The sequence below is a fragment of the Dysgonomonas gadei ATCC BAA-286 genome, from assembly GCF_000213555.1.
GTDB classification, from domain to species: Bacteria; Bacteroidota; Bacteroidia; order Bacteroidales; family Dysgonomonadaceae; genus Dysgonomonas; species Dysgonomonas gadei.
Genome location: NZ_GL891986.1, coordinates 65123 through 122793 on the forward strand (window position 1 = coordinate 65123; position 57671 = coordinate 122793).

Sequence of the window (57671 nt, forward strand, 5' to 3'; positions counted from 1 at the left end):
CCGCATCGGTCTTTCGCAGTTTCTCTCTACTCATTGTCGGTACATCAGCCGGATTAACCACAATATTGTTAATCCCTAATTCCGTAAGTTTGTGGTGTGTCCAGAACCCACTGAATCCAGCTTCATATACTGAATAATAAGTCGCTCCCGGATAATTGGTCACCAAAAATCTATGTAAAGCTTCCGGCTGTGGATCTTGACTAAACTTCTTCAGAACCGAACTCTCTGAGAGTATCGCCACCGCCCAACTTTTCAAATGAACATCTATACCCACATAGATATTTTGTCCTTTGAAGTCTAATCCTTTACTTTGTCTCATAAGCTATATCATTTAGGTTAAATTGATTAAGTCGAAATTATCCGAAATTAACCATAAAACGGATAGCTTATGCTTCACTCCTCACTCAGATTTCAAACATAGGGATTTTGTATTTCAAGCCGCTGGCTATGCCATAATCTGTACCCAGATAATTATCCTGTATTTTTGTATCAAAATTATAAGGATAGTCGTCGTACCATTTAGTATAACGGGCTACATCATGGCTTGCCACCAGATTCACATGCCCATCCTTTACCTCAGCCAGCATTTCGCCGAGTACGGTAAACAAGGCATCATTCGTCATATTCTCACTGATACGTGCAGCGTATCGGGTATGAACTTCGTTCCAGTCCACATCCTTATAACTGAAAAAGCAATAATGCTCATCCATTATTTTCCACAAAGCCTCAAAGTTCCCTTGTCTGGTATTCTCGAATTTATCTTCATCAAAACATGATGAAAAGCTGAAAACGAATGCAAGAGATATAATAAGTATATATTTCATACTTTAATTTTGTTTTTAATGGATGTATGTAAACTCGCATGACAAAATTATCATGCACTTGGATAAATTGTGGTTGACTCCGCCAATTTTGCAATTCATGCTTGTTTTCATCCAGTATTTTTTTTAAGCCCTCAAGGTAATAATAATTCTTTAAACTCCTGAAATGAATAACGGTAGTAGTTCAAATCAACATCGCCATCTACCCCGGGTAATTCCCCTTTATGCGAGAACTGCCATATACGCCAGTTCTTCACATCATCGGACGGCTCATTATGCAGGTCACACATCCAGATCAGGTTATCAGGGAAATTATCTTTGATATATAATTTATAGCAATCTTTGTTGGTATAAATGACCGGATGAATTCCGAAATGCTCATACAATTCCTTTTCCAGCACTTTCAATTCGCTCACAACAACTTCAATATAGTCTTTATCCTTACTGTAAGGATTGGCCGGTGAATGTTCCACATCGATAGCCGGAAGCATATCTCCGGTGTTAAACCTCGCTATTTTCAGAAAGTGCTGTGCCTGTTCCTTCCCAGACAAGCCGAATGTATAGAAATGGTAAGAACCCACCTTTATATTTGTTTCCCTTGCCAAATCATAATTGTAGGGATAATTCCTGTCTTCGTGGGAAGTGCCTTCTGTTGCTTTAAGGTAAGCGAAAGTAATATTTTGTTCCAGAACGCTCTCCCAGTTAAGAATCGGGTTGTGGTGGGATACATCTACCCCCTTTACAAAATACTTACTGGAATCGAAAGATTCGGATTCTCCAAAATAATCCTTTATAATGAAGAATGCGGCGACACACAGGCACGCAGCTATCACAAATGGCAGAATAAGCCTTTTCGGTTCAAATTTCGCCGTTTTCTTCCTGCCTGTTTTTTTCCGGGTTCGCTTTCTTATTACTCTCTTAGCCATTGGCTTACCCTTAATCGAAAACAACAGTTTCGGTAAAAAGCTTACCGGCTTTATCTTTTGCCGACAGAATCAACTCTTCTTCTTTTATGCCCCAATTTATATTTATTGTCGGGTCGTTCCACAAAAGCGAGGCTTCATATCCCGGGGCATACATGTTATCGACTTTATAAGAAAAAATGGCTTCGGGGCTAAGCACAAGAAATCCATGGGCAAAACCTCTGGGTACGAATAATTGCTTTTTATTATCTTCGGTAAGTTCTACCGCTAAAGATTTGCCGAAGGTGGGTGAGGATTTACGTAAATCCACCACTACATCGAGGACACTCCCCTTCAGCACTCTGACTAACTTAGCCTGCGCATACTTACCCGTCTGATAATGCAATCCACGCAACACGCCACGGGTCGACTTCGATTCATTATCCTGAATAAACTCAACTCTGCCGATATGCTCTTCAAATGCATCTTTCCGGTACGATTCCATAAAATAGCCCCTTTCGTCGGTAAATACACGGGGCTCTATTATCCAGACTCCTTTTATGTTCTGCTCTGTAAATTTCATACGATAAAAAAACTTTAGTCTAGTAAGCTAAGTATATATTGTCCATATGCTGTTTTATCAAGGCGTTTGCCTAAAACCCGCAACTGCTCATTATCAATCCACTTGTTACGCCATGCAATTTCTTCTATGCATGATATATAAAAGCCTTGCCTGTTCTGTATTGTCTCAACATAGTTCCCGGCTTCGAGCAAGCTATCGCAATTTCCGGTATCGAGCCAAGCAAAGCCACGTCCGAATAGTTGCACCTTCAAGGTCCCTTCGTTCAGATAACACTTGTTGAGATCGGTGATTTCAAATTCTCCTCTGGCCGATGGCTCCAATGCTTTTGCCTTTGCCGAGACGGTCTTGTCATAAAAATAAAGTCCGGGCACAGCGTAATTGGACTTAGGATTTTCAGGTTTTTCCTCCAATGACATCACCTTGCCATCTTCGTCAAACTCAACAACCCCGTATGCCCGGGGATCTTTCACATAATAGCCGAAAATGCATGCACCTTTTTCTATTGTCGCAGCTTCTTTCAGCATTTTGGAAAAGCCTTGCCCGTAAAACATATTATCTCCGAGAATGAGACACCCGGCATCTCCTTCGAGAAATTTTTCGCCCAGTACAAAGGCTTGAGCCAAACCGTTAGGAACTTCCTGTATTACATATTCAAACTTCATCCCAAACTCTTCGCCCGTACCCAGCAACACCTCAAACATCGGTAAATCGCGCGGCGTGGAAATAACCAATACTTCGCGGATACCGGCCAGCATCAGTGTGGATAAAGGATAGTAAATCATTGGCTTATCATATACCGGCATTATCTGCTTCGATATTGCTTTGGATAAAGGGTAAAGTCGTGTGGCACTCCCGCCTGCGAGGATAATTCCTTTCATTTCTGCTCTGTTTATTTATTCAGTTGCAAATATAAGATAATAATTTAGGAGTAATGAATTATGAAACATGTGTTTTTCATCGCTTCGCTCCGTTTATATATGTTGCCTGCTTGCAACTTACAGCCCAAGTTATCCTTTTATGTTTTTTTGTTAAAAATAAGACATATATAACCCTGTCAAATTTCGCTATTTATAAAAAAAAGTATTCCTTTGTGTTGTTTTTTAGAATAATGAGTAACGGATAGGATTCAATGATGTATCATCGAATCACGATTTATGCTTGTTGTTCCACTTAATAGAGTAGTAAATAAGTCTGAGACTATAACAGATAGAATTAATGAAATACAGATTCATCACATTTTCAGCAATCTCCATCCTCGCCGGAGTTTCTTTTATTCAAGCGCAAAACGTTCCTGATAAGAATCAGCAGCAACGCTATTTCGATATAAATAAAAATATAGAAATATTCAATTCCATAGTACGGGAAGTAGACATGTTCTATGTAGACACTCTGGACCTGAATAAAACTATCCGCAGCGGAATTGACAATATGCTCAACACCCTCGATCCGTATACGACTTATTTCAACAAGGACGACATGAAGGAGTTCAGCACCCAGATTTCGGGCGAATATGCGGGCATAGGTTCCAGCATTGCTTTCAAGGACGGGAAAGTTGCCATAACAGAACCTTTTGAAGGAAAACCGGCCGACAAAGCAGGCTTAAAAGCAGGTGACTACATACTCGAAATAGACGGTAAAGACATGACTACCTGTGATCAGGTAGAAGGAGAAGCTTTTGGCCGTACACTGAGTAACTTTGTAAGCTCTAACCTGAAAGGCCAGCCGGGCACATCGATACAAATAAAAGTAGAGCGTCCCGGCGAGAAAAAGCCGATTACAGTAAAGGTGGTACGTGAAAAAATCACTATCGATCCTATACCGTATTATGGCCAGATAACTCCATCGACAGGATATATTAATTTCAGCCCTACTTTTACCGATAAAAGTGCGATGGATGTGAAAAAGGCATTCCTCGATCTGAAAAAGCAAGGAGTAACATCGTTAATTTTCGACCTTCGCCAGAATGGAGGCGGAATACTTGAAGAAGCCGTACAGATTGTAAACCTTTTTGTACCAAAGGGAAAAGTCGTTCTGTCGACCAAAGGAAAACTGAAACAACTGGACAGGACATACCGTACCACACTCGAACCTATCGATACTGAAATACCGATTGTCGTACTTATAGACAGAGGCTCGGCTTCTGCGGCAGAGATCGTTGCCGGATCGTTACAGGATATGGATAGAGCTGTACTTATAGGGGAACGTACTTTTGGTAAAGGATTGGTACAGTCGACAAGGGAAATTCCTTACGGAGGCGGTGTAAAGGTTACCAATTCCAAGTATTATATCCCGAGCGGAAGATGTATACAAGCCATAGATTACACCCATCGCAACGCCGATGGTAGTGTAGGACGCATTCCCGATAGCCTGACAACTGTATTCAAAACCGAAATCGGCCGTCCGGTAAGAGATGGTGGTGGTGTTTCGCCGGATATTGCATTCGAGGAAGAGAAAACTCCTACCATCACATACTATCTTGCCAATCAGTTCATCGTTTTCGACTGGGTTACAGACTGGGCTGCAAAACACAAATCAATTGCTTCTCCCGAAACATTCTCTATTTCGGACGAAGACTATGAAAGCTTCAAAGCATTTGTTAAGTCAAAAGATTTCCAGTATGACCGTATGAGTGAAAAATCGATGGCTTCGCTCAAAGAAGTAATGGAGTTTGAAGGATATATGAAATATGCGGATGCAGAATTCAAGGCCTTGGAGGCAATGCTTGTACCGAACCTAGACCGTGACCTGGAAACATTTAAAGATGATATCACACGCCAGATAAACACTGAAATCATCAGGCGCTATCATTATCAGAAAGGAGAATACCTCTATACTCTGAAAAATGATAAAGAGCTGGCTAAAGCCGTGGAAGTATTAAATGATCTCGAATTATACAAAAAGACATTGTCTGCCCCGGTTGAAGAAAGCGAAGTAGCTATGAATTAATATAAAACAAACAATAAAGCATCCGTCCGACAACGGGTGCTTTGTTGTTTTAAGACCGTTGTAAAATTAGGCTTAATCTACTTAAAATTACATTCTTATTTAATATTTTTAAAGACAGTATCAACGAGTTCAACTAAAAAGATTATCTTTGCAGTCCTGTTAGGGCTGAAATCGCCAATGCGATAGAAAAACCAAGGGCGCAGACCTATTTATTGTCCACCCGAGTATAACAATAATTGATAGTTATAGCTTTAAACACGACACTAAATACTTATTTTAAATTATAAGGCCTACAAACTGATTTCAGCACATTATCAAATTAAGAATAATAACCCAATACAAAAAATGGAATATAATACTCAACTGAAAAAACTAGCTCTTCCCGAGTATGGAAGGAATATACAGAATATGGTCGACTACTGCCTTACAGTACCTGACCGGAATGAACGCAAACGCTGTGCCAATACTATTATCAATATAATGGGAAATATGTTCCCTCACCTGCGCGATGTGAATGATTTTAAACACATCTTGTGGGATCACCTTGCTATCATGGCCGATTTCAAACTGGATATCGACTACCCTTATGAAATAGTAAAGAAGGAAGACCTTTATTCCAAGCCCGGCAAAATTGAATACAGCCGCCCCGATATGGAGTATCGCCACTATGGTAAAACTCTTGAAAAAATGGTGAAACTGGCTACCGAATTAGAAGACCCGAAAGAAAAAGAGCAATTCATATTGCTTGTTGCCACTCACATGAAAAAATCATATATACAGTGGAATAAGGAAGTGGATGATATGAAAATATTTATCGACCTCTATGATTTGTCGAATCATAAAATAGACATACGCAGTTCCAACATAAAACTTCCCGAAATGAAAGACCTCGGACAGAGGAACAATAATAACAATAATAGCGGAGGAAAGAAAAACCAACAGCAAAAGAAGAAATAAGGCTAACTCTTCATTTTTATATTAAGGCATTATAAAATATGATAAAAGAAAATGAAGTTTTCAAAATAGGGAAATTTATCAAACCTCACGGAATAAAAGGGGAGATGAATTTTTCTTTCGAGAATGATGTATTCGACCGGGTAGACTGTCCGTATCTTATTTGCCGTATAGACAACATCCTTGTTCCTTTCTTTATTGAAGAGTATCGGTTTAAGGGCAAAGAAACAGCTCTCATAAAATTTGAAGATATAGACAATGAGGAAAAAGCCAGACGAATGTCCGGCCTGGAAGTGTATTTTCCACGCAAATATTATGAAGAAGAGAGCAATGACGATATTGAATACTCATGGAATTTCTTTATAGGCTTTTCAGTTATAGATAAAACAGCCGGCAAGCTGGGTATAATTGAAGATATAGACGATAAAACTATAAACACTCTCTTTCTGATAAAAGATGGAGAGGACGAACTTATAATTCCTGCCACAGAAGATTTTATAGAAAAAGTAGATGCCAGGAAAAAGATGTTGTACCTTGCTCTTCCCGAAGGGTTGATTTAAGCGCCGATACCACATTGATGTATTATTCTGATCTTTGAATCCATTTTTCCATCCATTTTCACTACAAACGAACATTTTACTTTAAAATAAAATTATAACTTTGCTTTTTAGGTAAGGTCATCGGCCTGTTTATTACTTTTATATCTGCAATAACAATAGCCGGTTAAAATTAACGAATGTTGCATTAAATACTTTCTTTTACTTATATTTCGATGAAAGAACGCATAGTTGTAAAAATAGGTAGCCAAATACTGAGCCGTAAAGACGGGATGCTGGACCTCACCCGTATGTCGGCATTGGTAGATCAGATAGCCGAATTGCATAAAAACAATATAGAGGTTATTCTGGTTTCATCGGGCGCCGTAGCATCCGGAAAATCTGAAATCAAGGCAAAAGCAAAGTTAGACACTATTTCGGCACGTCAGTTATACTCTTCTATCGGTCAGGTGAAGTTAATCAACCGTTATTATGATTTGTTTCAGCAGCAGGGTATTATCTGCGGACAGATACTCGTTACCAAGGAAGACTTTGCCACACGCCGCCATTACCTCAATCAGAGGAATTGTATGTCCGTAATGCTCGACAATAAGGTCATCCCTATTGTAAACGAAAATGATGCCATTTCGGTTAATGAACTCATGTTTACAGACAATGATGAATTATCGGGGCTTGTAGCAGCCATGATGGGAGCAAAAAAGCTAATAATACTCAGCAACATAGACGGGATTTATAGTGACAATCCGAGTAAACCTGAAGCATACATATTCCGGGAAATAGACATAAAGAAAGACGACATCGAAAACTGTATCCAGTCATCCAAATCGGCAACAGGACGCGGAGGGATGACCACAAAATACAATGTGGCCCGCAGAGCAGCCGAAGAAGGGATCGAGGTCATTATTGCCAATGGACGCAGGGATAATATACTGGTAGACCTTATAAAAGGAAAGGACGTTGTATCTACCCGTTTCAAACCATCGGGTAAAGGAACAAACAGTATAAAAAAATGGATAGCTCACTCCGACGGTTTTACCAAAGGGGAGATACACATCAACAAATGTGCGGCAGAAGTTCTTCTGAGCGATAAGGCTGTGAGCCTGCTGCCTGTGGGTGTAACAAAAATTTCCGGCAATTTTGAAGCTGACGACATTGTACGTATTATCGACGAAAAAGGAAAACAGGTCGGCATCGGCCGCACCTCGTACAGCAGTGAAAAAGCTAAAGAAACGATAGGAAAAAATAATAAAAAAGCAATTGTGCATTACGACTATTTATATATTGAAAAATAAAAATGGACGATTATCACCAGAATACGTTCCAGTTGGTTATGGAAGCAGGTAAAAGCCTGAATTTGCTGGAAGAAAAGGAAATAAACGCAATATTGGAAGCTATTGCCAAAGAAACCGAGTCGAAAATGTATTACATCCTTGCCGAAAACCAGAAGGATTTACAACGGATGGATACAAGTAATCCTAAATACGACCGCTTGTTATTAAATGAACAGCGGATAATGGATATTGTGAAAGATATCCGCAATGTAGCCTCCCTACCCTCCCCCGTTGGGAAAACACTCATGCAAAAAACGTTACAGAATGGACTGAGTCTATCCAAAATAACCGTTCCGTTCGGAGTTATCGGTATTATATACGAAGCCCGTCCAAATGTGAGTTTCGATGTATTTTCCCTATGCCTGAAATCGGGTAATGCCTGTATACTGAAAGGTGGCTCGGACGCACGTTTTTCGAACGAAGCCATTATAGATATCATTCGCAATGTATTGGATGAAAACGGGGTAAATCCAAATGTATGTACACTATTGCCTAACGACCGGGGAGCAACAGAGGAACTGCTTAATGCCCGTGACTATGTAGACCTTATCATTCCGCGCGGAGGACAGGAGCTGATTAATTATGTACGCGAAAACTCCCGTATTCCGGTCATAGAAACAGGCGCAGGTGTATGTCACACCTATTTTCATAAAGAAGGAGATGTAAAGAAAGGTAAGGATATTGTTACCAATGCTAAAACTCGCAAAGTAAGTGTCTGTAATTCGCTGGACTGCCTGATAATAGACAAAGACCGTTTAGACGATTTGCATTATCTTTGCGAAGATCTGGAAAAAAAGGATGTTATAATATATGCCGATAAACACGCTTATGAGGCTTTGTTTCAATACTACTCCTACGATTTACTGAAGAAAGCAAATGAAGACAGTTTCGGCACGGAATTTCTTGATTATAAGATGGCTATCAAAACAGTCTCGGGTATAGATGAAGCCATTCGGCATATAACTGCTTATAGTTCAAAACATAGTGAAGCCATCATAAGCGAAGACCGTGAAGCGATCAAACTATTCGAGAAAATGGTCGATGCAGCCTGCGTTTATTCTAATGCATCCACCGCATTTACCGATGGTGCGCAGTTCGGGCTTGGAGCAGAAATAGGCATCAGCACCCAAAAAATGCATGCACGAGGTCCCATGGCTTTGGATGAATTATGCACCTACAAGTGGATAATAGAAGGCAATGGGCAAATCAGATAATGAAGAAAAAAAAGAAAAAGACAGCAGGAAAAATAACTGTCGAAGATTATATAAAAGCGATTAAAAAGGCCGACAGGGATGAGGAACTCTCCCTGTCGGCAGGATGGAAATGCATTACATCAGTACATAAAAATAAGAAACTATATAATCGCAAAACACAAAGAAAGAACTTTACAGAAGAATAATGGAACGCAACGTCTTTCTCGACTATTTCAAAATAATCCTTTCTATATTGGTTATCTGCATACATATGCTGCCACTATTCGGAAACGGGGAATTTACAGGCTGGATAATTTCCCATGGATTGGCGCGAATTGCAGTCCCTATATTTTTCATTATTTGCGGATATTATATAGGGCCTAAACTTAATGACCCGAAAAAGATTAGGAAGTATCTGATACATCTGATTATTGTTTATGTCACTTGGATGGTGATATATCTCCCTTTTTATTATGGCGCCTTTTATAATATAAAAAATACCATACGTATTGTAGTTATAGGGTACCACCATCTGTGGTATATACCGGCACTGATTAGCGGAATCGTATTTTTTTTCATCATCAACAAATATGTTAAGAACCATATCTGCATACTAGTTATCGCCCTGTCCTTATTTCTGTTTGGATTTTATTGCAGTCTGGATTATGCAAGAGTCTATTATTACCGGAACGGGATTATTATGGGCTTTCCTTTTATAGCTCTCGGATATTATCTGCAAAAATATAACTATGCGGAAAAAGTGAAAAACAGCTATTTATTGATTGGTATCTTTATTGGTTTAGTTCTACTTGTTGGGGAGTCTTATTTTCAGTATATAAATTCCGGAGGTTTCAATCCATATCAGGATTTCAGACTCGCGTTGTTGATTATCTGCCCTGCCATATTCCTATATATCCAAAAACACGCGGTAATATCATCTGGAAAAGAGTTTGTGGCTATTTTATTTTCCGGTATCTATTTTATACATCCACTGGCTATGAATATCATAGGAATGCCATAGACTTATATGATATATAAATTACCTCTGGTAGTCATACTTTCTATAGCATTATCTTACATTGTTTATTTGATAAACAAACGGGTAAAAATATTCTTTTAACCATGGAACGTAATCTAAGACTCGATTATTTCAGAATTATACTCAGCCTGTTGGTTATCACGGTACACACACAGTCTCTTTTTAGCAATGATTCATTAACCGGATGGCTCATTTCTAACGGGATAGCGCGGATAGCTGTACCATGTTTTTTCGTTATTAGCGGATATTATCTCCATTCTAAAATAGATAACAATAAGGCCATAAAAAAATATTTATTACATATTTTCATTGTCTACGTCGTATGGTTGATCATTTATCTGCCCACCTATTATAATACGGTAGAAGCGCATTCACTGGTTACATTTGCCATTATGGGATATTATCACCTGTGGTTTCTGCCTGCACTCCTCTTGGGCATACTGATGCTGTTGGCATTAAAGAAGTTTATAAAGAATAATAACCTACTACTGCTTTCCGGCATTATTCTCTTCATTACCGGATATATACTGGAGAATTGCGGATTGCCTTACAGAGCATTCTGTAATGGTATTTTCTTTGGTTTCCCATTTATCGTACTAGGATATTATATTCAAAAGAAGGGATATGTAAATATAAGGCCTTTATATCTATATATGATTCTATTTATAAGTCTTATCACATTATTAATAGAATCATACCAAGGATATAAAACGAATATTTACCATAATTTATTTCTGTCTCTATACATCCTTTGCCCCGTATTAATTATCTGCATACAGAAAGGAGTAAATCACTCTGTTGAAAAATACGATATATCAAAACTGGCCGGAGGAATTTATTTTGTCCACATCCTCGTTGCAGGGCAAATAATCCCGATAGCGGAAACAAATAATATTTACAGGTTGCCGTTCATTATGATAGTCTCCGTACTATTAGCTATCTTTATAGTCTTAATCAATAAACGCATTAAAATACTTTTGTAATGAGAACATATACCAATGTCAAAGACCTCGGCGATCTTAATGCCGCAGTAAAAGAAGCTCTTGAAGTAAAGAAAAACCGCTTCGGGTATAAAAGCCTCGGTGAGAACAAAACGCTGCTGATGGTATTTTTCAATTCCAGCCTGCGCACCCGCCTGAGTACACAGAAAGCCGGGATGAACCTGGGTATGAACACAATGGTACTCGACATCAATCAGGGAGCTTGGAAACTGGAAACCGAACCTGGAGTAATAATGGACGGCGACAAATCGGAACATATACTAGAAGCCATCCCTGTGATGGGCAGTTATTGCGACATTATCGGAGTACGCGCGTTTGCTCAATTCGAAAATAAGGAAGACGATTACCAGGAAAAGATACTCAATCAGTTTATTAAGTATTCGGGACGTCCCGTATTTAGCATGGAGGCTGCAACAGGACATCCTTTACAGGCTTTTGCCGATCTCATCACAATAGAAGAATATAAGAAAACTGCTCGCCCAAAAGTTGTCCTTACATGGGCACCACATCCGAAAGCCCTGCCACAGGCAGTACCAAATTCATTTGCTGACTTTATGAACGAGGCTGATGTAGATTTTGTTATCACACACCCGCAAGGTTATGACCTCGATCCTAAATTTGTACGCGGAGCAAAAGTAGAGTATGATCAGGATAAAGCACTCGCAGAGGCGGACTTTGTTTATGCAAAAAACTGGGCTGCATACAATGATCCTAATTATGGCAAAATATTAAGCAAAGATATGTCGTGGACTGTAACAACTCAAAAGATGGCGCTGACAAATAACGCTTACTTTATGCATTGTCTGCCTGTACGCCGCAATATGATTGTAAGCGACGATGTGATAGAAAGTCCACAATCGATTGTTATACAGGAAGCAGCCAATCGTGAGATATCAGCTCAAACAGTTATAAAGAGAATGCTGGAAAATCTTTAAAATACAATCCGTTTATAACCAAGAGCAGCGCATTCCGAAAGAGATGCGCTGCTTCTTTATTTTGTTACTATGCCTTATTAGAATCTATATCCCAATGTCAGCAGCCCTTGAAAATTATTTGTCTTGAATGTAGTTTTATCTGCTCCTGTAAAGGCATACAAATCATCTTTCTGCGATTTCATTACAAATGCGATATCTGTATAGAAATGACGTGAAAATCTGTATCCCATACCATAAGTGAAATAGTTTGTAGTTCCATCCAATACATACTGAGTAGCTGCACGGCTATCGGTAACAACTTCATGGTCGCCCGGGAAATCTATTACTTCATTTTTGAATGGGCTTTGCATCCATGAATAACCTACACGAGCCGAAAACTGGTCTGTAATACGATATTCAGCCCCAACGCGAACAGTAGATGCATTTCTGAAATCATTCTTTATATAAGCGTTAGGATCGCCTGTACCTGTAGCAAGAGCATTACCCCGGTCATCGAACAATTTCATATTATTGGCATAGTTAGTCAATTCATAATCGGCGCTGATAATTGCTTTACCGCCGATAACGCCTGCAAGGCTCAATGTCCACTTGTCAGGAGTGCGCATCTTATAATCATATATGGCATCTTCACTCCGATCTGAATTGGGATCACTGAAGCTAGCTATATAGGAACTTGTTCCATCGGCAAAATCGGAAGACAGATCCGCAGCGAAATAATCGGTCATATTATACCATGTAGGAGAATGGTATGAAACTCCAATTCGTAATTCTTGTACAGGCTTTACAATTACACCGGCAGTAACCTGCCACCCTGTACCATCTGTTCTCATCCAGTTTTGTAATTCCTGACCACCCCAAAATGAACCGCTATTCTGATAGTCTTCAATATAACTAGAATACATACGATAATTTATATCGGTAAGGGACAATGTTGCCCCAACACTAACAATATCCGAAAAAGTTGTTCCTATATTAAAATCATATGTACTGACAGAACCTTTTTCTTCTACAAATAAGTCACTATAAGCCGCATACTCGGGGGAAGCCGGGACATATTGCCCTGAACCCACAGGAGTTTTCTCATCTATAATATGTCCATTAAAAGCTAGTACGCTCAGCCAATCCTGATTGCGCCAGATATCTCTCCAGTCATTCCCTCCATCACCTAATGCAATAGCCGAGGCAGGACGTCCATTATTTGTTGCTCTATCAGCCATATAAGCCGACAAATCATACGACAGGTTATTGCCAATCGCATTATATTTCCTGTCAAAATTTTTCAATCTGTTGTACGAAAACCCGATATTGATACTACGAACCACATCATTATCAAATATAGGGAATACACTCACAAACGCCAGATTATCAAAGTTCACTTTAAATTTACTTTCATCAACTTTTCCGGCATTCATTTCTGTCTGAACCTTCGAATTCTGAAAATTAAGTGTAGTAACTATTTCGGATGTTTGATAAACTCCTATACCTGCCGGATTTATGGATACGCCGGATATATCACCTCCCAAAGCGCCAAAAGCTCCCCCCATAGAAACGGAACGGGCAGTACCGGTAAGATCGTTCTTTGAATATCTGTATGCATCCATTTCATTTTGGGCCTGGGCAGCCCCAAACGTCAATGCAGCTGTTAACAGTAGTAATGATACATGTTTCATAATGTAATTTTTAATATTTCTATATCTTTTCAAAAAAGCTGCCTCAAAAATTAATATTGAAACAGCTTTTATTTAGTTGTCCTTATTTTGCCTTTTTATCTGCGTCCGCCTCCGCTTCTTCCGCTACTGCTTCCTCCACCTCCGGAAGAACGGCTACTGGATGATGAGCCTGAGCTATATGAACCTCTGGAAGAAGAACTGCTGGATGAACCACTGCTATAACTTGGTCGTGAGCTCGAACTGCTACTTGATGACCCGCTATAGCTAGGGCGTGAACTAGAACTTGAGCTTGATGAACCACTATAGCTAGGACGTGAACTTGAACTACTGGATGATCCGCTGTAACTAGGACGTGAACTGCTTGATGAGCCACTACCATAACTAGGACGTGAACTTGAACTGCTACCAGCTGAAGTGTTGTAACTTGGACGAGTTGTTGGTCTTGTAGTAACACTACCGGATGAACCGCGACCTGTACTTGAACCGCTGCTATTATAACTTGGACGGGTAGTAGGACGAGTTGTTACTCCGCCAGAAGAACCTCTGTCTGTTGATGTACCATAACTCGGACGAGTTGATGGTCTTGTGCCTACACTACCTGATGAAGAACCACGACCTGTAGACGTACCGTAACTAGGACGGGTAGATGGTCTCGTTCCTACACTTCCGGTAGATGAGCCTCTGCCACCATAACTAGGACGGGAACTACCTACACTTGATTCACGGCCGCTGTATCCGTACGAACCGCGACCCGAATTATAGCCATAACCTGACCGACCGGATCCGTAACTAGCCCGAGGGCGTCCGGAATAGTTGTAACGTGAACTACTACCGTAGTATCCGTGATGATGATGTCCTCCATACCAGCCTCCGGCATACCAACCGCCACCGTACCAGCCTCCCCAGCCATAGCCATACCAAGGTCTGCTCCAACCCCAGCCCCAGCTGCTGCCGTAATACCAAGGGTCGTAATATCCGCCCCAGTAACCGCTATAATACCATGGATCGTAAAACGGATAATAGCTACCGTAATATCCACCCCAGCCCCAGCCAAGATTTACGTTAAAGTTCCAGCCACGATTGCGATAATAATTGCTGTACAAGTCATTGGTAACATACACATTTATCTCGTTGTCACTGGATATCTTAACACTGTTTTCTGGCTCATGGAATTTCACTATACGATCTGTATACTGATAATCCTGATATTCATCGGTATAGGCTACCGAATCTTCAGGGTATTGTTCATTCTGGTATACAGACACATCTCCTCCCCTACGGTTATAGGCATCCACATCTACGTTTACGTTACCTTCTGTCTCCAGAGTAACGTCTCCGTTGTCACGAACTACCAACACCTGAGTTGGTTTCTGTTGTTGTTTCTGAGAAACTGTATTTTTGACTTTTACCTCTTTCTTCTTATTATCTTTTGATTTAGAAGTAGCATAAATGTCATCCCAGTCATCTTGCGCAAAAGCGATAAACGGCAATACAGACATCAGAAACATCAGTACTAAATTTTTTACTTTCATAATCTGCTCTCCTATTGTTTATTGTTTATAATCTACAATGCTTTGTGTTTATTGACAGCGTTTTAGTTATCTTTATAAATCTTAGACTGACTAACCTGTAAAAGGTTTAATACAAACATTGATAAAATATTAATAGAGAATAAACAAATATACGATATTTATCTTTTCGATTCAATATTTTATATATGAAAGATGCAACGAAAGACCTTTTTGCTGCTCTATATTATGTTAAAAAAAATATAAAAAACGAGTGTACTCATAGCCCATAAATCGAATAAAACATAAGAATTGCAATTTTTTCAGTTTAATTACGCTCTTGTCCATGTTAAAATGGGTCTGAACAACGCTGTTTTTCCTATTTTTATTTAGATTTGTAATGCCCATATAATTAAATAGTAACCGAAGATTAACACGATTCATTCATCGATAATGGATGGCATATTAGAAATAGCAATCCGGATTGCAGTAAATGCACATTACGGACAAACAGATAAAGGTGGTAAGCCATACATATTCCATCCCTTGAGAGTGATGAATAGTGTAAATACAATAGAAGCAAAAATTGTAGCCGTTCTGCACGATATTTTGGAAGATACTGATATTACTGTTGATGATCTGATGGCTGAAGCTATTCCCGAAGAATTAATAAATCAACTTCTTATACTGGCTCATTCTCCCGATATTGAATATAATACATACATAGAGCATATAGCCAAATTTCCAATAGCCACAACTGTTAAGCTTGCCGACTTGAAGGATAATATGGATACGTCAAGATTACCTGAAATCACAGACAAGGATATACAAAGGCTAAAGAAATATCAAGCAAGTTATTCATTTTTGACAAAGAAACTTAACGACAATAAATATTAGTCCAATGAACGACAACAAACTGATACAACACGAATTGCAACTCAATAATTTTCTGGCTGAGACTTTCCGCAGGCACAATATTGAATGCAATATAGAGAAAGACCTGATTATATTTCCTCATCAGTACATGACTGCATGGGCACACATATTCAATCGCTCATCTTCGTCTATGGCTGTGATTTTACAATTAGATATACATCTCGAAATAGGTCTGGGTAAAACCATTATCGAATCGTGCGCAGGAATGGGAGTGGACGAAAATACTGCAATAAAAGACGCATGGAAAAACTTCCTTACAAATTCTTTTCACACCTTACTTTCCGCATTTTTCACTAAAGAATTTGACCATCAGGTCAATAATCAGCAATGGGTAGTTGACGGACGCACCTATAATGTTACCATAAGCAATGTAACCACCAGAGGAAGTCATCCTGATCCGCTTCCTTTACGTTGGCTCGAACAGCTTGAAGAGACTATAAAAGTCCAACCCTTGACAGAAGGTACTCATTGGGTAAGATTCTACTATGCACAATCGGAAAGCGAATTGATCTCAGGTGAAATACTTCTAGATAACGAAGTTTGGACCGGTATAGAGAAATTCGTCCGCACATTTGATTTCCCCACCTACAAAGACTTCTTCTCGATGCGGGTCTTCATGGTACTGAAAGATCATTTCGACATAAGCCGCATGGCTGCTACTATGGCCTGGATGGTAGGTGAAGATGACGATGCAATAGAACAACAACTGATGGCAGAAGGCCTGTCTCTATCCGATGCCGAGAAAGCAAATACATTTATCCCTTTAGCTTTCGGGCGTGTATTTCTGAAAGGAATTACAACGGCCAAATTTTCAGATGAAGCCATTGTTACAGACGAAACTGAAAAGGAAGCGACTATAAAGCTTAGCGACGAACCCATCTATACATCCGCATATCAGTTGGCTGAGAAAATAATAAAGGAGGGATGCGTGAATCAAGAGCACTTTCAAAACTTATTCATACAAAGTGCGGAATTCAATGCTTACAACAATGCGCTGAAAGACGGTGCTAAAGCCGAAGATATGAACAATGCCAGATTTGGAGAACCGGTAATATACATGCCACACTATCAGCCTGCCGAAAAAAAGGAAGAAACTACAGAAAATATTATTCCTGAAAAGACCGGTAAAGAAAAGAAAAAGCCATCATGGAAATTCTGGAAAAAATAATTTTTCTCCAAGTGGACTAAAAAATAAATTTTCATATTCTGCTTTCATCATCACAACAGTTATGTTTCACTTCCTATCCCAGAACCTCAAACCGGGCAAACTTCAGCAACAATTGCTTCACTCCCGAGTTTTCAAATTCTACGGTAGCTTTCCGGCTATCAGGATCACCTGTTACAGCAGTCACCTTACCTATACCGAAACGCTCGTGTTTTATTATCGCCCCTACTTGTACTTCTCCTGAATTCACTCCTGCGGAAGCTTTCGGCGTAGCGTTGCGCGCATTCACAAAATTGGAACGGGGAGATGCGGATGGAAGACTGGCTTCCTGCCGCTGAGCAGTTGGTTGCCGCTGAGTTAGCGGGCGTTCCGGGTATGTTCTACGGGGTGTATTGGTGTAATCATACAAATCGTTTGTATACGTTTCGGGTCGATTGAGCACTCCGAATCCGCCACCACCGAGCACTCCACCGTTTACATTCAGATAGCAAGTATCTATATCACGAAGGAAACGGCTTGGATTGGAAGCATTTATCTGCCCATTCCGGAAACGGCTTTTAGCATATGTAATCATACAGTATTCCTTTGCGCGGGTAATAGCGACATAGAACAAGCGACGCTCTTCTTCTAAGCCTCGGAATTCATTCTTTGCCATTGACGACGGAAAGAGGTCTTCTTCCATACCTACAACAAATACATTTTTGAATTCCAATCCTTTAGATGCATGAACGGTCATCATTGTCACTTTTTCCTGATCGGCCTCTTTATCTGTATCCTGATCACTAAGTAGCGACACTTCGGATAAGAAATCCATCAATCCTATCCCCCCCAGACCTTCTTCTTTGCGGCTTTCGCAAAATTCATGGATACCGCCTAACAGTTCCTGTAAATTTTCCTGACGACTCATGCCTTCGGGCGTCTGATCCTGATAAGCTTCAGTAGCAATACCGCTTTGTTTTACAATCCGGGATGCCAGTTCATAAGCTGATAATTCGCGTAATTGCGCAATAAAACTTTCGATAAGTTCCCGGAACTCACTTAACTTTTTAGCTGTACCTGTGTTCACATTCAGATTATATCCTAACGAGTCACCAATTACCTCCCACAAGCTCACATTATGCAAACGGGCTGCATCTGCAATTTTATTTAATGTCGTATTCCCGATTCCCCGCGCAGGAAAATTAATGATACGCCGGAAAGCTTCTTCGTCGAAGGGATTCACCACCATCCGGAAATACGCGATAACATCTTTGATTTCCTTACGCTGGTAGAACGACAAACCGCCATAGATACGGTACGGGATATTTTTTTTCCGCAAAGCCTCTTCGAAGATACGCGACTGGGCATTGGTACGGTACAGAATTACAAAATCACTATATGCCGCTTTCTTATCGCGGCGGATGTCCCATATCTTATTCGATACAATGACCCCTTCTTCAAAATCGGAGAAAGCACTGGATATTTCGATACGTTCTCCTTCGTCGTTCTCTGAATATATTGTTTTCTTTATCTGTTCACGGTTTTGCTGAATAAGGCTGTTAGCCGCATTAACAATATTTTGTGTGGAACGGTAATTCTGCTCCAGCTTAAACAACTTCGATTCGGAGTAAACTTCCTTAAATTTAAGTATATTATCTATATTCGCTCCCCGAAACGAGTAGATACTCTGTGCATCGTCACCCACTACACATACGCGGTGGTGCGCATCGGCAAGCTGCTTTACAACAAGGTATTGTGCAAAGTTCGTATCCTGATATTCGTCTACGAGGATAAACTGATAACGTTCCTGATAACTTTTCAACACATCGGGATGGTCACGAAACAGGACATTGGTGTAGAACAACAAATCATCGAAATCCATTGTATTGGAAGCTTTTAGCCTATTGTTGTAATCCCTGTAAATATCTTTCAATACAGGCATCTTTGACCGTTGGTCATACTCCAGCAGTTCTTTGTTCTGAGCATACATCTGGGGTGAAATCAGCGCATTCTTAGCATTTGATATTGTAGCTTGTACTCTGGCCGGCTTATAGACTTTATCATCCAGTTGATACTGTTTGATAATGGTCTTTATCATATTCCGGGAGTCGGCCGAGTCGAAAATGGTAAAATTGGAGGTAAATCCTATTTTTTCGGCTTCGGTACGCAAAATACGGGAAAACACCGAGTGAAAAGTCCCCATCCATAAATAGCGGGCATACTTCCATCCGATTATCTCCGCAATACGCTCTTTCATTTCACGCGCCGCCTTATTAGTAAATGTAAGTGCAAGTATGCTGTGAGGCATATAGCCTTGTTGGAGAAGGTATGCTATTTTATAAGTAAGTACCCGTGTCTTGCCCGAACCGGCCCCTGCAATAATCAGGGAAGGCCCGCTTATGTATTCAACAGCTTCACGCTGCTGTTTATTTAGATGATCCAGCAAATTGTCCATAAAAATCAGTGATAGGGTAACAAAGATAAGTCTTTTTTAGGAATGTGAGGTTATAACTTCGGGCAAACAAAAAAGCCGGAAGAAAGAGTTTCGTCCGGCTTTATTTATTTGATGTATGTGATAATCAAATATCGAGAAATTCAACTTCTCCCGACTCGATATGATAAATGGCTCCAACAATTTGTACATCACCATCTTCATGCATTTCTTTGAGGAATGGTTCTGATTTTCTCAGTTGCTTTACTCCGTGTATCACATTAGCTATGATGGCCCGGTTGTAAACATCGCCTTCGGTCTTGAAAACTTCATCTTCCTCTTCTTCGCTATCCAGTTTTTTGATAATGGACTCGATATGCCCAAGTTTCCCGGTATGATGGGCATCGTGGTTTTCATGGCTGTGTTTTATATCCATGAATGCTTTTACAGCCCCGCAGCTTGTATGTCCCATCACTACAATCAGCTTTGTACCGAGATGTTCGGCTGCATATTCGATGCTACCTTCTTCATAATCGGCCATTACATTCCCGGCTGTTCGGATAGAGAATATATCTCCCAACCCTTGATCAAAAACAATTTCGGGTGTCACACGCGAATCAGAGCAACTAACTACGATCGCGAAAGGCTTCTGTCCCGTTTTGAGTTCGTCTATTCTGCTTAAATCCTGATGAGTGTGCAATAACTGACCTGAGCAAAAGCGTTTATTCCCGTCTTTGAGCGCATTCAAAGATTCCTCCGGCTTTTGATCTTGTGCATAAGAAATAGCTGCAGATAAGCTAAGAATAGCCATCAGCAGAAAGTGCTTAGATAAGTAGCTTGTTTTCATTATAGTTGTTATTAAAAAAAAATCGGACAAAAGTAGAGAAAGAATCAGTTTCAGGTTCTTTCTTGAATATATTTTATAGTACAATAATGTTAAATAATGCAAAGGGAATATTACTGTAAATAATAATATGATTTCCTATTTATGTTAAACAAAATTTCAATTAACTTTATCAGCAACAAATTAACGATTTATCATGAAATACAATTTTTGTGGAAACAGCGGGTTACAATTACCCGAAATTTCATTAGGCTTGTGGCATAACTTCGGGGATGTGGATAGCTTCGAAATGGCTACATCCATGATTTTACACGCTTTCGAGAGTGGCATTACACATTTCGACTTGGCTAATAACTACGGACCACCTCCGGGTAGTGCCGAAACTAACTTTGGCAAGATACTGGCTAAAGAATTGAAAGGTCATCGCGACGAACTCATTATTTCATCCAAGGCAGGTCATCTTATGTGGGACGGGCCTTACGGAGATGGTGGTTCCCGCAAATACATCATGGCCAGTATAGACCAAAGCCTGAAACGTACAGGTCTGGAATATTTCGATATATTCTATTCGCACCGCTATGATCCTCAAACCCCTGTGGAAGAGACCATGCAGGCTCTGGTGGATATTGTACGTCAGGGGAAGGCATTATATGTAGGCATATCAAAGTATCCTCCCGAAAAACTGATTCAGGCATACAATATTCTGAAATCGCAACATGTGCCCTGCCTTATCTATCAGGACAAATACAGCATGCTCGTGCGCGAACCTGAAATTGAACATATGGACATCAACGAGAAATACGGGGTGGGCTTCATTGCTTTCTCTCCACTGGCTCAGGGCGTACTCACGAATAAATACCTGAACGGCATTCCTGAAGATTCTCGTGCTCACAAAAGTCATGGCTTCCTGCAAGAGAGTGAAATTACACCTGAGGTGATAAAGAAAGTGAAGGCGCTGAACGACCTTGCCGGTCAACGTGGTCAAACACTTGCCGAAATGGCTCTGGCATGGCTGCTGCACAACAAGCATGTAACATCTGTCATAATAGGTACAAGTTCATTGAATCAGCTGAAAGACAATCTGAAAGCAAAGGATAATTCACATTTCACAGGTGAAGAACTGGCTCTGATAGAAATGATTCTGGCATAAAAAATAAGCATCCCAACCACAGGGATGCTTATCCACTTTCAATCCTTATAACTTAAAAACTACAATAAGGTCTCGGACCTATTTACTATTCTATTAAGAATCAATACAATTATCAGTTATATTTACATCGTCAGCACGATGTTATTTTCATCTGCCATGCGGCGTATATTGAGTATAGCATAACGCATACGTCCCAGGGCTGTATTGATACTGACGCCTGTATGGTCTGCTATTTCCTTAAAACTCAAATCCTGATAATAGCGCATTTCCAATACTTCGCGCTGGCTATCGGGCAGGTACGAGATTAGCTTACGGATATCCGATGTAATCTGCATACGGATTATCTCGTCCTCTATCGTACCATCACACAGCAACGGATTGTTCAACAAATCGACCGGGGCCTCGTCATTAGAAATTGTATTCTCATTCTTTTCCTGACGAAAATGGTCTATAATAAGATTGTGGGCGATGCGGGATATCCAGGCACGAAATTTTCCTGTCTCGGTATAGCGGCCTTGTTTAATCGTTACAATAGCCTTGATAAAAGTTTCCTGAAAGATATCTTCTGCCAGTTCCCTGTTGCGCACAGTGAAATAGATATAGTTGAAGACACTGATTTTGTGTCGTGACAGTAGGATATCAAATGCCTGATTGTTACCATTAGAATAATCGGTGACCAATTGTTCGTCGGTCATGGTTATTAATGTATCCATTATCTCTTATATTTTAAAGTTATAAAAAGAGTAATGTTTATTCTATAGGCAAAAAGTTTTTAGAGGTTTTTTTTAATAATCTTGCGTTAATGATGCAAATAAAAGACAAATTTATGGAATTGACAATATCTAAAAGATTATTTAACAGTGTAATGCGATTTTGCTTAATTTTATATATAAACCTATTGATTTACTAAAAGATATAAAATCGTTTAAAGCAATAGAGCTTCCGGGTTTTCGGAAGCTCTATGCTATATATAATAATATATGCTTATTCTTGTTCTGTATCGATAACTTTCCATACTACAGCCGAAATTGCAGCACCTAAGAACGGAGCAACAATAAATAGCCATAGTTGCGATAAAGCTTCTCCTCCCTGAAAAATAGCAGGACCGATACTACGTGCCGGATTAACTGATGTACCAGTAATAGGGATACATACGATATGCACCAAAACCAAAGCCAAACCGATAGCAACACCGGCAAACTGATTGTTGGCACCTTTAGATGTAACACCCAAAACAACCAATACGAAGATAAAGGTAAAGACTGTTTCAGCTACAAATGCAGGTAGCAAATCGGTATAGCCGTTAGCTCCGGTAAAAGTGGTTGTTGAACCGGAATCCTTTGCCAGTACATATAATATTGCTGAACCGATAATAGCGCCTATTACCTGAAAGATCATATACAAGCCCGCATCTTTAGCCGATATTTTTTTAGATAACAACAGGCCCAGAGTGATTGCCGGATTGATATGACAACCCGAAATTTTACCGATGGTATAAACCATAGCCAATACTGCCAATCCGAATGCAAATGCTACACCAAGTGTACCGACCGAAGCAAACGGTTGTCCGGCTCCTGCAAATACTGCAGCACCACAACCCATAAGCACCAGAACCATAGTTCCGATCATTTCTGCTAAATACTTTTTCATTGAATTTCTATTTTAATTAAACATTTGTGCTACTTGTGTAATTTTGTGTTAACTATATAGGATATGGCGAAGTTAAATATAAAATCGGATAAAAGATAAAAAGGCCAACACTTTTTTAGTTCTTCCATTTCCATTATTGCTATCATTCCCTATATTTGTAACACTCAATTAATAAACATTAAATCTAACACATATGAAGAAGTTATTGTTTTCATCTTTGGCCTTTTTTATCTGTATATATGTATCCGGGCAGGACTATAATGTCCCAAAGAACTATAAACTTGAAAACAAGGAGTCTTATAAGACTTATGAGCCTCAGATAAAAGAGACGATAGACTGGCTCCTGCAAACACCTTTGGGTAAAGATGCAAACAAACGGCAGGAAGCAAATGCGTTTCTTATGGCATGGCTCACCGGAACACCGGATGTACATTTAAAAATAGATGCCGACTTTATGATGAATTTCATCAAAATCAATCCTGAGTTGGTAATGCCTTTCACTGCCGGATGGACTAAATATTCGCTGGATAATGACTATTCGGAAGATGTGGTGCAAGGAACAAAGGCGGGAGTAGAAACAGTTATCACCTTTTACAGAAAGAACAGGGGTTATCTCAAAAAAGATGGTAATATAGAGAAATATGAGAAATTGATGGAAAAAGGGAAACTCGAAACCGAAATAAATAAAAAACTAAATAAGAAATAATTATACAAAAAAAGGAAATCATGAAAAAAATTGTATTCGCCGTATTATTCGGGTTACTATGCATCGTTAGTTGCAGCAAAAAAGCAGAAACGGCACAGGATGACACCATCATTATAAAAACAGGCTTGGAGGCCGAAGAAAGAACCGGCGACGAACTAAAGATAGCTGCTATCATAACTGTTAAGCCTGAGGCTATAAAAGATATACTTCCTATATTCCAGGCTGTAGTACAAGGCAGTCAGGAAGAGGACGGTTGTATTTCCTACAACGTACACCAGGACACCAGCGACTCTACACGGTTTATTATTCTCGAAGAATGGGAATCACAGGCAGCAATCGACTTTCACGGTAATACCGACCACTTCAAAACATACCAGAAAGCATCGAAAGATATGGTTGTAAAGAAAGAAGTAATAAAAATGAAACTCGTATATTAGAATATACATCCTATCAAAAAAGGTAAAAGTCCCTGCATTATTTGTCCGGGACTTTTATCTTTAAAGAATGATGTTTTTATATACGAGCAATCTGTAAAACACAAATAAAATACATACTTTTGTAACCTCAAATAATATAAAACGATAAGGTTATGATGGAACTGAAAATTGTTGCCGTTATTGTAGTAAAAGCTGCATATCAGGAAGAGTTGGAAAAGGTATTCCATACCGTAGTAGATGAAACCCGTAAAGAAACAGGAAATGTATCTTACGATTTGCATCAGGATTGCCAAAACCCATTGAAATACACAATCCTCGAAGTATGGAAATCGCAGGCAGCCATCGACGAACACAACGCAAGTGCGCATTTTAAAGCATTTGTAACTGCAATAGAAGGTAAAGTGGATAGCCTGACTGTGGACGTAATAAAGAAAATATATTAAAATACTATTTCAAAATCTCATGAGTTCAAAATCTCAAGATAACGTTAGTATCTTGAAACCTGAAATCTTGAAACCTGAAATCAAATATTAAAAAAATGTACAGAAATCATACTTGCGGAGAACTGACTCTTGCTGATGTAAATAAAGAAGTAACCCTTGCGGGATGGGTACAAAAAGTGCGTAAACTTGGTGGCGGAATGACCTTTGTCGATCTCCGCGACCGCTATGGAATTACCCAGTTGGCATTCAGCAAAGATGTAAACGCAGATTTGTATGAACAATCGAATAAGTTCGGGCGCGAATATGTATTACAGGTAACAGGTACAGTACAGGAACGTTCGAGCAAGAATATGAATATACCGACCGGCGAGATAGAAATCATAGTCAACAAGCTGGTTATATTGAATACATCGGAAGTTCCGCCTTTCACTATCGAAGACGAAACCGACGGAGGTGAAGACCTGCGCATGAAATACCGCTATCTGGACTTACGCCGTACTCCTGTACGCAAAAATCTGGAACTGCGCCACAAAATTGCTTTCGAAACACGCCGTTTTTTGGATGAACGCCAGTTCATAGAAGTGGAAACTCCGGTATTGATCGGTTCTACGCCAGAAGGAGCGCGCGACTTTGTTGTGCCATCACGTATGAATCCGGGAGAATTTTATGCCCTGCCACAATCCCCTCAGCTATTCAAGCAATTGCTGATGGTATCTGGATTTGACCGTTATTTCCAGATTGTGAAATGTTTCCGCGACGAAGACCTTCGCGCCGACCGTCAGCCGGAATTCACCCAGATAGACTGTGAAATGTCGTATGTCAGTCAGGAAGACGTGTTGAATATGTTTGAAGGGCTGACCAAGCACCTGTTCAAGAAGGTAAAAGGTATAGACATACCCGACTTTCCGCGTATGACCTATGCCCACGCGATGAAATATTACGGTTCGGATAAGCCGGATACTCGTTTCGGGATGGAATTCGTGGAAATTAAAGACCTGACTACAGGTAAAGATTTCGTTGTATTCGATTCATGCGAATATGTAGGAGCTATCTGTGCCAAAGGTGCGGTATCATACACCCGCAAACAACTGGATGCGCTTACCGACTATGTAAAACGCCCGCAAATCGGTGCAAAGGGACTTGTATATGTACGTTATGAAGCCGATGGCTCTCTGAAATCGTCTGTAGACAAATTCTATACAGCCGAAGACCTGAAAAAATGGGCGGAACGTTGTCAGGCAGAACCGGGAGACCTTATCCTTATCATATGCGGTGAAACAGAAAAGGCGCAGAAACAGCTATGCGAACTCCGTCTTGAAGTCGGAGATCAATTGGGACTCCGCGATAAAAATAAATTCAATTGCCTTTGGGTTATCGATTTCCCTTTGTTGGAAAAGGACGAAGAACTGGGACGCTTCTTTGCGAAGCACCATCCGTTTACGAGTCCGAAGGAAGAGGATATTCCCATGCTGGAATCAGATCCGGGAGCTGTACGTGCCAATGCATACGACATGGTGATCAACGGTGTTGAAGTTGGTGGTGGTTCGGTTCGTATCCACAACAGCCAGTTGCAGAATAAGATGTTCCATGTACTCGGGTTTACCGAAGAAAAGGCGCAAGCTCAGTTCGGCTTCCTGATGAATGCATTTAAATACGGAGCGCCTCCGCATGCAGGTCTGGCATTTGGCCTTGATCGTTTAGTATCCCTTTTCGCAGGTCTGGACAGTATCCGCGACTGTATTGCATTCCCTAAAAACAATTCGGGGCGTGATGTTATGATCGACGCACCAGCTGTCCTTGAACAGGAACAATTGGATGAATTGAATCTGAAGGTGGAGATAAAGAAATAATATCAAATAGATAATAAAAGATATAACGCCTTAACTTTTCCGGTTAAGGCGTTATTTTTAGAGAAAAACTTTATCTTTGATAACAAATAGTTTAATGAAATGGTGAAAGAAAAACTCATTATAAAAAACTTTGCAGGATTTGAGCATATCGAATTCGATTTTAAACCTATAAATATTTTTATAGGGCCACAGGCGGCGGGAAAAAGTGTGGTGGTGAAGTTGGCATATTATTTTAAGTCGTATTTGAATGATTTATATAAATTTGATAGAATACATATGCCAAGTGAACTCATAGATAGGTATAATGATCTTTTTTATAGTTACTTTCCCGTAGAATCATGGAGTAATAAAAACTTTACAATAAAATATATTTTAGACAAATCATTTATTATTATTTCTAGCTCCAGAAAAGCAAAAGATTGGTATATTGAAGTGAAATTTTCGAAAGACATAAGAGAAATAATAGAATCTCTAACTGAGATATTGGAAAATAATTTGGATCCACAAATGATAAATTTCTCAACTGCTAGAAACCTTAGAGAACTAAAAGAAAAAGTAAAATATAAATCAGTATTACAAAGCAAACAGTACTTTATACCAGCAGGAAGAAGTTTCTTTTCTAACATACAATCTAATATTTTTGCTCTTTTGCAAAGTAATAATACAATTGATCCATTTATTATCGAATTTGGAGCTAATTATGAACAAGCAAAAGTAGTATTTAATAAATCAAGTGATATTTTCAGGACTCACAATAAGCTAAGTAAACTTTGTTCAGAAATATTAAAAGGCATTTACATTAGAGATAATCAAATTGACTATCTAGTTCAGAAAGACAAAAGGAAAATCTCACTATTAAACGCTTCTTCTGGACAACAAGAAACGTTTCCTTTATTGATGTTTATCCAAACACTATTTTTTCCTTCAAATAAAGAACCTAAGGATCCTGTATTATATATAGAAGAACCGGAAACACATTTATATCCAGTGGCACAAAAACAAATTGTTCAAGTATTGTCTCGACTTTTTAATATACTCATAAACAAACAACTATTCATCACTACTCATTCGCCTTATATCCTTGCAGCTTTCAATAACCTGCTGGAAGCAGGCAATATCATCAAGGAAAAACCTGAATTAGCAGAAAAAGTATATAAAATTATACCGAAAGAAGAAGTTCTGGATATAGAAAACTTTATTGCTTATTCCATCAAAGATGGGAAGAAGGAAGTATTGATAAATGAAGAAACCAACCTTGTTTCTCAGAATATGCTGGATGATGCATCCAACGAAATAGCAGAGGAATTTGGAAAACTTGTTGATTTAGAGTTTGGTGAAGAATAAAAGGCTGTCAGAATGGAAGATATAAAATGTGAGTGTTCTGAATTAATAAGCTATCCTTTGATTGTACTGGAAGAGCAGAAAAGCAAAATAGTATTCGAAAATAAAAACAGGATAGAAATAAATAAAATAACTGTTGATGGTTGTCAAATTACAGATGAGAGACCCCGATGTGACTATCTTTTGATAAAAGTCGATGAAAATACGGAGTATTTCGTAGAATTGAAAGGACATGATATAAACAGAGCGTTGGAACAAATAGAAGCGACTATTCCAAGATTAAGCAAAGATATGAGACAACAGAAGAAATATTGTTTCATCATATCTGTCCGTACTCCAATGTCTTCCACTCAAATTCAAAATATAGCGAAAAGTTATAAGAAAAAATACAATGCTGAACTTATTATGAAAAGCTCACCAGGCTCTCATACTTTATAAAACATCTATGAAAAAGCTCGTCAAGATCTTACTAGCTCTCGTAATCGGAATAATCATCCTTCTGACTGCTGTTTATGCTTATTATGGTGGATTCAGAACTGTAAACTTTGAAGAAAAAGAAACAGGCGGGGAAGTATTCGTCTATGAAAATGTTACAGGAGATTACAGTCAAAGCCCGGTAGTAATGGACAGCATTTATTATGCGTTGCTCAACGATTATAAAATAGAAACAACAAAGGGTGCAGGCATGTATTATGACAATCCTCAACAAGTAGAAAAGAGTAAACTACGCTCGGAAATAGGTTGTATACTCGATACACCTCTTGACAGTATGCAGATGGTGGTACTCTCAAGCAGATTTAAAGTTAAAACGCTACCTAAAAGCGACTATATAGTCGGAGAATTCCCCAATAAAGGAATGATATCGACAATGGTAGGAATAATGAAAGTATATCCGGCAATGACCAAATACATCGAAACGACCGATTATAAAGCAGATGGACCTGTGATAGAAATATATGATGTACCGGCTAAAGTAATTATATACAGGCAATCTGTATCGAAATAGAAGTGAAAAGAGGAGTACACGCAAGTACTCCTCTTTTTATATTCGATCAATTTTTCTTGTCCAACTCCCGGGCTACCCTGCTCTTCATATAATCGCCCCGCAGGTCACGGGCCAATATCGTTCCGTCGGGACCGATAAGTATTATATGAGGTATACCTCTTACACCATACATTTTGGTCGGTATCTCCTGCGCATTTATTATCTGCGGCCATTCTACTTTATCTTCTACAATAGCCTTTTGCGTATCTTCCGGCTTATCCCATACGGCAACACCTACGATCTCGAATTTATCCCCTTTATATTTTTTGTATATTTCTTTCATATTCGGAGTTTCTCCCCTACAAGGGCCACACCAACTCGCCCAGAAGTCTACCAATATACATTTGCCTTTTCCTGCATAATCCGACAGTGATACTTTTGTGCCATCAGGCTGCACTATTGTAAAGTCACTAAATTTCTGACCTTCAGCAGTCTTTTTCAGAGCATCATTTGTTCCTACAATTTTCTTCACCATTTCCAAGGAAGCAATATCTTTACTTAATTTGGCAACAGCAGTATCTATCTGACCTGTACGCATCCACATCGACATCTCGTCCAATACAACAGACCCGATAACATTATTTGTGTTAGCATCGAATGTATTTTCCATCAGGTCCATATATTTAGGAGTCCATACTTTAATAAATATACTATCGAACTCCGCCTTGAACTTATCTTTATCCTTAATTTTATTTTTTAGCTCCGTATAGATATTTTCCCTTTCTTTATATAGTTCTCCCGTTTTCTTATTATAATCTGTCAAAGCATCATTCAATGGAGTATTTGACGCTATGCCATCTTTTAAATTAATAATTATTCGTCCTGTATCCAGTATTAACGGTACATATGCACCATCTTCAATAAATACTCCGGCATACCGGATAGTATCTGCGATCCCTTTAAATACAAATTTGTTGCTATCTATCAAAACACTATCTATCTTTTTATTTCCCAACCTATTATGGTCGATAAGATAGATTTTCTGCCCATTATAGGTCGAATCGGCTATACCCTCAATCACGTACCCGGGTATTACAGGCTGTTTCTTTTCACAGGAAACCATAATGGCCATACTTGTTACCATTATTAATAAAGCATGGATTGTTCTTATTTTCATATTATTAGGTATTAGAATCGATAAATTTAAAATTTTTAAAATATCTTTCTCCAATAATACTGTTAAATAAATAAAAGAGTCTGTTCGTCGGAACTCGCCGTCGACACAGATTTTGTAAAACGTGATTTGTGCCTGATATAAAAGATTCCGGTTGTAATGGATAAAGATTTTTAAAGAAAATTATCTATATAGGCAGAAGGCTGATAGCATATAATATCAGTTCATCATTCTTTGAAAATTTGAAATTACAAAACAGGAAGAAACAGACTAAAGAGAAAAATAAAACTGTCAGGTTTGTCAGGTTTTCACTAAATAGTTATGAGTTATAAGTTTTGTCGCTTCTTATTACTAATGGCTAATAGCCAGAAAAAATTGACAGATAATAAAAAGGGGAAAAAGTGTCAGGTTTGTCAGGTTTTTACTCCTACCCTATCAAATACAGATATATTTATCCAAGGATTCAAAAAACAGGGTCGCTCAATGAACAACCCTGTGATATTTAAGCCTTGACTATGATCTAAGGGTATTGACAGCCGGAATGCTTTCGATCTTTAATCCAATGAACAGCAATATCAACAGGTTCCGTAAAATCCGAAAACGCCGTGTTATGACCTAATGTTGAAAACAGACAGTAGTCGTAATATTTCCCCTGCGCTTTGAGTGAGTTAAGACTATCCATCGATAACCTTACGGGGACTTGTACATCCTTGTCGCCAAAAAGCCAAAGGCCCGGAATTGAAAGTTTACTAAGGGCGTCGCAAGGATCAGTACTTATAAATTGATCCAATTGATAACGATCTGGCTCATTACCTATACGTTCGCGTGCCTCCGGGATGTATCTACGTACATCTGCTTCGGTGTGAATATCCCAAAAATCGGATTTTCCTTCTGTATAATGCTGAAAAATAAGCTGATCAAGAGTTGGAATAACAGCACCGCTAAACAACACTATAAAATCCGCAATAGGATTGTTATTTGCGGCAATAGGAATTATCCACCCTGCCTGACTGATACCTACAAAACCAATGGGAACATTTTTATCCAACTGATGAAGTACATTTAAGGCGGTGCTTGCATCTTCAGCCAATAGAGTGAGATTAGCCGAATCAACGTTGTTAGTTCCTACTTCCGGACCGGCATAAACCCCTTCCGATTCGCCTACTCCACGCTTGTCATAGGTTAACACCGAGATACCTTTTTCGGCCAAAAGTGATGCAAATTCTCTCATTCGGGGTGCCTGGCCAGAACCGTGTACAAGGACTACCGCTGCATGCGAATGGCGTGGCGTGTAAATTGTGCCGGCCAAAGTGATTCCTGCACTCTCAAATCTGATATCCTCAGCGGTCACGTCCGGCAACTGAGCTTTTACTTGATTCAAGGATACTAAGAGTAAGAGTGTAAAAAGACATCCCCTATAAAAAACAGCCATATTTATTAATCTATCAATACTTTTAATATAACTTATAGTACAATCTTTTTTTGTCATATTTACAGATTTAAATTAGTTTGATTTACTTTAATAATAAGACATAACAGACAAAAAAAGGTTACACATTTCTTAATAAAACACAAACATTCTTTTCAAAAAAGAGAGCATCTCTCTTTTGAGATGCCTTCTAACATTATATAAAAAAGTGTTACAGTTTATATTCCTGCCAGCTCTTAATCGGGATATCCGTTTCCTTCATTTCACAGAAAGCCTGAATAAATGCACTCGCCAAGCGGGCGTTTGTGATTAGCGGAATATTATGGTCGATAGCCCCACGACGGATTTTGTAGCCGTTGGTTAGTTCACGGCGTGTATGATTTTTAGGAATATTGACAATTAATTCGAACGTGTGATTCGACATCATATCCATCACATTATGTTCTTTCTCTTCATCCGGCCAACTGACTACCATCGCTTTAACTCCATTATCCGCTAAGAACCGGGCGGTTCCGGCTGTTGCGTAGATATCATAATTATTTTCCTGTAACATGACACAGGCATCCAGCAGATCAACTTTAGATTTACTGTCACCGGACGAAACCATTACGCTCTTCTTCGGAATATTATATCCGACTGAGATCATCGACACCAGCAACGCTTCGCTGAAATCATCTCCCAAACAACCTACTTCGCCGGTCGAAGACATATCCACTCCGAGAACAGGGTCGGTATTATGCAGACGGGAGAATGAGAACTGGGAAGCTTTTACACCTATCCAGTCGATATCGAAATTTGAGTTATCCGGTTTTTCGTAAGATGCATCCAGCATAATGCGGGTAGCCGTCTCAATGAAGTTACGTTTCAATACTTTGGATACAAAAGGGAAACTACGTGAAGCACGAAGATTACATTCGATTACTTTCACCTCATTATTTCTTGCCAAAAACTGCATATTGAAAGGTCCGCTTATGTTTAGCTCTTTCGCTATCTTACGGCTTATGCGTTTGATACGCCGCGCTGTTTCGAAATATATTTTCTGAGCTGGGAAAACAAGTGTTGCATCACCAGAGTGTACCCCGGCAAACTCCACATGTTCCGAAATAGCATATTCCACGATCTCGCCATTTTTAGCTACGGCATCGAATTCTATTTCCTTTGCATTTTGCAAAAACTGGGAAACCACTACCGGATATTCTTTCGAAACCTTTGCAGCCAACGTCAGGAATGTTTCCAGTTCCTCAGCATCGTGACATACATTCATCGCTGCACCTGAAAGCACGTAAGACGGGCGTACCAGCACGGGATAACCCACTTTCTGTACAAAACCCTGAATTTCGCTCAGGCTGGTCAGTTCTTTCCATGCAGGCTGGTCTACACCGAGCTGATCCAGCATACTGGAAAACTTATGACGGTTTTCAGCCCTGTCGATAGACAACGGTGATGTACCCAAAATCGGAATATCCTGACGGTGCAGCCTTATAGCAAGATTATTCGGTATCTGTCCACCCATCGAAACAATTACTCCCTTAGGCATTTCCAGGTCGAGGACATCGAGTACGCGTTCGAATGATAATTCATCGAAATAAAGACGGTCGCACATGTCATAGTCCGTGGATACGGTCTCAGGATTATAATTGATCATGATAGATTTATACCCCAGTTTACGGGCTGTCTGTACGGCATTTACCGAACACCAGTCGAATTCTACCGAGCTACCGATACGGTAAGCCCCCGAACCAAGTACTACAACCGATTTATCATTCTTGAAATACGGTACATCATGTTCACTCCTGTCGTATGTCATATACAGGTAGTTCGTCAAGTCGGGATTTTCGGAAGCAATCGTATTGATACGTTTCACAGACGGTAATACATTCATCTTCTTGCGAAGATTGCGTACACGAAGCGATTCTTTCTCTATGTTGCCATCAGGATCTTCTACAAAGCGCGCAATCTGGAAATCGGAAAATCCAAGATGTTTTGCTTTCAGCAATACATTTTCCGGAACATCTTCTATACTGCTATAACCTTTCAGTATTAATGAATAGTCGTGTATATTTTTCAGCTTTTCGAGGAACCACGGGTCAATCTTGGTCAGGTCGTGTATTTTTTCTACGGTATATCCTTCTTCGAATGCTTTGGCAATGGCGAATACACGCAGGTCGGTCGGATTCGAAAGTTCTTCATCTAGATTGTTAAATTCCAACTCGCGGTTGCCTACAAAACCGTGCATTCCTTGTCCGATCATACGAAGTCCTTTCTGGATTATCTCTTCGAAGGTTTTTCCGATAGACATTATTTCACCTACCGACTTCATACTGGAACCGATAAGGCGTGAGACTCCGACAAATTTACTCAGATCCCAGCGCGGTATCTTACAGATCAGGTAATCGAGCGAAGGAGCTGCATATGCTGAATTAGGCGTCCCTATTTCTCCAATCTGGTCGAGGGTATAACCTAATGCAAGCTTCGCCGCAACAAAGGCCAACGGATAGCCTGTTGCTTTCGATGCCAATGCCGAGGAACGGCTCAGGCGGGCGTTCACCTCGATAACACGGTAGTCGTCAGTTTCGGAATTGAAAGCATATTGGATATTACACTCCCCTACTATACCGATATGGCGAATGGCTTTTTTAGAAAGCTCTTGCAACATGGTCAGTTCCTTTTCATCCAATGAACATGTAGGTGCAACAACTATACTCTCCCCTGTGTGAATGCCGAGAGGATCGAAATTCTCCATACTGGCAACGGTGAAACAGTGGTCGTTCTTATCTCTTATAACCTCAAATTCTATTTCTTTCCAGCCTTTGAGCGATTCTTCTACCAGTATCTGTCTGGAATAAGCAAACGAGCTTTCACACAATGTCTTGAACTCTTCCAGATTATTACTGATACCGCTGCCCAAACCACCTAAGGCATAAGCAGAACGTACCATCACAGGGAAACCTATACGGTTAGCAGCAGCAATGGCGTCTTCCATTGTTTCCACTGCCTGGCTGACAGGTGTTTTCACATCTATCTCATTCAGTTTCTCTACAAACAGATGGCGGTCTTCGGTAGCCATAATCGCTTCTACGGAAGTACCCATAACTTCTACGCCATACTTTTGCAGTGTGCCGTTCAGATACAGTTCCGTACCACAGTTCAGGGCTGTTTGTCCTCCAAAAGCGAGCAAGATACTATCTACGTTCTCTTTCTTTATTATTTCTTCAACGAAATAAGGAGTTACAGGCAGAAAATAAACCTTATCGGCAATACCTTCCGAAGTCTGGATTGTTGCAATATTGGGATTAATCAATACGGTGTAAATCCCTTCTTCTTTTAATGCTTTTAACGCTTGCGACCCGGAATAGTCGAATTCTCCGGCCTGCCCGATTTTGAGTGCGCCCGAGCCTAGCACGATGGCTTTCTTGATTTTGTTAATTGACATAGAATTTATGGCTATATGTGTTAGATTATCTAATGATTGCGTAAAGATAAGGCATTTTTATGAATAAACCCTATAAACATATTATGGTGCTACATCGACAAATAATGGTCTATGATCTGATGCTATGCTGTCGTCCAAAACTTTAGCATGATATACAGGATATGTGCTTCCGGTTTCCGTATATCCCATAATGTAGTCAATAACCCTATCGGGATTAGCTGACGGAAAAGTCATGTCTTCTACATTATTAAGGATTTTCCATCCGGCCGATAAGAGTTTTATCTCTTCCGAATCAGGCTCTGCATTCAAATCTCCGATCAGAAAAACAGGCTTGCCATATGCTTTTGCTTGTTGGTTTATAATTTCAATTGAAGACTTGCGGTCTTCTTTGGTTAAAGAGAGATGTGTGGCAAAGATAATGTGATCTTCAAACTCGACTACAAGGAGAGTACGTTGTTCTTCCTTTCCCGGCAGTGGTATATTTCTTGACGATAAGGGACTCATTTTAGATAATATTCCTACGCCATATTTCCCTCCCTGAAATGAGATGGCAGCTCCATAAACGGCATACATCCCGGTGAGATTACTTAATTTACCGAGAACATCAATCCCATTACTGCGTCGGGTTACACTGTCGAGTTCCTGAATAGCCAGTACATCAGGAGATACAGACTCTATTATGTCTGCTATCCGTTGATAGTTGGTTATATTATCCATACCACGGGCATTCCGAATATTGTAGCTCATAACCCTGAATGTATCCTTCTTTTGAGGATACTGCTCTTTTTGAGCAAATAAGGAGAACGTAAAAGCCATAAAAAAACAGGCTAGAAATAGTTTCTTCATTGTGTTGATATATAATTGTGTTAAAGATACCAATATTTAATATAGTGTCAGGCGTATTTATATAAAAACAGGGCAAACGCATCAAATTGTTCAACTTCTATCGAAGGCCTGTAGGGGCGTATTGCATACGCCCGCATAGCAAAATATCACAATTGGGCGTATGCAATACGCCCCTACATGAGGCTGAAAAACAGCTTTATGAATTTTGATGCGTTTGCCCTATATAAAAATCAGTCTTCAATCAGCAACTCCGGCCTGTATTCGAAGTGCATTGTATCGTAATGATACCACTTCCCACCCCATATAAAACCATGCTTTTCGAAGATATCTACAATCTGCTGTGGTATACGGTTCTTATATTTCACAGCTATGTCTTCTGATGTACAACGGCAGTCCCATTGCCAATAGTTAGAATATTTGACGTTCAGGTCAATTGCTGTACCGAAACTATGTGAACTCAGACGATCAGTTCCCCGTACTTTCCTCCAGTTGAAAGTCCCGGCACTAAGAAGATAGTCTTTAAGTTCGGGGTATTTGTCCAACTCATCCGAAATTTTCTGAAGTTGCTTATCTACTCCGTTTATATTTGTTACCCTCAACTTCTGATTTATAAGATCGGGGCACCATGTGATTGTGACAAGATTCTGTTGTACTTCGGATGGAGTAGATCCATACATTTTCTTTAGTAATTCCTCGTTGCGTATCCGCCCCGGATCATGGTTCTTTGGTATATTCTTCAGCTCTCCTTGTTTGTAATCATAAGTAAAGATATCCCCTAAATCGGAGCTGTTCATCAGTTCGCTATGGCTTTTTTGTCCTCCTTCATCGTATCTGATTTTAGAACCGTCATACATGATAAGAGACGATCCGTCATAGCCTTTAACCCGTGAGGGATAAGCCTGCATTAACTTTCGCACCCCTGAGGGATATGTCATATCCTGTGCTCCGGCATAAAGCGTGCTAAATAAGAGAGATAAGACTAAAGATAGATAGCTTTTCATGTATTTCCTATAAATAAAAAAGGATATACCCCACACAGGATATATCCTCTTCTTATATTCTATCTCTGATTATTTGCGAATAACTTCACCTTTGATATTCAATCTGTAGATTGAATCCGGAACATTTGAAAATACCGTAACGTCTTTACTGAATGTTCCCGGACGACCGGTAGTAGAATAAGTAACTTTAATCTTACCTTCTTTACCCGGCAACACAGGTTCGTTTGTATAATCCGGCGTTGTACAACCGCAACTAGCCTGCACTCTTTGGATAAGGAAAGGCGCTGTGCCTGTATTTTTAAAAGTGAATTCGCAACTTACCGAACCGGCGCTCTCTGCAACTTTTCCAAAATCGTGTACTGCTTTTTGGAAAGTAACCTTAGGCGCTTTTTTACCGTCCTGAGCTGCGATAAAGCCTGTCGATAACACTAATGCAAACAGGATAAGTCCAATTTTTTTCATATTTCCAATTCTAAAATTTACTAATTAATTCTAATGTAGTTTCTAAGTTCATTTAATCTAAATAATTCACAAATGTAATAATAATATTAACTAGATGTTTAACTTTTTAGATTATTTTGCATTAGCCCTGATCTCTCTTATTTGGGTTCTTCCTAATTATATATCCACATCAATACAGGCTTTTTAGATATTTTGAGCATCTCATCCACTTTACGCATCATCTCGTTGCTAACAACAGGGCATCCCTGGCTCCAGCCCAAAGGTAGATGTTTGGGATGAATATTGTGATCAGCAACGGGAGTATGTGAATGCAATACAACCCAGCGCTTGAAAGCATTGCTATTCGTCTTATCGAGACCATGCATCTTATAATGTACATTGATGCCCCAACTGCTATAGGCACGTGCTCCTATCTTATACTTTCCCAACGAAGAACAATAACTACCTTCCACGTTACTGAATACAGGCTTTGCCTGTGTACTTTCCATCCCATAGCCGTGGCAGCAAAGTCCCGAATACCTGATCGTATCTTTAGCGAAATCCCAGACAAAGAAGCGCTTCTTCCCGGAATGGATACTAAAATCGATGAGATAGCAGTATTCAGTATTGAAACCTTTCGATTTGCAATAGATCAAAGCCGAATCTGCTTTCGATTTAAGACGGGTAAAAGCTGCCTGACTTTCGTCTTCTGTATTTCTATGCTCCGTCTGATTTATCCCACTGTTGCAAGACTTGTATCTAATAAAAGATACAAGTCCAACCAGTAGAAGTATGGCTAATATGATAGAGCCAAATATTTTCATATGTATGTAGTTTTAGGTGTAAAAGGTATTTTATATCAATATCACTATTCTTTCACCGTCACCTTTATTCCCTGCGTATGCGATACAAATTCCGGTGCATACATACATTGAATCGTGGTGATTCCATTTGCATATTCCCCTGTACGATTTACATACACAGGATATTCCAATACATAAGTGCCTTTAGGCAGATGGTCGAAGTAGAAATTAGTGGATGCGTCTTTCGCCATCTGATAGTATATCAGACCGCCTGCCCATCTTGTACCCGAAATAGTCTGCTGCGGTTCGAAACACGGCGCACGCATATCTTTCAGTTGAACGAAATCCATATCCCGGTCGGTGCGTACTGTAAGACGGACAATCACTTTATCGCCGACTGTCAGCGGATTCGACTCAGTTATCAGGGTCAAACCTTTTCCTGCTACCGATACATTTTCTTTAAATAACTCCTTACTTACATTCAAATCGCCTTTTTGTACTGTTATCTTGTCCAGATTTTCGTAATACTGCCAGTACATAGCGCCATAAGCAGGTTGAGAGGTGGAGGTCGTTACTTCCACTTTCCCCATATCATTTGTTATTTCCGACTTATTCCATGTTTGTTTGAAATAGCCTGTTCCCAGTTCTTTATTCTCCGGTTGCACAGTCTGGCTTCCTACCTTAATTGATGTTGGAGCGGGTTCTGTTGCAAACCAGTCCGTACCTGAGCTTAACAAGGCACTAATGGCATCAATAGACGCATGAGTAGATTCCCATACCTGTGTACGCTTCTGATTCAGTAGCCAACGTTTCATCATATCCATTTCCTCTTTAGATGTGCCGTTTTGTTCCAAAGCGTCCATCAGGAACGTATGTACACTGATGGCGGAGAGAGACATAAATACATTGCTGCGGTTGTTTGGCCAGTGCATACCTAGTTTGACGTTTTTAACCGCATGTTCTTTAATGGATTTTACAACCTTATTTGCCTGCTCTTTTTCTCCGTTTTGTTTCAGCACAACAGACAGGATAGAACGTTCATACATGTTCAATTTAGTCCAGTTCTTAGTTGCCACGTCTGTATAGAAACGTTCGGCAACACGTGCTTCCTGCGAAATAGGTATATCACGATAGAATGAGCGTACATAAGCAAATTCGAGCTGATTGGTAGAAATAGTCGTAACCTTTTCCCAGTCTTTATTATACTTTTTCAGGTTTTTGAAATCTTCCGCAATCTGATTATCAATATATTTCAGTGCCTTAATTTGCATTTCTTTTATCTCCTGCGGATACTCCACCTGTCCTGTTTTTTGCAAATTAGCATATCCGTAAAGTATATACTGAGTTACCGAACGGCTCGGATAAAGTCCTTTGTACCACGACCAGCCTCCGTCATTTGTAATTAGTTCTGCTAATTTCCTTGTGGCCGCATCGGTTTGTTGTTTAGTATTATTCAGATCGAATAATAATGATAAGCGTTGCATTTGCTCTGTTTCGTCTTTGGCATCAAGTACCCAAGGGGTTTCTTCCAATAGAACGGCTTTCAGTTCTTCATCTTTTTGAAGTTTGGAAACGAGCGTTTGCTTATCTGCTCCCTGTTTTTGCCAAGCTTGTATCATAGAAGCTACTTTCGGATACTGGCGAACGATTGAAGATCCCAATGTATTCACATAATAACTCGCAAACCAGTTCACGGCGTTTTCATTCGACGGATTGCTCATAGCAGGCAATGCCTGTACCGCATACCATGCCGGATTGGATGCGTATTCCAATGTCAGGCGATAGTTGCTCGCTGTGTTTGATGTATTGTTATATAGTTTATCGAATGTGAACGTACTTGTACCCTGCTTCGTCATATCTATCGGCATGCTTTCGGTTACCAGCATACGATTGGATAATACAGCCAATACATGCTGCTCACCGTCACTGAACGATTCGTTCTGCGCCACAATACGACAACCGATTAATTCTATACCGGCAGGAACATCGAATATCCAGTTAACTGATGTAGAGGCATCTTTCTCTAGGGAGAATGTTTGTTTTTGGCTTTTAAGGCCTAAATCAATTACTTTATCAGTTGCAGGGTCAAAGAATTCGATATATACATCTCCGGATAAAGTTTTATCCGAAAGATTTGAAATCTTAGTGGAAATACTTGTCTTATCTCCCTGACGAACAAAGCGCGGCATATTAGGCGTCACCATTAGTTCTTTACGGGTAACCACCATCTGCTCTAATGTACCTACACGTGCATCTTTATCGTGAGCCAATGCCCTAAATCGCCATGTAGTATTGCTTTCGGGCACAGTGAACGATATAAGAGTCTCTCCCTTTTCGTTAGTCCTCAACTGAGGGAAGAAGAATGCTGTTTCATTGAAGTTCTGGCGGATTTGAGGAGTTGGAGTATCAGTATCCTTTTTAAAGCCAATATCTAACAGATCTTCTACGCCTCCTGCCGAATCGGCGAGGACAACAGATTCGTTAAGCATTCCCTGTGGTGCAGCAACAGATGCTACGCCTCTAATCATTATTCCATTTTTAGCCCTCACTCTAGAAACCGAACCGGTCATCAGCTTTTTCTCTTGTATAGCATATGCAGTAACAACAACTCCATCATCAGAATAATTTAAATATTGCCGAGGTATATCCCCCAATGCATTCTTCCGTCCGTATGAATATATATAATCAAACCAGTTGATAATATCTTTTGTCCTTTCAGGAATCGATGTATCATATTGAGCCTTATAATAGAAATTGAACCATCGGGTATAATCGTTACTATACCCTGGGAAACTGTAACTTACAGGCGTTACATATTCCCTGCTTATGTAGGGACGATTAAACGACCATGCCGTATATGGATATAGCTTATCCAGAGAAGTATCGTACATCGAAGCGATCAATTCAGCCAAAATAGGTTGGCTTGTTGTATCCTTCACGCTTATAGTCCATGTTTCGGCCTGTCCCGGACGAAGCTTATCGCGGAATACTTCCAATTTAATGTTCAACTGCGTATCCGGCAAATCTGTTTTCTTGTATAATGAAGCCTCTTTGTTATAAAGTTTACCATCCCTCACGGATGTGAATGTCATTTTCAGTTCATCACCATACTCATCTTTGTAAGGCACGGTGAATGTCTGGTTCGCATCGCTGAGCTTTACGAAACGTTTTTCAAATACCTTCTTATTATTATACAACTGATAAAGGATATATGAATCTTTTTCCGATGAACCGAATATCACTTCGGCCGGCTTGTCTTTCTCAAATAACAGATTCTTTGTTACCAGCCATTCATTTGTCTTTACAGGCGGTTTCTTATCAGCATAAGAATAAAGTACGAAATTCTGCTTTTCACCCACTTCATTGCTTTTGCTATCTAATGCTTTCACCTGTAACTGATATTTACCCGACGCCAATGATTTCAATCTGGCTTTCAGTTCGGTTTGCTCTCCCGTTTTGAATGAGCCGGACAATACATTGCCTTGTATCAGTATCGAATCGTTGTCATCCAGCGCATATATTTCATAAGTCCCCGAAGCTTCTATATCCTGCGCCTGCAAATTACGGGCAGCGATTTTGAGCTCGTAATCACTCGCTTTCTCCATCTGTTGCGGTATATCAATATTGATAACCATAGACACATTCCCAACTGTCAGGGTATAAGTGTTCGACTGTGTTTCGCCGTTCACATCCGTAACTGTAGCTGTAATGTTGAATGTATATATCTGCTTGTCATTGATAGAACGCAGAAGCGCCCTGTTACCGTCTCCGGCTTCGGGGGTAAATGTAATTTCGAACGAACCGTCATCATTTGTTTTCACCGTGCCATCGGTAAAAGGTGTGGTGTTACCTGAACGCCAATACCAAAAGCTAAATTGCTCACGGCTTATATTGTATTTCACATCGGCGCCCTGTAAACTGATGCCAGAGAAGTTTTTGGCATAACCTTTCAGCGTTACCTCTTCCCCGAATGTATAAGTTTTATCTACTTTGTCGAAGGTGATTTCAAAGGTAGGGCGTTTGTATTCTTCTACATTAAAATAGGCAGAAGCATCATCTATCTCGATATGATATCCTCCCAAAAGGCCTGTTTGAGGCAAAATAAATTCGCCGGATATAGAGCCGAATTCATTTGTTATTATTTCCTTTTCAGCAATAGATTCACCGTTTGCATTGTATAGTTCTACGGTGTATTCTTCGTTTGCCAGCAATTTAGAACCATTATCTATGGCTATAGCTTTGAAATAAACAGTCTGCCCCGGACGGTAAATATTCCTGTCCGTAAATATACTGATGGCCTCTTCATCTCCGTCTTGCAGAATCTGGTTCCATCTGTAATTCTGAGCTGATAGGGTTTCTGCCCGCAAGCAGGAATCAGCTCCTAATTCAACCTTATATGTAGCTATATTATAACGGTACTGATCTGTACTGATCGTCTTATCATTGTAAACGGCAAGCCCCAAAGCATCTGTTTTAAGTATTGTTATTAACTTCTGAGCAGTTTTACTATTGGGATATTCATAGGTATATATTTTAACTGTGGCATCTTTTACAGGCTTGCCTGTGATTCGGTCTACTACAAGTATTTCGTATTCATCTTTAGCGCTGTTACGGGATAAGGCGATTAAAGAAGATACGGTAAAATCGAATGTATTATTGATTTGTAAATTTAAGTTATCATTCGCATTATCATTTTCCAAACTATCTTTCGAACGACTACTAAAAGAATATTTTCCGACAGGTAAAACACCTAAATCTACAGACAATGTATCCTGCTGATAGGCAACTTTTGAAATCAAATTCAATTGAAGATCTTTCACCGGATTATACTTTCCGTTTTCTACCTTATATAATTTGAAGTCCGGCTTTTCCGCCAAAGCTTGTAAATTCTTATGTATCAATGTCAGCTGAAACGGTTGTTTCGGATACTGTAACTGATTTCCTTTTATTGTGAGAGACGGATATTCCATTTCATTTAATCTGGCTTGAAGCACTTTTGCCCCGTATGATGCCGGATATTTATCTATTCCTTTCTTTATCCATGTGTAAATCTTTTCGTTTATATCAGCTGACTGCAAATCGAGTATTTGCATATTTGGATATGAATCTACTATCTTGTTTATAATTTCAGTAGATGCTTCACTGTTCTCATATTTCTTTTCCAATGCGATGAAAATATCTAATACTTTATCACCGGACAATGTGCGGGAATTCCGGCTAAGATAGTTTGCTTTATCAATCTCGGTGAAAACAAGTGTCGGTATCATATTACGACTCAACAAATCTTTCATATATTGCTGATAATACAGATAGATGACTTGCCGCTTATCCGCTCCGGCGCTAATATTGAGTTTGATATATTCATCCGCCGGGGCTGCCAGTTGCTCCAGACTTGCCCCCGTAAGCGTTACATCATATTCCCGGTAACCCATCGCCTCAATACCCTTAGCTATCTGAATAGCGCGTTCCATCAGGAAGTCGTACAGAGTAGGATAGTATTTCTGACCGTCGGTACCTAATAGTATTATATCGTCATAAGCCTTGGTTGTGGATTGTTTAAGCGCCATAATATCTTTCACCGATAAATCCAGGTTCGCGATAATCTTATTCATAAAGATATTACTACTCCACTCTTTCATATCTTCAGGGACAACATCCTGTAGATTGGTTCGCTGGTTTATCTGCCACTGGTTGCTGTTATAATAATCGGAATATAACTCAGCTAACATAGAATGCAACAAAGCTTTTTCGTCGGCATTGGTAGTCTGAGCCAATAAAGCCTGTAAGTCTGTGAAGATGGCCTCACTATCGTTCCTGTCTATTTGTTTCTTATATTTATTTTTATAGATCAGGGCTTTGATCACTTGAGTAGTATTCTTATCAGAAATAGCCTTTTGCAGAATTTCATCTACAGATTTTGCTGCTGATTGTGGAAGACTTTGTTGCTCATAATCTTCTACTTGTTTCCACTCATTTTCATATTTCTTATTTGATATTTGTGCTATCATGCTGATGCTCAATAAAAAGAACAGACTAATCAATAATTGCTTCTTCATATTATTACGTTTTGTATTTTCTCTCAATATATTATAGACGGATTTTAGGTGTATTATTCACAAGGAAAAGCGTTAAAATTAGTTATGAGTGTAAATCATGAGTTATATACTTTCAACTCATCACTTACATCTTATCATTTACTAACATACATGCCCAACCATACGGCACCGATGCCCAATACACAACTGGATAAGGTATAAACAAATGCCAGCGTCATCTGGTTGTTGTTAGCCAGCGTTAAAGTTTCGCTGGCAAATGTGGAAAAAGTTGTAAAGCCTCCGCAAAATCCTGTTATAAGCAGAAACCGGAGATTATTGGAAGGTAAAAGGTTTGCGAATAACCCGATACAAAAGCAGCCCAGAATATTGACTGCAAATGTCCCGACAGGAAACGGGAACGGTTCTGATCGCGTTACCAGTACTGAGGCAAGGAAACGCATAACGCTGCCTACTGCTCCTCCTACACTGACTAAAAGAATCTGCTTTAACATAGTTCAAATTTACATGTTTATTTTTAAATAATAGATAAGCTGTTAAAAATACATTTAACAGGATCTGCTATTTATAACATTTTATGTTCAAGATCGTTTCAGGCAATATCAAATTCTATTAACTTTACTGACTAATCTTTTATACTCAAACTGATCATTACTATGAAAAAATATCTGTTTTTATTTATCTGTATTATTTTTACATCCGGAATATATGCACAAAATCTGAGAAAGGGACTGGTTGCACATTTTCCGATGGATGGAAATGCCCTGGATATGAGTAAATATAAAAACAACGGAATAGCCGAAGGCGTAATCCCAGCCAAAGACCGTTTAGGAAATGAGAACTCGGCCTACCAATTCGGTGGTGATGCCCTAATAAAAATACCGCATTCGAAATCCCTGAATATTAAAAAAGCGATAAGTATTGCCATTTGGATAAAAATGGACAGATATAAATATGGGGGTATGCGTATAATAGATAAAAATACCGCAGGAGGTATAGACGGTTATATGTTCGATACTTATAACTCATATACGAATGAGGGTACCGGATTACGTTTCGGAATGACAAACTTCGGCGCTAATTATTTTGACCGTATTCCTGTTAACGAATGGGTACATATAGCTTTTGTTTGCGGGAAAGGTAAATTCCAGTATTATATAAATGGCGAATTGAAGAAAACATCGAAAGCTCCCCTGAACTATTTCGGACAAAATACCCTTCCATTGATTATAGGTATGAGCCAGGGACAGTATGCCCGAGACGAATATTTCGAAGGGTGCATGGATAATTTGAGGTTATATAACCGTGTACTGTCGGAAGAAGAAGTTAGGCTCATCTATAACGAAAAGTGACACGTAAAAAGAATAAACATTTATTAATCAATCAGTTAAAAATGGAAACCCTTCATCAAAACATTCCGATTGCAGGATATGGGTGACGATACTATATTTGAAAATTATCAGCGCTACGATTTCTATCAGTTGCTATGGTTTACCAAAGCGGACGGTGATAATATTTACTTTCTGGACTTCAATGAATATAAGATAAAAGAAGACCAGATTGTGCTTATCTTTCCCGGACAGATAGATAAACTGGATGTGGAAGGCAAAGAAGGCTACCTGTTCACTATACATAATGATATCTTTTATAATATAAGCCAATAACTAAATTCCGACTACCTGAACAGGTATTTTCCCAATACCTTTATTTCATTAGACAACAATACAAAGATGGTACTGGAAAAATCTATGCAATACTTGTAGTCTTATTCCTGTATATCTTCGCTATCGGCAGATTATTCCCGACAACAGCCGAATTAGCTATTACTCCTTTTGATGAAGCCAATAATAGTGATACCGCATCGGCCCTGTTCGGTTCCATCCAGTTGCTGATCTATCTTTAAATTAGCTACTTATAACCTCCTCTCATATATCCCCCAGTTTTTAAATAAAAATCGGGGATTTTATTTAACCACCGTTAAATAAAAATGCATATATTTGCATATGCCAAAAATTCAAACAAACAAAGAAGAGCTGATAAAAAAATCGATGCTGGTATTCATTAAAACGGGATACTTCCACACCACATTGTCCAGTCTGGCAAAGGCCTGTAATATAGAAAAACCTCATTTTTACTATTATTTTAAGGATAAGAAAGATTTAATGAATCAGGTCCTCATTTATGCGAGTGATCAAATACAGAAGTTTGTATTCGATATAGCATATAAAAAAGATATGGAACCTTCTGCACGCTTACATGCAATACTCGATAACGTGCTGAAAATTCATACAAAAAATAAGTACGGGTGCCTGATGGGAAATACACTTCTCGAAACTGTTGGGAGGGAATCGTTTTTTAAGCCTGTACTATGCACCTATTTCAATAAATGGAGGGAAACTCTGATACATCTGTATCTGACCGCTTATGAAGAAGAGCTGGCAAAAGATATGGCAAACGAGGATGTTGCTAAATTGCAGGGAGGAATCATGCTGATGAGGCTCTACGATGATAAAGATGTTCTGAGGAAAGTAACTGATAATATCAAAACCAGACTATAATTTTTTGTAAATTATTATAATTAGCGTATAACAAATGAATGCAATCATTAATTCAATAGGGATTTATGTCCCTGAAAAACCGATAGACAACCATTATTTTGAAAGTATAATAGATACTACTGACGAATGGATAACCACCCGCACAGGTATCAGCCAGCGATTTTATGCTGCAGAGAACGAATATACCAGCGACCTGTGTGTAAAAGCAGTGCAAAACCTTGCGTCCAAATACAATAAGGATTTATCCGACATTGATTTTATCATTGTGGCTACCACGAGTGGTGAACAGGTTATGCCCAACATGGCAAGTCAGGTGCAAACCCGTTTGAATATTCCGAATGCGGGATGTATAGATGTTTATGCTGCATGCGCAGGGTTCGTATACGGCATTATTCTCGCCAAAGGGCTGATAGCCGCGGGCACACACAAGAAGGTACTGGTAATAGGTGCGGAAACACTTTCGAAAATCACCGATTTTACCGACCGGACTTCCTGTATACTGTTCGGAGACGGTGCAGGGGCTGTTATAGTAGAAGCCAGTGGCGAAAACCATATATTCGATGCACTGACCGAAACAGATGGCTCGCATGGGAAAGACCTGTATCTCGCGCATCAGAATGTACCGATAAACGGAGAGCCTGTTATTCCCGACCGCAACTTGCACCAAAATGGCAAAGTTGTTTTCAAATGGGCGGTAAGTACTTTAGTCGGAAAAATACAAGAACTGACATCCAGGAACCACCTGAAACTGGAGGATATAGACTGGCTTATACCGCACAGTGCAAATATCCGGATACTCGAATCGGTATGTTCTGGCTTGAATGTCCCTATGGATAAGTGTCTGGAAAGTATCAGAAACTATGGAAATACTTCGGCCGCATCCATTCCTATCGCCTGGTATAACGGCATAGAATCGGGTAAGGTAAAGCTGGATGACAACTTATTGCTGATCGGCTTTGGTGGAGGATTGACCTGTGCCGGAATATGCCTGCAAAATAAGATTGAAAAAAAATAAGGATATCTATTTGATTCACAAGAGGAAATGCATTCAGTTTTATTTCCTCTTTTTTATTCTTCCTCTTTTGTCTAAAAAAATAGACAAAATATTTTTATGTCTAATTTTTTAGACTACATTTGTGGTATAACTAAATTAATATCGCAATATGAAAAAGACAATCTTATTATTAGTATCATCAGTCCTTTCAGCAACTGTATGTTCACAACAGGTAATATCTGTCCGGAAAATAGATAAAGGAGACATAAAACAGGAAAAACTCGATGCTGCTACAATCCGCTGTTATTACAAATTCACTCAACCCGTCACAGCAGATAAGGAGACTCGTCAGCAAACAGATACGATGACTCTGGATATCGGCCAGAAAGTTTCCCGGTATTATGATGCTGCGCGTATGAAACGGGATTCTCTATTTGGCGACTTTATGAGCAATAAGTTAAATCCATCTACAATACAAAGCATATCAGTGATGAAAGACGGAGACATGTCCGTGTTGGATAACAAAGGTGGAACAACTTTCGATTCTACGACAAAAGGGGAGACCGCTCAATTATTCAAAAAACGCCCGACGGGAGAAATAATTACAATTGACAGGGCAGATAATGCTCCCCAAAAATACAAATGCACCGAAACTATCCCTGCACAGCGATGGAATATCTCGGCCGATACACTGACCATACTAGGCTATATCTGCCAGAAAGCGAATACGGAATTTCGCGGACGGAATTATGAAGCATGGTTCTCACCTGATATTCCGGTAAATGACGGACCGTGGAAGTTTTATGGATTACCGGGATTGATAATGAAAGTATCAGATTCGGAAAACCTGTTTTCATTTGAGATTATAGGCTTGGAAAATCTTGATAATCCGGTTGATATTACTATGGCTCAGGAAGATTATATGAAAGCCAGTATAAAAGATCTCGAAAAATTAAAGAAAAAACAATCGGGAGGTACTGCCGTAAATGTTAACGGAGGGAATGTAATAATGGTACAGAAAAAGAATAATAAAGAATACCTGTCCTTAGAAATTGATTAAACTCCAAGTCCATAAATATAAATGATGAAAAAATATCTCCTCACTCTCTTTATCCTTATATCCGGTTTCACACATGCGCAAACCGTCATCAAAGGGATTGTACTTGATGAGGGCAATAACCCTGTACCGGATATCAATGTTACTTTACAGGAAAAGGGGCGCTCCCTGATGCTCGGCTATGTATTGACTGATGAGACCGGAAAATATAAGATAGAGTATAAGGGTAAGAGTGACAGTATTGTTATCATTGTTTCGGGCTTTAATATCGGCAAACAATCTAAAACAGTTAGTAACCGGAGTCAGGATGTAAACTTTTCCATTATACAGGAGTCTATCGTTTTGAATGAAGTGAAGATAAAGCCGCCGAAAATAAGGCAGGCGGGAGATACGTTGAATTATATGGTGGAAAGTTTCAGCGACGCCAATGACCGTACAATAGGTGATGTATTGAAAAAAATGCCCGGCATACAGGTTAAAGACGACGGAGCAATACTTTACCAAGACAGGCCAATAAATAAATTTTATATCGAAAATGCGGATTTATTACAGGGCCGTTACGGCATAGCCACAAACAATATAGAAGCCAAAGATGTATCCACTGTACAGGTAATGGAAAACCACCAACCGGTGAAGGCACTGAAAGACCGCGAATTTTCAGAAGATGCCGCTATAAACCTCAAGTTGAAAGATTCAGCCAAAGGCACTCTTATCGCAAATGCACAGGCAGGTGTAGGCGCCGCACCCCTGCTTTGGAACAATGAGTTGACAGGAATGTATATTGCAAAAAAATTGCAGAATATAACTACCTATAAAGGTAATAACTCCGGCGATGATGCCGGGCGGGAGCTGAATTCGTTCTATTCGGGCGACGCTTCACGAATGAAAAGTAGCAGCCTGCTGAATGTACAGGCCCCGTCTTCCCCATCGATCAGTGAGAAGCGATATCTGGACAATCAGGCGAATATGGCTTCATTTAATAATCTGTGGAGTCTGAAAACGGATTACCAACTGACTGCAAATGTCAACTACCTAAACGATTACCAGCAAAAGAGCAGCTATGCATATACAGAAAACTACCTGCCAAACGACGAAACAATAAAGATAGAAGAACTGCTAAATTCGAGATTGAGAAAAGAAAGAATGGGGGCTGATATACAGTTGAATGCCAACAAAGAAAAATATTATTTCAACAACCTGCTGAAATTCGAAGGAATATGGGACAGGGAGCGGGGCGATGCCATTTCCACGGATAGCGTTTATCAGCGCTTGAAAAAGCCAAGCTATGGCATCAGTAATACGTTCAACCTGGTAAAAACGAACGAAAAACATACATGGACTTTCTATTCCTTCAACGGGTACAATACTTCGACTCAGACATTACGTGTACAGCCTGTATTGTATCAGCAATTGTTCGACCCTGTGCCTTCGCCGGAAGCCATGGTGCAAGAGGCCGAACGGAACGACTTCGCTTCATACAACAGAGTTACATGGGGGCTCGGCAAGGGTACTATAAAACAGAATTATACATTCGGATTCGACGCGGACTTACAGCAGCTCAAATCGGCATTACAAGCCGATACAAAAAGTGGATCCGGTAATTTGCCCGACACTCTTAGAAATGACATAAAGCAAAATAAGTTTGTATGGAAATTCTCACCCAATTATACATATTCAAAAGGATATAAACTGAACATATCATTGTCGTTACCGCTCAGTTATACAATATTGGACACGGACAACAATGTATCGGATAAAAAAGAGAATAAGGGCTATTTGTTTTTCAATCCCTCTCTGTTTGCCAGTTACAAATTATCGGCTTATTGGGATAGCTATCTGAATGCCGGTTATAGCAATTCGACGGGAAGCCTTAATAATATGTACACAGGATATATTATGTCTTCATACCGGAACTTATTGCGCAACGACGGGGAATTATTCAGACAACAATCCCAGAATTACAGCCTTGTGCTAAATTACAGGAATCCGATAACAACCTTGTTTGGGATGGCAAATATATCATATTACCGGAATAAGGTCAATCTGCTCTACGACTATTATTACAGTGGCATATTAAAACTGCAATCGACCATAGATATGCCGAATACAACAAGCGGAATAAATGCAAGTGTGCACGGCAGCAAAGAAATTGAATCCATAAACACTACTGTTTTTATAGGCGGTGGCTACAACAACAGCCAGTCTTCACAAATAAATCAGGGAGAACTTATAGATTATTCCAGTCAAAGCTTTTCGGTCTCGCCTCGCTTCCTGACAAAGTTTAGTTCGAGTGTAAGTTTCGAATATTCAATAAGGTATACGCAAAGCCAGAGCAGGATAAAAGATAGTAGCAGAAGCTTCGACCCTATACGCATAACATCACAAAATGCGCAATTGAATATTTTCCCGCTGAAAGGGCTGGTAATAAACCTGAGATATGAAAATTTCTATAATAATACAATTACTTCGGGCAGCAGATCTATGTCATTCGGCGATATAGGGGCAAAATATAAATGGAAAAAAGCTGAAATAATCCTCGATTGCACCAATATTTTCAATTCCGGACAATATATATCCACATCATACAGTGATGTGAGCAGATATTATTATTCTTACAATTTACGTCCGGCAGAAGTATTGTTGAAAGTGCGGTTCAAACTGAAATAGATTATTCAATGAATAGCTTTATTCCATATTTTAGAGTCTGTTTAACTTTTCGTTGTTGAATAATAAACGACTAAAATTGAATGATTATTCGACTCTTGTTCCTTCATTAATCCCTACATTTATCGTAAAAAAAATTGTATTATGAATAGAACAAGACTGATTCTTTTGGTGTGCTTATTTCTCTCTTCGTTTACGATGACTTCTTATAGTCAGGAAAAGATCCGCACGAATATTCCTCTGGACTCGATTGTATTGAGTGACCCGTGTATTTTAGCCGATCCGGCTACAGCTATGTATTATATGACCGGAACCGGAGGCAAGCTTTGGAAGAGTAAAGACCTGAGGCTCTGGGATGGCCCTTACACGGTAGCGCAAACCGATCCGGACTCATGGATGGGACCACGGCCTATGATCTGGGCGGCGGAGATCCATGCCTATAAAGATAAGTTCTATTATTTTGCCACTTTTACCAACCGTGCCGTAAAAATAGACACTGTAGCGGGAAATATAATCGAACGCAGGGCTTCACATGTATTGGTCAGCGACAAGCCTGACGGCCCTTATGTCCCGATGCAGGATAAAACATACCTGCCTGCGCACATGCCTACATTAGACGGTACCTTCTGGGTAGACAAGGATGGTAAGCCTTATATGATATATTGTTACGAATGGCTGCAAAACCAGAATGGGACAATGGAAAAAATAGAACTCAAACCCGATTTGAGCGGCTCTGTGGGTGAAGGCAAACTGCTTTTTCGTGCCAGCGACTCACCTTGGAGCAGAGAGAAAGATAAGGATGGGAACGACCGCCGCAATAAGGTCACAGATGGTCCCTATCTGTTCGAAACAGGTACCGGACGATTGGGTATGATCTGGACAAGCTGGATATATGATGTATATACGCAAGGGGTTGTTTACTCAGAAAGTGGAACCCTCGATGGCCCGTGGATACACGAACCGGAACCGATCACACCTCCCAATTTCGGGCATGGTATGCTCTTTCGCACACTCGACGGTAAGCTATTGATGTCTGTACACAGCCACAAAGAGATGCAGGATAGACACTACCACCGTGTACCTCATTTGTTTGAAGTGGATATTACGGGTGACAATCTGGTTGTAGGCAGGCAGTATATTCCTTAATCCTGATTAATTTTTTTCCAAAGAAAAGCTATATTAAAATATCAGTACATAGTATAAAATTAATATCTGAAAATATATAAACAGATTAAATAATAATTATCTATATGGCAGAACTTATAATTATAAATATTATAGGTTCTGCGCTCTTTGAAATAATCCTTTAGTGTATTGACCTCCTGAAAAATCGATAAATAAAAAATGAGTAAAAGTTGTAACTTTTGTTACCTTTTTGCTCCTTAGTGTCTTTGTTGAGTTTTTAACCACGAAGTAAAAGGAGTAACACGGAGTTTTTTGTTAACAGAATACTTCGCTTGGCTCAGTATGACAAGATAATTATTAATTTTTCATTCTTAATTATTAATTGTTTTTCGTGTTACCTTTGTTACCTTTTAACTATATATAGTTAGCGAATGTAAAAAATGCAAGATAAAATAATGAAAAAAGTGTCAGATGTGTCAGGTTTTAACGAAATATAGTTAATTAATGTAAATTATATAATAAGTAATGAGTTAGAGTTTTCGTCTTTACGAGAGAAACTTTTTAGGGAAGAAACGCTTCGCTTCGCTCATTATGACAAACAAATTATTAATTTTTCATTTTTAATTATTAATTGATTTCCGTTACTTTTCCTACAGAGAAAAGAAGTTACTACTTTACACTCCATTTACTAAACTTTTTAACATTATTATTGTTGAATCTTTAATTATCTTATCTTTGCATTCTTAAAATGATTTAAATATCAGACATACATTTATGTATAAAAGACTTCTCACAACCTCCGGTATATTCATTATCACTGCAATATCCGTATATTCCCAGTTTGCCATACACAAAACAGTAGTTCCTGCCCAACCTGCCGACTCTATAGATATCGCTTTCTATTCCAAAAAGAAAGGGCTTGGAGCTGCGACCCAGATATTTTCATTCAATATGGGTTTATGGGCTTTTAACAGATATGTCGCCAAACAGGACTATGCGTATATCGATATCCATACCATCAGAAAAAACATCAAGCATAAGTGGGTATGGGATAATGATGATATGGGCAATAATATGTTTCTCCACCCCTACCATGGCAATCTTTACTTCAATTCGGCCCGTTCGCGGGGATATAACTTCTGGGAGTCTGGAGCCTTTGCCCTTGGGGGAAGCGCTATGTGGGAGTTGTTCATGGAAAATGAATATCCATCGGTTAATGATATTATAGCCACACCTATCGGAGGACTTGCCTTAGGTGAAGTATTTTACCGTACATCCGATCTGGTTCTCGACGACAGGAGGGATGGCATGAACCGTTTCGGACGCGAATTAGCAGGGTTCATTATAGCACCTACACGAGGCCTTACCCGTGTACTGAATGGTGATGCTTGGCGTAGGCGTGCCACCACAGGTAAGCAATTCGGGATACCTGATGTATCTGTAGAAATAGCTTCGGGCGTACGTATACTTGAGCTGAAAGGTGAAATACTGGACAAAGGGGTCGGTGCTGCCGTCGATATCAATATCGAATATGGTGACCGTTTCGCTACAGAAAACGAAAAGCCTTACGACTACTTCTCGTTCCGTAGCAACCTGAATGTTCAGGGCTCACAACCGCTGCTCAGCCAATTGAACATCCTGGGACGCCTTTATGTAACAGAAGTGATCGATAATGAAAAAGACTTTCTTAGCTTCGGATTTTATCAACATTTCGATTATTACGACTCTGATACGATATCCGATGTATCGGGCAAAATCCCGTATAAATTCTGTACTCCTGCTTCTGCAGGTTCGGGATTCATATATGAAAATAAGCGATGGAAGGATTTAAGATTCACAGCCTTTATGCACGGCACACTTGTCCTATTGGGTGGTACACTCAGCGACCATTATGTAGTGGACAAACGAAATTACAATCTGGCAAGCGGATTCAGCTCCAAAATAGGAGGAAGCCTTACCTATAAAAACAAAATAAGCGTGTCTACCTCTTACGAGATGTATCGTATGTTTACATGGAAAGGCTATCCGGAAAATGTAGACTGGGAAAACATAAATGTACACGAGTTTGATTATCAGGGTGACAAGTCGCAGGCAATACTCCATGCTTTTACTCTAAGAGCCGATCTGAAAATGACCGATCATCTCTATCTGACCGGGATATATAGTAATTATACCAGAGATACGAATTACAAGTACTTTGAAGACGTTTTCTCCAAAACATCCGAAGGCCGTTTACTGTTAAGCTATAAATTCTAAAAATATGATAATAACCGAAGTACCATACCATGATGTGCTCACCATGCGCCAACAAGTGATGTATCCCGATAAAGATACGGAATTCGTAAAATTATCTGATGATGACCGGGGTTTACACATCGGAGTGTACGAGAAGGACGAACTGGTATCTGTTATGTCTATTTTCCTTCATGGAAGAGACGTACAATTCCGTAAACTCGCGACACGTAACGACATGCAGGGTAAAGGCTTTGCCTCGGCCCTTATGCAGTGGCTTATCGATTATGCCAACGATATGAAGCTAAACCGGCTATGGTGCAACGCCCGTATAAATGCAACCGGCTTTTACTCGAAATTCGGATATGAGGAAACGGATGAGCGCTTCTCAAAAAACGGATATGAATATGTAGTTATGGAACGAAAATTCTAATTTGAAAATTAGCTTATTTTAAATTAGCAAATATGTGAATAAAATTATTCTTAACACTAATTCTAATATCAAACTTTTCCTACACCCCATTTGTTTTAACATCATTATTAACTAGTTATACACTAAAATGGAAAAAAGAAAAATAGGAAAATCAGATCTGGAAGTCTACCCTTTCTGCTTGGGAGGAAATGTTTTCGGCTGGACAGCCAATGAGAAAGCATCATTTGAAATTCTTGATGCATACACCGATGCAGGGTTTAATTTCATAGATACGGCAAATGTATATTCAGCATGGGTGCCCGGTAATGAAGGAGGAGAATCGGAAACTATTATTGGTAATTGGCTGAAGAAATCAGGAAAAAGAAAAGACCTTATTATTGCTACTAAAGTAGGAGCCGCATTTTCTCCGGATAATAAAGGCTTGAAAAAAGATTATATATTAAGACAGGTAGAAGATTCTCTACAACGCCTGCAAACAGATTATATAGACCTCTACTTTTCTCATTACGACGACCTGTTTACTCCACAGGAGGAAACCCTGGAAGCTTATTCCCAGCTGATAAAAGATGGTAAAGTCCGTTATATAGGGGCTTCGAATATGAGTGCAGAAAGACTTGTAGAATCTATTCATAAAAGTAAGGATAACGGATATGCCGAATATATCTGCCTCCAACCTGAGTATAATCTCTATGACAGATATAAGTATGAAACAGAGTACGAGCGCATAGTAGAAAGATACGGACTGGGTGTAGTCAGCTATTATTCTTTGGCTAGCGGTTTTCTTACAGGAAAATACAAATTTGATGAAGAGGTTAAAGGAAATAGATCCGATGCCGTAAATGAGTATATGAACGATAGAGGAAGACGTATTCTGGATGCATTGACTCTGGTCGCGGAACAGTTAAATGCCACACCAGCCCAGGTCGCTCTTGCCTGGCTTATAGCGCATCCATCTATTACTGCACCTATAGCCAGCGTTTCCAAAGCTACCCAGCTCGATATACTGAAAGCTGTTGATCTGAAATTAGATGAAGAGACTGTTGACAGGCTGAGCAATGCCAGCGAATAAGAAAAACATTCAAAGGTCATATATAGAAACAAAAAGGACAGGCCTTCAGACCTGTCCTCTTCTATATAATCAAAATCTTATTTTAGTGTCCGCCACAACCACAGCCTGAACCGCAACCGCCGGCCATTTCTTTCTCATCATGGCTACCGCATCCGCAAGAGTCTTCTTCGCCATCTCCGCAACCACAACCGGAACCACATCCACAACCTCCCTGAGGAGCAAATAATGCCGCTATTTCTTCAGGAGAAGATTCTCTGACATTAAGAACCTTGCCCGAGAAGTTCAAAGTTTCACCTGCTAACGGGTGGTTGAAGTCCATCTTGATAACATCGTCCTTAACTTCTACTACAGAACCGTTCAGGCGGTTACCATTCGAGTCCATCATCGGTACCATATTACCTTCGAAGATCACTTCCTCATTTAATTTGCCGTCTTGCTCAAATATATGGCGGGGTAAATCTACCAATGCGTCATCGTCGTATTCACCGTATGCTTCGTCCGGAGTAAGTACGAAATCGAAAGAATCGCCTTCTGTCAATCCGTCCAGGTTCTTTTCAAAAGCCTCAAGCATCGAGTTTGTTCCGTAGATAAATTCAAGTGGAGTCTCAGCTGTAGCTCTTTCCATTAGTTCACGTTCTTCACCTTCACCTACATTCAGATCATAAGATAAAGAAACAAACTTATTTGTTGAAATTTTCATTTTAAGTATTTGTTTGTTTAATTAATAACCAAAGTCCGTTGAGACTCTTTTGTTTATTCTTTGATGACAACAATCGTGCCTGATTTCGCTTTAAAACAACTTTCTTAGCCTATTTGTTTGGAATCTATCGCCTTTTTAAGATTATCCAACGCTTTCCGGATATTAGCCAAAGGTGTGCCCACATTTAGGCGCATATATCCTTCTCCTCCCTGTCCGAACATGGTTCCATCGTTAAGTGCCAATTTGGCATCCTTTACAAATAGCGAAACCAATTCTTTTTGCCGAAGCCCGAGCCCTTTACA

General features: G+C 39.6%; 51 protein-coding genes and 1 pseudogene (1 of these 52 cut by a window edge). 29 read left to right on the plus strand and 23 right to left on the minus strand.

Features of this window, described 5'->3' with window-relative positions; all coding sequences use genetic code 11:
• From HMPREF9455_RS14130 to rfbA, 5 genes and pseudogenes are all read right to left on the minus strand, one after another.
• Positions 1-319 (minus strand): annotated as a pseudogene (locus HMPREF9455_RS14130) (IS110 family RNA-guided transposase); the annotation flags it as partial.
• Positions 320-404: 85 nt separating this feature from the next.
• Positions 405-824 (minus strand): S41 family peptidase, encoded by a 420-nt coding sequence (locus HMPREF9455_RS14135; protein WP_006800397.1) that lies wholly within the window; start codon positions 822-824, stop codon positions 405-407.
• 131 nt (positions 825-955) lie between these two features.
• Entirely contained in the window at positions 956-1747 is a 792-nt protein-coding gene (locus tag HMPREF9455_RS14140; protein ID WP_006800398.1) for a glycoside hydrolase family 25 protein, read from the minus strand.
• A gap of 10 nt (positions 1748-1757) precedes the next feature.
• Positions 1758-2306 carry a dTDP-4-dehydrorhamnose 3,5-epimerase gene (rfbC, locus tag HMPREF9455_RS14145; protein WP_006800399.1) on the minus strand — a complete coding sequence of 183 codons (549 nt, stop codon included), beginning with the start codon at positions 2304-2306 and terminating at the stop codon, positions 1758-1760.
• 14 nt (positions 2307-2320) lie between these two features.
• Positions 2321-3184: a glucose-1-phosphate thymidylyltransferase RfbA gene (rfbA, locus tag HMPREF9455_RS14150; RefSeq protein ID WP_006800400.1), complete on the minus strand. Its 864-nt coding sequence runs from the start codon at positions 3182-3184 to the stop codon at positions 2321-2323.
• A 337-nt stretch (positions 3185-3521) separates the two neighbouring features.
• Between rfbA and HMPREF9455_RS14155 the strand changes: the two genes are divergently transcribed.
• The 9 genes from HMPREF9455_RS14155 to HMPREF9455_RS14195 all read left to right on the plus strand — a co-directional run bounded on the left by HMPREF9455_RS14155 (position 3522) and on the right by HMPREF9455_RS14195 (position 12262).
• The gene (locus HMPREF9455_RS14155) at positions 3522-5252 is read left to right on the plus strand and encodes a S41 family peptidase (RefSeq protein WP_006800402.1); all 1731 of its coding nucleotides are present in this window, start codon (positions 3522-3524) and stop codon (positions 5250-5252) included.
• Positions 5253-5597: 345 nt separating this feature from the next.
• Positions 5598-6209: a DUF4290 domain-containing protein gene (locus HMPREF9455_RS14160; RefSeq protein ID WP_006800403.1), complete on the plus strand. Its 612-nt coding sequence runs from the start codon at positions 5598-5600 to the stop codon at positions 6207-6209.
• Between the two features lie 38 nt (positions 6210-6247).
• A complete protein-coding gene (gene rimM / locus HMPREF9455_RS14165) occupies positions 6248-6766 on the plus strand; it encodes a ribosome maturation factor RimM (RefSeq protein WP_006800404.1) in 519 nt (172 codons plus the stop codon).
• Positions 6767-6978: 212 nt separating this feature from the next.
• On the plus strand, positions 6979-8055 hold the full coding sequence (proB, locus tag HMPREF9455_RS14170; RefSeq protein WP_006800405.1) for a glutamate 5-kinase: 1077 nt from the start codon (positions 6979-6981) through the stop codon (positions 8053-8055).
• Positions 8056-8057: 2 nt separating this feature from the next.
• Positions 8058-9308, plus strand: a complete 1251-nt coding sequence (locus HMPREF9455_RS14175) for a glutamate-5-semialdehyde dehydrogenase (protein ID WP_006800406.1) — start codon at positions 8058-8060, stop codon at positions 9306-9308.
• Positions 9308-9493 (plus strand): hypothetical protein, encoded by a 186-nt coding sequence (locus tag HMPREF9455_RS14180; RefSeq protein ID WP_006800407.1) that lies wholly within the window; start codon positions 9308-9310, stop codon positions 9491-9493. Before HMPREF9455_RS14175 ends, HMPREF9455_RS14180 begins: the two co-directional genes overlap by 1 nt.
• Positions 9493-10308: an acyltransferase family protein gene (locus HMPREF9455_RS14185; RefSeq protein WP_006800408.1), complete on the plus strand. Its 816-nt coding sequence runs from the start codon at positions 9493-9495 to the stop codon at positions 10306-10308. Before HMPREF9455_RS14180 ends, HMPREF9455_RS14185 begins: the two co-directional genes overlap by 1 nt.
• A 101-nt stretch (positions 10309-10409) precedes the next feature.
• Positions 10410-11309 (plus strand): acyltransferase family protein, encoded by a 900-nt coding sequence (locus HMPREF9455_RS14190; protein ID WP_006800409.1) that lies wholly within the window; start codon positions 10410-10412, stop codon positions 11307-11309.
• A complete protein-coding gene (locus HMPREF9455_RS14195; protein ID WP_006800410.1) occupies positions 11309-12262 on the plus strand; it encodes an N-acetylornithine carbamoyltransferase in 954 nt (317 codons plus the stop codon). The genes HMPREF9455_RS14190 and HMPREF9455_RS14195 overlap by 1 nt, the downstream gene beginning before the upstream one ends.
• A 77-nt stretch (positions 12263-12339) precedes the next feature.
• On the opposite strand, the gene HMPREF9455_RS14200 is transcribed toward HMPREF9455_RS14195, so the two are convergent.
• Positions 12340-13932 (minus strand): OmpP1/FadL family transporter, encoded by a 1593-nt coding sequence (locus tag HMPREF9455_RS14200; RefSeq protein ID WP_006800411.1) that lies wholly within the window; start codon positions 13930-13932, stop codon positions 12340-12342.
• 95 nt (positions 13933-14027) lie between these two features.
• A complete protein-coding gene (locus HMPREF9455_RS21105) occupies positions 14028-15464 on the minus strand; it encodes a hypothetical protein (protein WP_006800412.1) in 1437 nt (478 codons plus the stop codon).
• A 429-nt stretch (positions 15465-15893) separates the two neighbouring features.
• On the opposite strand from HMPREF9455_RS21105, the gene HMPREF9455_RS14215 reads away from it, so the two are divergent.
• Entirely contained in the window at positions 15894-16337 is a 444-nt protein-coding gene (locus tag HMPREF9455_RS14215; RefSeq protein ID WP_006800413.1) for a hypothetical protein, read from the plus strand.
• Positions 16338-16341: 4 nt separating this feature from the next.
• Positions 16342-17544, plus strand: a complete 1203-nt coding sequence (locus HMPREF9455_RS14220; protein ID WP_006800414.1) for a DUF6348 family protein — start codon at positions 16342-16344, stop codon at positions 17542-17544.
• A gap of 73 nt (positions 17545-17617) precedes the next feature.
• Here HMPREF9455_RS14220 and HMPREF9455_RS14225 read toward each other — a convergent pair whose 3' ends face one another.
• On the minus strand, positions 17618-19975 hold the full coding sequence (locus tag HMPREF9455_RS14225; protein WP_006800415.1) for an ATP-dependent helicase: 2358 nt from the start codon (positions 19973-19975) through the stop codon (positions 17618-17620).
• A gap of 124 nt (positions 19976-20099) precedes the next feature.
• Positions 20100-20798, minus strand: a complete 699-nt coding sequence (locus HMPREF9455_RS14230; protein ID WP_006800416.1) for a carbonic anhydrase — start codon at positions 20796-20798, stop codon at positions 20100-20102.
• Between the two features lie 193 nt (positions 20799-20991).
• Here HMPREF9455_RS14230 and HMPREF9455_RS14235 point away from each other — a divergent pair, with 193 nt between their 5' ends.
• Positions 20992-21945 carry an aldo/keto reductase gene (locus HMPREF9455_RS14235; protein ID WP_006800417.1) on the plus strand — a complete coding sequence of 318 codons (954 nt, stop codon included), beginning with the start codon at positions 20992-20994 and terminating at the stop codon, positions 21943-21945.
• 122 nt (positions 21946-22067) lie between these two features.
• Here HMPREF9455_RS14235 and HMPREF9455_RS14240 read toward each other — a convergent pair whose 3' ends face one another.
• Positions 22068-22658, minus strand: coding sequence for a sigma-70 family RNA polymerase sigma factor (locus HMPREF9455_RS14240; RefSeq protein WP_006800418.1), 591 nt, complete (start codon positions 22656-22658; stop codon positions 22068-22070).
• Positions 22659-22929: 271 nt separating this feature from the next.
• On the minus strand, positions 22930-23595 hold the full coding sequence (locus tag HMPREF9455_RS14245) for an MIP family channel protein (protein ID WP_006800419.1): 666 nt from the start codon (positions 23593-23595) through the stop codon (positions 22930-22932).
• 193 nt (positions 23596-23788) lie between these two features.
• On the opposite strand from HMPREF9455_RS14245, the gene HMPREF9455_RS14250 reads away from it, so the two are divergent.
• The 7 genes from HMPREF9455_RS14250 (at position 23789) to HMPREF9455_RS14280 (ending at position 29378) form a co-directional block, all read left to right on the plus strand.
• The gene (locus tag HMPREF9455_RS14250; protein ID WP_006800420.1) at positions 23789-24301 is read left to right on the plus strand and encodes a hypothetical protein; all 513 of its coding nucleotides are present in this window, start codon (positions 23789-23791) and stop codon (positions 24299-24301) included.
• Between the two features lie 20 nt (positions 24302-24321).
• Positions 24322-24738, plus strand: coding sequence for a putative quinol monooxygenase (locus HMPREF9455_RS14255; RefSeq protein WP_006800421.1), 417 nt, complete (start codon positions 24322-24324; stop codon positions 24736-24738).
• A gap of 152 nt (positions 24739-24890) precedes the next feature.
• Positions 24891-25181 carry a putative quinol monooxygenase gene (locus HMPREF9455_RS14260; protein ID WP_006800422.1) on the plus strand — a complete coding sequence of 97 codons (291 nt, stop codon included), beginning with the start codon at positions 24891-24893 and terminating at the stop codon, positions 25179-25181.
• Between the two features lie 95 nt (positions 25182-25276).
• Positions 25277-27031, plus strand: a complete 1755-nt coding sequence (gene aspS / locus HMPREF9455_RS14265; protein ID WP_006800423.1) for an aspartate--tRNA ligase — start codon at positions 25277-25279, stop codon at positions 27029-27031.
• A gap of 99 nt (positions 27032-27130) precedes the next feature.
• Complete coding sequence (locus tag HMPREF9455_RS14270; protein WP_006800424.1) at positions 27131-28375, plus strand: AAA family ATPase; 1245 nt, start codon at positions 27131-27133, stop codon at positions 28373-28375.
• Positions 28376-28387: 12 nt separating this feature from the next.
• Positions 28388-28810 carry a hypothetical protein gene (locus HMPREF9455_RS14275; protein ID WP_006800425.1) on the plus strand — a complete coding sequence of 141 codons (423 nt, stop codon included), beginning with the start codon at positions 28388-28390 and terminating at the stop codon, positions 28808-28810.
• A gap of 7 nt (positions 28811-28817) precedes the next feature.
• Entirely contained in the window at positions 28818-29378 is a 561-nt protein-coding gene (locus HMPREF9455_RS14280) for a GyrI-like domain-containing protein (protein ID WP_006800426.1), read from the plus strand.
• 46 nt (positions 29379-29424) lie between these two features.
• Here the strand turns inward: HMPREF9455_RS14280 and HMPREF9455_RS14285 are convergent, their stop codons facing one another.
• The 9 genes from HMPREF9455_RS14285 to crcB all read right to left on the minus strand — a co-directional run bounded on the left by HMPREF9455_RS14285 (position 29425) and on the right by crcB (position 45031).
• On the minus strand, positions 29425-30534 hold the full coding sequence (locus HMPREF9455_RS14285) for a TlpA disulfide reductase family protein (protein WP_006800427.1): 1110 nt from the start codon (positions 30532-30534) through the stop codon (positions 29425-29427).
• Between the two features lie 517 nt (positions 30535-31051).
• On the minus strand, positions 31052-32020 hold the full coding sequence (locus tag HMPREF9455_RS14290) for an alpha/beta hydrolase family protein (RefSeq protein ID WP_006800429.1): 969 nt from the start codon (positions 32018-32020) through the stop codon (positions 31052-31054).
• A 151-nt stretch (positions 32021-32171) separates the two neighbouring features.
• The gene (carB, locus tag HMPREF9455_RS14295) at positions 32172-35393 is read right to left on the minus strand and encodes a carbamoyl-phosphate synthase (glutamine-hydrolyzing) large subunit (RefSeq protein WP_006800430.1); all 3222 of its coding nucleotides are present in this window, start codon (positions 35391-35393) and stop codon (positions 32172-32174) included.
• A gap of 81 nt (positions 35394-35474) precedes the next feature.
• Positions 35475-36239 (minus strand): endonuclease/exonuclease/phosphatase family protein, encoded by a 765-nt coding sequence (locus HMPREF9455_RS14300; protein ID WP_006800431.1) that lies wholly within the window; start codon positions 36237-36239, stop codon positions 35475-35477.
• 230 nt (positions 36240-36469) lie between these two features.
• The gene (locus HMPREF9455_RS14305) at positions 36470-37240 is read right to left on the minus strand and encodes a M15 family metallopeptidase (RefSeq protein ID WP_006800432.1); all 771 of its coding nucleotides are present in this window, start codon (positions 37238-37240) and stop codon (positions 36470-36472) included.
• 69 nt (positions 37241-37309) lie between these two features.
• On the minus strand, positions 37310-37702 hold the full coding sequence (locus tag HMPREF9455_RS14310; RefSeq protein ID WP_006800433.1) for a DUF1573 domain-containing protein: 393 nt from the start codon (positions 37700-37702) through the stop codon (positions 37310-37312).
• 152 nt (positions 37703-37854) lie between these two features.
• Positions 37855-38505 carry a murein L,D-transpeptidase catalytic domain-containing protein gene (locus tag HMPREF9455_RS14315; protein ID WP_006800434.1) on the minus strand — a complete coding sequence of 217 codons (651 nt, stop codon included), beginning with the start codon at positions 38503-38505 and terminating at the stop codon, positions 37855-37857.
• Positions 38506-38549: 44 nt separating this feature from the next.
• Positions 38550-44540 (minus strand): alpha-2-macroglobulin family protein, encoded by a 5991-nt coding sequence (locus HMPREF9455_RS14320; protein WP_006800435.1) that lies wholly within the window; start codon positions 44538-44540, stop codon positions 38550-38552.
• Between the two features lie 134 nt (positions 44541-44674).
• The gene (gene crcB / locus HMPREF9455_RS14325) at positions 44675-45031 is read right to left on the minus strand and encodes a fluoride efflux transporter CrcB (RefSeq protein WP_006800436.1); all 357 of its coding nucleotides are present in this window, start codon (positions 45029-45031) and stop codon (positions 44675-44677) included.
• Positions 45032-45193: 162 nt separating this feature from the next.
• Here crcB and HMPREF9455_RS14330 point away from each other — a divergent pair, with 162 nt between their 5' ends.
• Both HMPREF9455_RS14330 and HMPREF9455_RS14335 read left to right on the plus strand, forming a co-directional pair.
• Complete coding sequence (locus tag HMPREF9455_RS14330; RefSeq protein ID WP_006800437.1) at positions 45194-45889, plus strand: LamG domain-containing protein; 696 nt, start codon at positions 45194-45196, stop codon at positions 45887-45889.
• Between the two features lie 78 nt (positions 45890-45967).
• Positions 45968-46201 (plus strand): hypothetical protein, encoded by a 234-nt coding sequence (locus HMPREF9455_RS14335; protein ID WP_006800438.1) that lies wholly within the window; start codon positions 45968-45970, stop codon positions 46199-46201.
• A gap of 82 nt (positions 46202-46283) precedes the next feature.
• Here HMPREF9455_RS14335 and HMPREF9455_RS21875 read toward each other — a convergent pair whose 3' ends face one another.
• Positions 46284-46418: a hypothetical protein gene (locus HMPREF9455_RS21875; RefSeq protein ID WP_260397867.1), complete on the minus strand. Its 135-nt coding sequence runs from the start codon at positions 46416-46418 to the stop codon at positions 46284-46286.
• A gap of 122 nt (positions 46419-46540) precedes the next feature.
• On the opposite strand from HMPREF9455_RS21875, the gene HMPREF9455_RS14340 reads away from it, so the two are divergent.
• The 8 genes from HMPREF9455_RS14340 (at position 46541) to HMPREF9455_RS14375 (ending at position 56669) form a co-directional block, all read left to right on the plus strand.
• Positions 46541-47095 carry a TetR/AcrR family transcriptional regulator gene (locus HMPREF9455_RS14340; RefSeq protein WP_006800439.1) on the plus strand — a complete coding sequence of 185 codons (555 nt, stop codon included), beginning with the start codon at positions 46541-46543 and terminating at the stop codon, positions 47093-47095.
• 34 nt (positions 47096-47129) lie between these two features.
• Positions 47130-48110 carry a ketoacyl-ACP synthase III gene (locus tag HMPREF9455_RS14345; protein WP_006800440.1) on the plus strand — a complete coding sequence of 327 codons (981 nt, stop codon included), beginning with the start codon at positions 47130-47132 and terminating at the stop codon, positions 48108-48110.
• Positions 48111-48258: 148 nt separating this feature from the next.
• Positions 48259-49149 (plus strand): GLPGLI family protein, encoded by an 891-nt coding sequence (locus HMPREF9455_RS20770; RefSeq protein ID WP_006800441.1) that lies wholly within the window; start codon positions 48259-48261, stop codon positions 49147-49149.
• 21 nt (positions 49150-49170) lie between these two features.
• Positions 49171-51813 (plus strand): TonB-dependent receptor, encoded by a 2643-nt coding sequence (locus tag HMPREF9455_RS14355; protein WP_006800442.1) that lies wholly within the window; start codon positions 49171-49173, stop codon positions 51811-51813.
• 195 nt (positions 51814-52008) lie between these two features.
• Positions 52009-52956: a glycoside hydrolase family 43 protein gene (locus tag HMPREF9455_RS14360; RefSeq protein WP_044216377.1), complete on the plus strand. Its 948-nt coding sequence runs from the start codon at positions 52009-52011 to the stop codon at positions 52954-52956.
• Positions 52957-53709: 753 nt separating this feature from the next.
• Positions 53710-55191 carry a DUF3943 domain-containing protein gene (locus tag HMPREF9455_RS14365; protein ID WP_006800444.1) on the plus strand — a complete coding sequence of 494 codons (1482 nt, stop codon included), beginning with the start codon at positions 53710-53712 and terminating at the stop codon, positions 55189-55191.
• A 4-nt stretch (positions 55192-55195) separates the two neighbouring features.
• Positions 55196-55600 carry a GNAT family N-acetyltransferase gene (locus HMPREF9455_RS14370; protein WP_006800445.1) on the plus strand — a complete coding sequence of 135 codons (405 nt, stop codon included), beginning with the start codon at positions 55196-55198 and terminating at the stop codon, positions 55598-55600.
• Between the two features lie 127 nt (positions 55601-55727).
• Complete coding sequence (locus HMPREF9455_RS14375; protein ID WP_006800446.1) at positions 55728-56669, plus strand: aldo/keto reductase; 942 nt, start codon at positions 55728-55730, stop codon at positions 56667-56669.
• Between the two features lie 82 nt (positions 56670-56751).
• On the opposite strand, the gene HMPREF9455_RS14380 is transcribed toward HMPREF9455_RS14375, so the two are convergent.
• Positions 56752-57369, minus strand: a complete 618-nt coding sequence (locus HMPREF9455_RS14380) for an FKBP-type peptidyl-prolyl cis-trans isomerase (RefSeq protein ID WP_006800448.1) — start codon at positions 57367-57369, stop codon at positions 56752-56754.
• 104 nt (positions 57370-57473) lie between these two features.
• Positions 57474-57671: the 3' portion of a MalY/PatB family protein gene (locus tag HMPREF9455_RS14385; RefSeq protein ID WP_006800449.1), read on the minus strand. 984 nt of this gene lie beyond the right edge of the window; the window shows 198 of its 1182 coding nt (coding positions 985-1182); its start codon lies beyond the right edge, outside the window; it ends in the stop codon at positions 57474-57476.

Coding starts and splice junctions, on each gene's coding strand:
- HMPREF9455_RS14135 (WP_006800397.1), bottom strand. CDS start 824: ATGAAATATATACTTATTATATCTCTTGCATTCGTTTTCAGCTTTTCA.
- HMPREF9455_RS14140 (WP_006800398.1), bottom strand. CDS start 1,747: ATGGCTAAGAGAGTAATAAGAAAGCGAACCCGGAAAAAAACAGGCAGG.
- rfbC (WP_006800399.1), bottom strand. CDS start 2,306: ATGAAATTTACAGAGCAGAACATAAAAGGAGTCTGGATAATAGAGCCC.
- rfbA (WP_006800400.1), bottom strand. CDS start 3,184: ATGAAAGGAATTATCCTCGCAGGCGGGAGTGCCACACGACTTTACCCT.
- HMPREF9455_RS14155 (WP_006800402.1), top strand. CDS start 3,522: ATGAAATACAGATTCATCACATTTTCAGCAATCTCCATCCTCGCCGGA.
- HMPREF9455_RS14160 (WP_006800403.1), top strand. CDS start 5,598: ATGGAATATAATACTCAACTGAAAAAACTAGCTCTTCCCGAGTATGGA.
- rimM (WP_006800404.1), top strand. CDS start 6,248: ATGATAAAAGAAAATGAAGTTTTCAAAATAGGGAAATTTATCAAACCT.
- proB (WP_006800405.1), top strand. CDS start 6,979: ATGAAAGAACGCATAGTTGTAAAAATAGGTAGCCAAATACTGAGCCGT.
- HMPREF9455_RS14175 (WP_006800406.1), top strand. CDS start 8,058: ATGGACGATTATCACCAGAATACGTTCCAGTTGGTTATGGAAGCAGGT.
- HMPREF9455_RS14180 (WP_006800407.1), top strand. CDS start 9,308: ATGAAGAAAAAAAAGAAAAAGACAGCAGGAAAAATAACTGTCGAAGAT.
- HMPREF9455_RS14185 (WP_006800408.1), top strand. CDS start 9,493: ATGGAACGCAACGTCTTTCTCGACTATTTCAAAATAATCCTTTCTATA.
- HMPREF9455_RS14190 (WP_006800409.1), top strand. CDS start 10,410: ATGGAACGTAATCTAAGACTCGATTATTTCAGAATTATACTCAGCCTG.
- HMPREF9455_RS14195 (WP_006800410.1), top strand. CDS start 11,309: ATGAGAACATATACCAATGTCAAAGACCTCGGCGATCTTAATGCCGCA.
- HMPREF9455_RS14200 (WP_006800411.1), bottom strand. CDS start 13,932: ATGAAACATGTATCATTACTACTGTTAACAGCTGCATTGACGTTTGGG.
- HMPREF9455_RS21105 (WP_006800412.1), bottom strand. CDS start 15,464: ATGAAAGTAAAAAATTTAGTACTGATGTTTCTGATGTCTGTATTGCCG.
- HMPREF9455_RS14215 (WP_006800413.1), top strand. CDS start 15,894: ATGGATGGCATATTAGAAATAGCAATCCGGATTGCAGTAAATGCACAT.
- HMPREF9455_RS14220 (WP_006800414.1), top strand. CDS start 16,342: ATGAACGACAACAAACTGATACAACACGAATTGCAACTCAATAATTTT.
- HMPREF9455_RS14225 (WP_006800415.1), bottom strand. CDS start 19,975: ATGGACAATTTGCTGGATCATCTAAATAAACAGCAGCGTGAAGCTGTT.
- HMPREF9455_RS14230 (WP_006800416.1), bottom strand. CDS start 20,798: ATGAAAACAAGCTACTTATCTAAGCACTTTCTGCTGATGGCTATTCTT.
- HMPREF9455_RS14235 (WP_006800417.1), top strand. CDS start 20,992: ATGAAATACAATTTTTGTGGAAACAGCGGGTTACAATTACCCGAAATT.
- HMPREF9455_RS14240 (WP_006800418.1), bottom strand. CDS start 22,658: ATGGATACATTAATAACCATGACCGACGAACAATTGGTCACCGATTAT.
- HMPREF9455_RS14245 (WP_006800419.1), bottom strand. CDS start 23,595: ATGAAAAAGTATTTAGCAGAAATGATCGGAACTATGGTTCTGGTGCTT.
- HMPREF9455_RS14250 (WP_006800420.1), top strand. CDS start 23,789: ATGAAGAAGTTATTGTTTTCATCTTTGGCCTTTTTTATCTGTATATAT.
- HMPREF9455_RS14255 (WP_006800421.1), top strand. CDS start 24,322: ATGAAAAAAATTGTATTCGCCGTATTATTCGGGTTACTATGCATCGTT.
- HMPREF9455_RS14260 (WP_006800422.1), top strand. CDS start 24,891: ATGATGGAACTGAAAATTGTTGCCGTTATTGTAGTAAAAGCTGCATAT.
- aspS (WP_006800423.1), top strand. CDS start 25,277: ATGTACAGAAATCATACTTGCGGAGAACTGACTCTTGCTGATGTAAAT.
- HMPREF9455_RS14270 (WP_006800424.1), top strand. CDS start 27,131: ATGGTGAAAGAAAAACTCATTATAAAAAACTTTGCAGGATTTGAGCAT.
- HMPREF9455_RS14275 (WP_006800425.1), top strand. CDS start 28,388: ATGGAAGATATAAAATGTGAGTGTTCTGAATTAATAAGCTATCCTTTG.
- HMPREF9455_RS14280 (WP_006800426.1), top strand. CDS start 28,818: ATGAAAAAGCTCGTCAAGATCTTACTAGCTCTCGTAATCGGAATAATC.
- HMPREF9455_RS14285 (WP_006800427.1), bottom strand. CDS start 30,534: ATGAAAATAAGAACAATCCATGCTTTATTAATAATGGTAACAAGTATG.
- HMPREF9455_RS14290 (WP_006800429.1), bottom strand. CDS start 32,020: ATGACAAAAAAAGATTGTACTATAAGTTATATTAAAAGTATTGATAGA.
- carB (WP_006800430.1), bottom strand. CDS start 35,393: ATGTCAATTAACAAAATCAAGAAAGCCATCGTGCTAGGCTCGGGCGCA.
- HMPREF9455_RS14300 (WP_006800431.1), bottom strand. CDS start 36,239: ATGAAGAAACTATTTCTAGCCTGTTTTTTTATGGCTTTTACGTTCTCC.
- HMPREF9455_RS14305 (WP_006800432.1), bottom strand. CDS start 37,240: ATGAAAAGCTATCTATCTTTAGTCTTATCTCTCTTATTTAGCACGCTT.
- HMPREF9455_RS14310 (WP_006800433.1), bottom strand. CDS start 37,702: ATGAAAAAAATTGGACTTATCCTGTTTGCATTAGTGTTATCGACAGGC.
- HMPREF9455_RS14315 (WP_006800434.1), bottom strand. CDS start 38,505: ATGAAAATATTTGGCTCTATCATATTAGCCATACTTCTACTGGTTGGA.
- HMPREF9455_RS14320 (WP_006800435.1), bottom strand. CDS start 44,540: ATGAAGAAGCAATTATTGATTAGTCTGTTCTTTTTATTGAGCATCAGC.
- crcB (WP_006800436.1), bottom strand. CDS start 45,031: ATGTTAAAGCAGATTCTTTTAGTCAGTGTAGGAGGAGCAGTAGGCAGC.
- HMPREF9455_RS14330 (WP_006800437.1), top strand. CDS start 45,194: ATGAAAAAATATCTGTTTTTATTTATCTGTATTATTTTTACATCCGGA.
- HMPREF9455_RS14335 (WP_006800438.1), top strand. CDS start 45,968: ATGGGTGACGATACTATATTTGAAAATTATCAGCGCTACGATTTCTAT.
- HMPREF9455_RS21875 (WP_260397867.1), bottom strand. CDS start 46,418: ATGGAACCGAACAGGGCCGATGCGGTATCACTATTATTGGCTTCATCA.
- HMPREF9455_RS14340 (WP_006800439.1), top strand. CDS start 46,541: ATGCCAAAAATTCAAACAAACAAAGAAGAGCTGATAAAAAAATCGATG.
- HMPREF9455_RS14345 (WP_006800440.1), top strand. CDS start 47,130: ATGAATGCAATCATTAATTCAATAGGGATTTATGTCCCTGAAAAACCG.
- HMPREF9455_RS20770 (WP_006800441.1), top strand. CDS start 48,259: ATGAAAAAGACAATCTTATTATTAGTATCATCAGTCCTTTCAGCAACT.
- HMPREF9455_RS14355 (WP_006800442.1), top strand. CDS start 49,171: ATGATGAAAAAATATCTCCTCACTCTCTTTATCCTTATATCCGGTTTC.
- HMPREF9455_RS14360 (WP_044216377.1), top strand. CDS start 52,009: ATGACTTCTTATAGTCAGGAAAAGATCCGCACGAATATTCCTCTGGAC.
- HMPREF9455_RS14365 (WP_006800444.1), top strand. CDS start 53,710: ATGTATAAAAGACTTCTCACAACCTCCGGTATATTCATTATCACTGCA.
- HMPREF9455_RS14370 (WP_006800445.1), top strand. CDS start 55,196: ATGATAATAACCGAAGTACCATACCATGATGTGCTCACCATGCGCCAA.
- HMPREF9455_RS14375 (WP_006800446.1), top strand. CDS start 55,728: ATGGAAAAAAGAAAAATAGGAAAATCAGATCTGGAAGTCTACCCTTTC.
- HMPREF9455_RS14380 (WP_006800448.1), bottom strand. CDS start 57,369: ATGAAAATTTCAACAAATAAGTTTGTTTCTTTATCTTATGATCTGAAT.